The 55,630-nt window shown below is 71.6% G+C and carries 40 protein-coding genes, 1 rRNA gene, 1 other RNA gene and 1 riboswitch; of the genes, 17 read left to right on the top strand and 25 right to left on the bottom strand.

Features of this window, described 5'->3' with window-relative positions:
- Positions 1-211: 211 nt before the first annotated feature.
- From ACFRCG_RS26560 to ftsE, 7 genes are all read right to left on the bottom strand, one after another.
- A complete protein-coding gene (locus ACFRCG_RS26560) occupies positions 212-493 on the bottom strand; it encodes an HU family DNA-binding protein (protein ID WP_020553331.1) in 282 nt (93 codons plus the stop codon).
- Between the two features lie 235 nt (positions 494-728).
- Positions 729-2,135, bottom strand: coding sequence for an NAD-dependent malic enzyme (locus ACFRCG_RS26565; protein WP_078977039.1), 1,407 nt, complete (start codon positions 2,133-2,135; stop codon positions 729-731).
- Between the two features lie 447 nt (positions 2,136-2,582).
- Positions 2,583-2,952: a transfer-messenger RNA gene (ssrA, locus tag ACFRCG_RS26570) on the bottom strand.
- Positions 2,953-3,096: 144 nt separating this feature from the next.
- Positions 3,097-3,576: an SsrA-binding protein SmpB gene (gene smpB / locus ACFRCG_RS26575; RefSeq protein WP_380035846.1), complete on the bottom strand. Its 480-nt coding sequence runs from the start codon at positions 3,574-3,576 to the stop codon at positions 3,097-3,099.
- Between the two features lie 57 nt (positions 3,577-3,633).
- The gene (locus ACFRCG_RS26580; RefSeq protein ID WP_380035849.1) at positions 3,634-4,893 is read right to left on the bottom strand and encodes a peptidoglycan DD-metalloendopeptidase family protein; all 1,260 of its coding nucleotides are present in this window, start codon (positions 4,891-4,893) and stop codon (positions 3,634-3,636) included.
- A gap of 171 nt (positions 4,894-5,064) precedes the next feature.
- Entirely contained in the window at positions 5,065-5,970 is a 906-nt protein-coding gene (gene ftsX, locus ACFRCG_RS26585) for a permease-like cell division protein FtsX (protein WP_078977037.1), read from the bottom strand.
- Between the two features lie 56 nt (positions 5,971-6,026).
- Complete coding sequence (gene ftsE, locus ACFRCG_RS26590; protein WP_078977036.1) at positions 6,027-6,716, bottom strand: cell division ATP-binding protein FtsE; 690 nt, start codon at positions 6,714-6,716, stop codon at positions 6,027-6,029.
- A 236-nt stretch (positions 6,717-6,952) separates the two neighbouring features.
- Here ftsE and ACFRCG_RS26595 point away from each other — a divergent pair, with 236 nt between their 5' ends.
- On the top strand, positions 6,953-7,135 hold the full coding sequence (locus ACFRCG_RS26595; protein WP_380002701.1) for a hypothetical protein: 183 nt from the start codon (positions 6,953-6,955) through the stop codon (positions 7,133-7,135).
- Positions 7,136-7,592: 457 nt separating this feature from the next.
- Entirely contained in the window at positions 7,593-8,552 is a 960-nt protein-coding gene (locus tag ACFRCG_RS26600; RefSeq protein ID WP_380035851.1) for a hypothetical protein, read from the top strand.
- Positions 8,553-8,882: 330 nt separating this feature from the next.
- On the opposite strand, the gene prfB is transcribed toward ACFRCG_RS26600, so the two are convergent.
- The 3 genes from prfB to ACFRCG_RS26615 form a co-directional block, all read right to left on the bottom strand.
- Positions 8,883-9,995, bottom strand: a complete 1,113-nt coding sequence (prfB, locus tag ACFRCG_RS26605) for a peptide chain release factor 2 (protein WP_380035854.1) — start codon at positions 9,993-9,995, stop codon at positions 8,883-8,885.
- Between the two features lie 37 nt (positions 9,996-10,032).
- Positions 10,033-12,090, bottom strand: coding sequence for a protein kinase (locus tag ACFRCG_RS26610; protein ID WP_380035857.1), 2,058 nt, complete (start codon positions 12,088-12,090; stop codon positions 10,033-10,035).
- Between the two features lie 145 nt (positions 12,091-12,235).
- Positions 12,236-13,804, bottom strand: coding sequence for a serine/threonine-protein kinase (locus ACFRCG_RS26615; RefSeq protein WP_380035860.1), 1,569 nt, complete (start codon positions 13,802-13,804; stop codon positions 12,236-12,238).
- Between the two features lie 314 nt (positions 13,805-14,118).
- On the opposite strand from ACFRCG_RS26615, the gene ACFRCG_RS26620 reads away from it, so the two are divergent.
- Positions 14,119-16,743: an FHA domain-containing protein gene (locus ACFRCG_RS26620; protein ID WP_380035863.1), complete on the top strand. Its 2,625-nt coding sequence runs from the start codon at positions 14,119-14,121 to the stop codon at positions 16,741-16,743.
- A gap of 138 nt (positions 16,744-16,881) precedes the next feature.
- On the opposite strand, the gene glyA is transcribed toward ACFRCG_RS26620, so the two are convergent.
- Positions 16,882-18,132, bottom strand: a complete 1,251-nt coding sequence (gene glyA / locus ACFRCG_RS26625; protein ID WP_380035866.1) for a serine hydroxymethyltransferase — start codon at positions 18,130-18,132, stop codon at positions 16,882-16,884.
- A 30-nt stretch (positions 18,133-18,162) separates the two neighbouring features.
- Positions 18,163-18,250, bottom strand: a riboswitch (ZMP/ZTP riboswitch).
- 159 nt (positions 18,251-18,409) lie between these two features.
- On the opposite strand from glyA, the gene ACFRCG_RS26630 reads away from it, so the two are divergent.
- From ACFRCG_RS26630 to ACFRCG_RS26650, 5 genes are all read left to right on the top strand, one after another.
- Positions 18,410-19,621 (top strand): ABC transporter ATP-binding protein, encoded by a 1,212-nt coding sequence (locus ACFRCG_RS26630; RefSeq protein WP_380035869.1) that lies wholly within the window; start codon positions 18,410-18,412, stop codon positions 19,619-19,621.
- The gene (locus ACFRCG_RS26635; protein ID WP_380035872.1) at positions 19,618-20,961 is read left to right on the top strand and encodes an ABC transporter substrate-binding protein; all 1,344 of its coding nucleotides are present in this window, start codon (positions 19,618-19,620) and stop codon (positions 20,959-20,961) included. The genes ACFRCG_RS26630 and ACFRCG_RS26635 overlap by 4 nt, the downstream gene beginning before the upstream one ends.
- Before the next feature lie 9 nt (positions 20,962-20,970).
- On the top strand, positions 20,971-22,332 hold the full coding sequence (locus ACFRCG_RS26640) for an ABC transporter permease subunit (protein ID WP_380035875.1): 1,362 nt from the start codon (positions 20,971-20,973) through the stop codon (positions 22,330-22,332).
- 53 nt (positions 22,333-22,385) lie between these two features.
- A complete protein-coding gene (locus ACFRCG_RS26645; RefSeq protein WP_380003143.1) occupies positions 22,386-23,246 on the top strand; it encodes a carbohydrate ABC transporter permease in 861 nt (286 codons plus the stop codon).
- Between the two features lie 210 nt (positions 23,247-23,456).
- Positions 23,457-23,882 carry a hypothetical protein gene (locus ACFRCG_RS26650; protein ID WP_380035878.1) on the top strand — a complete coding sequence of 142 codons (426 nt, stop codon included), beginning with the start codon at positions 23,457-23,459 and terminating at the stop codon, positions 23,880-23,882.
- A gap of 79 nt (positions 23,883-23,961) precedes the next feature.
- On the opposite strand, the gene ACFRCG_RS26655 is transcribed toward ACFRCG_RS26650, so the two are convergent.
- Entirely contained in the window at positions 23,962-28,845 is a 4,884-nt protein-coding gene (locus tag ACFRCG_RS26655; RefSeq protein ID WP_380035881.1) for an NAD-glutamate dehydrogenase, read from the bottom strand.
- A 400-nt stretch (positions 28,846-29,245) separates the two neighbouring features.
- Here ACFRCG_RS26655 and ACFRCG_RS26660 point away from each other — a divergent pair, with 400 nt between their 5' ends.
- Positions 29,246-29,809, top strand: coding sequence for a DJ-1/PfpI family protein (locus ACFRCG_RS26660; protein ID WP_380035884.1), 564 nt, complete (start codon positions 29,246-29,248; stop codon positions 29,807-29,809).
- An 18-nt stretch (positions 29,810-29,827) separates the two neighbouring features.
- On the opposite strand, the gene pruA is transcribed toward ACFRCG_RS26660, so the two are convergent.
- Genes pruA through ACFRCG_RS26675 form a run of 3 tightly spaced genes read right to left on the bottom strand, consistent with a single transcriptional unit; the run spans position 29,828 to position 32,649 of the window.
- Positions 29,828-31,456, bottom strand: coding sequence for an L-glutamate gamma-semialdehyde dehydrogenase (gene pruA, locus ACFRCG_RS26665; protein WP_380035887.1), 1,629 nt, complete (start codon positions 31,454-31,456; stop codon positions 29,828-29,830).
- Positions 31,457-31,501: 45 nt separating this feature from the next.
- Positions 31,502-32,161 (bottom strand): HAD family hydrolase, encoded by a 660-nt coding sequence (locus tag ACFRCG_RS26670; RefSeq protein WP_380035890.1) that lies wholly within the window; start codon positions 32,159-32,161, stop codon positions 31,502-31,504.
- 26 nt (positions 32,162-32,187) lie between these two features.
- Entirely contained in the window at positions 32,188-32,649 is a 462-nt protein-coding gene (locus tag ACFRCG_RS26675) for a DUF6912 family protein (protein ID WP_380035893.1), read from the bottom strand.
- A 242-nt stretch (positions 32,650-32,891) separates the two neighbouring features.
- On the opposite strand from ACFRCG_RS26675, the gene ACFRCG_RS26680 reads away from it, so the two are divergent.
- Positions 32,892-33,518, top strand: coding sequence for an Rv3235 family protein (locus tag ACFRCG_RS26680; protein ID WP_380035896.1), 627 nt, complete (start codon positions 32,892-32,894; stop codon positions 33,516-33,518).
- A 604-nt stretch (positions 33,519-34,122) separates the two neighbouring features.
- Here the strand turns inward: ACFRCG_RS26680 and secA are convergent.
- On the bottom strand, positions 34,123-36,891 hold the full coding sequence (secA, locus tag ACFRCG_RS26685) for a preprotein translocase subunit SecA (RefSeq protein WP_380035899.1): 2,769 nt from the start codon (positions 36,889-36,891) through the stop codon (positions 34,123-34,125).
- Between the two features lie 138 nt (positions 36,892-37,029).
- Here secA and ACFRCG_RS26690 point away from each other — a divergent pair, with 138 nt between their 5' ends.
- Together ACFRCG_RS26690 and ACFRCG_RS26695 are read left to right on the top strand one after the other, a co-directional pair.
- The gene (locus ACFRCG_RS26690) at positions 37,030-37,560 is read left to right on the top strand and encodes a GNAT family N-acetyltransferase (RefSeq protein ID WP_380002685.1); all 531 of its coding nucleotides are present in this window, start codon (positions 37,030-37,032) and stop codon (positions 37,558-37,560) included.
- Between the two features lie 28 nt (positions 37,561-37,588).
- Positions 37,589-38,797: a winged helix-turn-helix domain-containing protein gene (locus ACFRCG_RS26695; protein ID WP_380035902.1), complete on the top strand. Its 1,209-nt coding sequence runs from the start codon at positions 37,589-37,591 to the stop codon at positions 38,795-38,797.
- A gap of 64 nt (positions 38,798-38,861) precedes the next feature.
- Here ACFRCG_RS26695 and ACFRCG_RS26700 read toward each other — a convergent pair whose 3' ends face one another.
- The 6 genes from ACFRCG_RS26700 to mtrA all read right to left on the bottom strand — a co-directional run bounded on the left by ACFRCG_RS26700 (position 38,862) and on the right by mtrA (position 45,594).
- Complete coding sequence (locus tag ACFRCG_RS26700) at positions 38,862-39,572, bottom strand: response regulator transcription factor (RefSeq protein ID WP_246127381.1); 711 nt, start codon at positions 39,570-39,572, stop codon at positions 38,862-38,864.
- Between the two features lie 219 nt (positions 39,573-39,791).
- Entirely contained in the window at positions 39,792-40,472 is a 681-nt protein-coding gene (hpf, locus tag ACFRCG_RS26705; protein WP_380002683.1) for a ribosome hibernation-promoting factor, HPF/YfiA family, read from the bottom strand.
- Positions 40,360-41,241 carry a ComF family protein gene (locus ACFRCG_RS26710; protein WP_380035905.1) on the bottom strand — a complete coding sequence of 294 codons (882 nt, stop codon included), beginning with the start codon at positions 41,239-41,241 and terminating at the stop codon, positions 40,360-40,362. Before ACFRCG_RS26710 ends, hpf begins: the two co-directional genes overlap by 113 nt.
- A 102-nt stretch (positions 41,242-41,343) precedes the next feature.
- Positions 41,344-43,119 (bottom strand): LpqB family beta-propeller domain-containing protein, encoded by a 1,776-nt coding sequence (locus tag ACFRCG_RS26715; protein WP_380035908.1) that lies wholly within the window; start codon positions 43,117-43,119, stop codon positions 41,344-41,346.
- Positions 43,116-44,819 carry an MtrAB system histidine kinase MtrB gene (mtrB, locus tag ACFRCG_RS26720; RefSeq protein ID WP_380035930.1) on the bottom strand — a complete coding sequence of 568 codons (1,704 nt, stop codon included), beginning with the start codon at positions 44,817-44,819 and terminating at the stop codon, positions 43,116-43,118. The genes ACFRCG_RS26715 and mtrB overlap by 4 nt, the downstream gene beginning before the upstream one ends.
- A gap of 97 nt (positions 44,820-44,916) precedes the next feature.
- Complete coding sequence (gene mtrA, locus ACFRCG_RS26725; RefSeq protein WP_026219725.1) at positions 44,917-45,594, bottom strand: MtrAB system response regulator MtrA; 678 nt, start codon at positions 45,592-45,594, stop codon at positions 44,917-44,919.
- 362 nt (positions 45,595-45,956) lie between these two features.
- Between mtrA and ACFRCG_RS26730 the strand changes: the two genes are divergently transcribed.
- The 5 genes from ACFRCG_RS26730 to ACFRCG_RS26750 are packed head-to-tail and all read left to right on the top strand — an operon-like array spanning position 45,957 to position 51,668.
- Positions 45,957-47,477 carry a hypothetical protein gene (locus tag ACFRCG_RS26730; protein ID WP_380035911.1) on the top strand — a complete coding sequence of 507 codons (1,521 nt, stop codon included), beginning with the start codon at positions 45,957-45,959 and terminating at the stop codon, positions 47,475-47,477.
- Positions 47,474-48,145 carry a DUF4129 domain-containing protein gene (locus tag ACFRCG_RS26735; protein WP_380035914.1) on the top strand — a complete coding sequence of 224 codons (672 nt, stop codon included), beginning with the start codon at positions 47,474-47,476 and terminating at the stop codon, positions 48,143-48,145. The genes ACFRCG_RS26730 and ACFRCG_RS26735 overlap by 4 nt, the downstream gene beginning before the upstream one ends.
- Positions 48,142-49,401, top strand: a complete 1,260-nt coding sequence (locus ACFRCG_RS26740; protein WP_380035917.1) for a DUF4350 domain-containing protein — start codon at positions 48,142-48,144, stop codon at positions 49,399-49,401. The genes ACFRCG_RS26735 and ACFRCG_RS26740 overlap by 4 nt, the downstream gene beginning before the upstream one ends.
- Entirely contained in the window at positions 49,398-50,366 is a 969-nt protein-coding gene (locus tag ACFRCG_RS26745) for an AAA family ATPase (RefSeq protein WP_380035919.1), read from the top strand. The genes ACFRCG_RS26740 and ACFRCG_RS26745 overlap by 4 nt, the downstream gene beginning before the upstream one ends.
- 6 nt (positions 50,367-50,372) lie before the next feature.
- Entirely contained in the window at positions 50,373-51,668 is a 1,296-nt protein-coding gene (locus ACFRCG_RS26750; protein WP_380035922.1) for a DUF58 domain-containing protein, read from the top strand.
- A 27-nt stretch (positions 51,669-51,695) separates the two neighbouring features.
- On the opposite strand, the gene ACFRCG_RS26755 is transcribed toward ACFRCG_RS26750, so the two are convergent.
- From ACFRCG_RS26755 to rrf, 3 genes are all read right to left on the bottom strand, one after another.
- Positions 51,696-52,394, bottom strand: a complete 699-nt coding sequence (locus tag ACFRCG_RS26755; protein WP_380035925.1) for a response regulator — start codon at positions 52,392-52,394, stop codon at positions 51,696-51,698.
- Positions 52,391-53,350 (bottom strand): sensor histidine kinase, encoded by a 960-nt coding sequence (locus ACFRCG_RS26760; RefSeq protein WP_380035928.1) that lies wholly within the window; start codon positions 53,348-53,350, stop codon positions 52,391-52,393. Before ACFRCG_RS26760 ends, ACFRCG_RS26755 begins: the two co-directional genes overlap by 4 nt.
- Positions 53,351-55,536: 2,186 nt before the next feature.
- Positions 55,537-55,630 (bottom strand): 5S ribosomal RNA (rrf, locus tag ACFRCG_RS26765); the annotation flags it as partial.

A 55,630-nucleotide genomic window follows, 5' to 3' on the forward strand; every position in this document is an offset into this window, starting at 1 on the left:
ACCCTGGCCCTCACGGAACGCCCCCCCCCCCGAAGCAAACCCCCCCCCCCCCACCCCGCCCCCCCCCCCCCCCGGGGGGGCCCCCGCGGGGGCGGGGGCCCCCCCAGGCGCGGCAGCCCCCCCCCCGCCGGCCCCCCCCCACCCCCCGGGTGGGGCGGATCCCCCCGGGGGGCCCCCCCCCCTTCCGGTTTCCACCGGGGCTGCTACGGACTTACTTGCCCGAGGCCGCGGCCTTGAGCTTCGAGCCCGCCGAAACCTTGACGCCGTAGCCGGCGGGGATGTCGATCGGGTCGCCGGTCTGCGGGTTCCGCGCGGTGCGGGCGGCACGGTGGGTGCGCTCGAAGGTGAGGAAGCCCGGGATCGAGACCTTCTCGTCGCCCTTGGCGACGATCTCGCCGACCACGTCGGCGAGCGCGCTCAGTACGGCGTCCGCGTCCTTGCGGGTCACGTCGGCGCGCTCCGCGAGGGCGGCCACCAGCTCACTGCGGTTCATGTGTCACTCCCGTGTCTTGCTGACCTCCGCCGACGACCACGGAACGTGGTCGCAAACGTGGTTCAGTCCAACTCGCTGTTCTTGCCCCGGGGACGAATCCTGCACTCATCCATGCCCGGAAGCTAATCAAGGACACGCCAAATCACTGGGAAAGCCCCGTGATTTCGCGGTTCCGGCAGATTACGGGGCCGTTCGGGGGGCCCCGCAACCGGGATACGGACCGACAGTACGACGATCATCCCGCAGGGTTCTGACGCTCCGCCAACACCGCGTCCCGCACCGCCGCGGCGACCACCGAGGAGACCTCCGGGTGGAAAACGCTCGGGATGATGTAGTTCGGGTTCACTTCGTCGTCGGAGACCACCGACGCCAGCGCCCGCGCGGCGGCGAGCAGCATGTCGTCGCTGATGTGCCGGCTCTGCGCGTCCACCAGACCGCGGAAGACGCCCGGGAAGACCAGCACGTTGTTGATCTGGTTGGGGAAGTCGCTGCGCCCGGTGGCGACCACCGCGGCGTGCTCCAGGGCCGCCGCCGGGTCCACCTCGGGATCCGGGTTGGCCAGCGCGAACACGATCGAGTCGGCGGCCATCGCGGCGATGTCGGAGCCGTCGAGTACGTTCGGCGCCGACACGCCCACGAAGACGTCGGCACCGACCACGGCCTCCTTGAGCGTGCCGGTCAGGCCCTGCTCGTTGGTGTGCTCGGCGATCCAGCGCAGGTCCGTCCCCAGGTCCTCGCGCCCGGTGTGCACCACGCCGCGCACGTCCGCGACCACCACGTGGCCCGCGCCCGCGGAGAGGAGCAGCTTGAGGATGGCGGTGCCGGCCGCGCCCGCGCCCGACATGACGATGCGCACGTCCTGGATCTTCTTGCCGACCACCCGCAGCGCGTTGGTGAGCGCCGCGAGCACCACGATCGCGGTGCCGTGCTGGTCGTCGTGGAAGACCGGGATGTCCAGCGTCTCGCGCAGCCGACGCTCGATCTCGAAGCAGCGCGGCGCGGAGATGTCCTCCAGGTTGATCCCGGCGAAGCCCGGCGCCATCACCTGCACGGCCCGGACGATCTCGTCCGGGTCCTGGGTGTCCAGGCAGATCGGCCACGCGTCGATCCCCGCGAAGCGCTTGAACAGGGCCGCCTTGCCCTCCATGACCGGCAGCGCGGCCTTGGGGCCGATGTTGCCCAGGCCGAGCACCGCGGAGCCGTCGGTGACCACCGCGACGGTGTTGCGCTTGATGGTCAGCCGGCGCGCGTCGTCGGGGTTCTCCGCGATGGCCAGGCACACCCGCGCCACGCCCGGGGTGTAGACCATCGAGAGGTCGTCGCGGTTGCGGATCGGGTGCTTGGACTGCATCTCGATCTTGCCGCCGAGGTGCATCAGGAAGGTGCGGTCCGAGACCTTGCCGAGGGTGACGCCCTCGATCTCGCGGATCGCCTCCACGAGCCGGTCGGCGTGATCGGTCGAGGTCGCGGCGATCGTGACGTCGATCCGCAGGCGCTCGTGGCCGGACGCGGTGACGTCGAGCGCGGTGATCGACCCCCCGGCGGATTCCACCGTGTTGGTGAGCCGACTGACCGACGGACCCCCTGCGGGGACCTCCAGCCGAGCCGTGATCGAGTACGAGGCGCTGGGCGCTGCGGGCATGAACTCTTTCTCCTCCGATCGCTGCGACGCCCGTCTCCGCCGACGTCGCATCGCTCCCGATGGTCTCACTTCGTGGACATCGGCGTGCCGGCCGGGGCGAGCGGGAGCCCGCCTTACCCGGACCCCCCGACCACGCAAACTGTGATCCTCGTCCTTCGCCGATCTCCCGGCGCCGGCGGGAGGGTCGGTTACGCTGGTGAACGACACCGGCTCGATCCAAGCCCCCGGGCCCAACCATTAGTCCCTACGAGGGACCACTTGCCGAGAGGCGAGCATTGGCGGGTCGGTGTCCTCGACGAAACGAGACGGCGGCCCTCCGGGGCCGCCGTTTCGGCGTACGGAACCTCGCACCGGCGGCAGTCCCGATCCGCACGTGCGTGTCACGGGCATCCGCCCGGGCATGCGAAAAGCCCGGTGTGCGGGCACACCGGGCTTTTTGTTCAACAGGGGTGGAGGTGGCGGGAATTGAACCCGCGTCCTACGGTGCGGAACCAGAGCTTCTCCGAGCGCAGTCCACAACGATTTTCTCGGCCCCGGTGTTCACGTGGACAAGACACCGACGGGCCCAGTTACTGTTTTTTGTCCCGAACGACCCCGTAACCGGGTCGGGCGGTGAAGTCCCCTAGATTATGCCAGGGTCCGGGGCGGGGACGCACCCGGTCTGACACCTTCGGATACTCGCTTAGGCAGCGAGGGCGAAGGAATCGCGCTTGGTATCGGCGATTATTTGTTTGCGACATATGGTTAACGAGATCATTGTCGCTTCCTCGGCTCGCTTCCTCTGCTTCGACAGCCGCAGTCGAAACCGATCACCCCCTATTGAATTTTCAAGCAACCACCCGAGGGTGTCCTGCTCGAACGGCCCGACTCGCCACACATGCTCGAGCCGAACCAGGCACATCGTACGGTCCAACGTCGGACCGGTCCACTTCATTCCCCGCCGGTCACCCTCGCCGCCGGTTCACTGCCGACGCCCGCGCACGTACTTGGACATCACGCGCTCCGTCTCCCGCTTGTCCTGCTGTTCGCGCAGGGTCTGTCGTTTGTCGTAGTTCTTCTTGCCCTTGGCCAGCGCCAGTTCGAGCTTCGCCCGGCCGTCCTTGAAGTACAGGCTCAGCGGCACCAGCGTGTGACCCGTCTCCTGGGTCGACTGGACCAGCTTGTCGATCTCGTGCCGGTGCAGCAGCAGCTTCCGCTTGCGTCGCGCCGTGTGATTGGTCCACGTGCCCTGGGAGTATTCCGAGATGTGCACGTTGTGCAGCCACACCTCGCCGCCGTCGATGCTCGCGAAGCCGTCCACCAGGGACGCCTTGCCGGCCCGCAACGACTTGACCTCGGTGCCGGTCAGCACGATCCCGACTTCGAGGGTGTCCTCGATCAGGTAGTCGTGCCGCGCCTTCTTGTTCTGGGCGATGAGTTTGCGCCCGATCTCTTTCGCCATGATCCCTGCATTCTCGCGCATGGCCGCAAGCCCATTACCCCGGAGCCGGGCCGGCCGTCACAACCACAGTGCCGGGTCGACGAAGTCGCCGTCCACCAGCACCTCGAAGTGCAGGTGCGCGCCGGTGGACCAGCCCGTGTCGCCGGAGCGGCCGACCTGGTCGCCCCGGGCCACCCGCTGCCCCTCGCGCACGGTGATCCGGGACAGATGGTTGTACGTCGTGGTCAGCGCCACGCCGCCGACCCGCCCGTGGGAGAGCACCACGCGGTAGCCGTACGCCGCGTTGTAGCCGGTCTGCACCACCGTGCCCTCGCGGGCGGCGGCCACCGCGGTGCCCTCGGGGACCGCGAAGTCGGTGCCGGTGTGCAGCTTCGTGTACTCCAGGATCGGGTGGTAGCGCATCCCGAAGCCCGAACTGATCGAACCGCGGACCGGATAGGACAGCGCGCCGCCCGTGGCCGAGGAGGACGTCTGCGCCCCGGCGCCCCGGGCAGGCGCGTTACTGCGGTTGACCAGCTCCGTCAGCCGCTTCTGCTCGGCGCGGATCGCCTCGTAGCGCTGCTGGTCGGCCGCCTTCTCCTCGCGCGCGGTGGCCAGCGCGCGCTCGCGCTGCGCGCCGAGCGCGGTCACCCTCGCCGCCGCCTCGGTCGCGGTCTTCTCCAGCGCGAGCACCTCGGCCAGGTTCCGCCCGGCCTCGGCGTGCCTGCGCCGGGCCTCCTCGCGGCGCCGCTCCAGCTCTCCCCGGCGGGCGTCCACCGCGTCCCGGGTGCGCTCCAGGCGCGCGATGGTCTCGTGGTCCGTCTGCACCATGCGCCGATAGCCCTCCAGGCTGCTCAGCAGCTCCGCGGGGGTCTGCGCGCGCAGGATCATCGACAACTGCGCCATCTGCCCGCCGCGGTACGCCCGCCCCACCAGCTGCGCCACGTCGTCGCGCACCGCCTGCGTCGAGGCGGCCACGTCGCGCAACTCGGCCTCCGCGGTGGTCACCGCGGCCTCCGCCAGCTCCACGGCGTGGCCCAGATCGGCGGTACGGGCCTGCGCCTCGGCCACCTTCGCCCGCGCGGCGTCGGCCGCGACCCGGGCCCCCGGCGCGGCCGCCTCGGCCTCGGCGTACGCCTTCTCCGCCGCGGTCAGCCGGGCCAGCGACGCGTCCAGGTCGGCCCGCATGTCCCGGGCCGCCACATCGGCGCGCTGCTTCCGGGCCCGCACGTCACCGTCGTCGTCGCCGTCCGCGTACGCCGGCACGAAACCCACCGCGGCGGCCGTGATCACCACGAGCACCGACAATCCGAGTCGCCTGGTCCGAATTCTGCGCATGATCACAAGAAACGCGGAATGCACACGAATCGCCACTGAACACACCGGTATGGAAGTAATACGAACCCACACGGAACCCATCCGGACGCATACAGACGTTCGAGCCCCCCCCCCCGCCGTGGCGCTGCGGGGCTCTCGGGCCGCTCCGGGTACCCGGTGTCCGGCCGGTGCTCAGACCTTGAGGTATTTCAGCAGGGTGAAGAACGACGCGATCGCCGACATCACCGCGCCGAACACGATCAGCCACGGCAGGGTCATCAACACCGGACCCCAGCCGATCAGATCGAACGCGCTGAACTGCTGGCCGAGCCCCTGTTTCACGCCGAAGTAGAACCCGGCGCTCAACAACCCGGTCGCCATCAGGCCGCCCAGCAACCCGGCGATCGCGGATTCCATGATGAACGGCAATTGGATGTACAGGTTCGACGCGCCGACCAGGCGCATGATCCCGGTTTCCCGGCGGCGGCTGAACGCGGACACCCGGGCGGTGTTGACGATCAGCAGGATCGCCACCAGGAGCATGAAGACCATCACCCCGAGCGCCGCCCATTGCGCGTTCTTCAGCAGTTTGAAGAACGGCTCCAGGATCTTGCGCTGGTCCTGGACGGACTGCACGCCCGGGCGCCCCTGGAACGCGCTCGCCACCACCTGGTACTTGGTCGGGTCCTTCAATTTGACCCGGAAGGATTCCGGCAGCTGATCGGCGGTCACGCTGCCGGAGATCGGCGATTCCTTGTTCTGCTCCTTGAAGTGCTGGAACGCTTCCTGCTTGGTCTCGTAGTAGGTCTTCTCCACGAGGGGCATCCGGCTGAGTTCCGCGCGGAACCCCTCGCGCTGCTCGTTCGAGACCTCGCCGCCCTCACAACCGGGCCCGTGGTCGCTCTTGCCGCACAGGAAGATCGAGACCTCGACCCGGTCGTACCAGAAGTCCTTCATCTCGTTCACCTGAACCCGCAGCAGCAGACCCGCTCCGGCCAGCGTGAGGGACAGCGCGACACTGACGATCACCGCGATCGTCATGGTCAGGTTCCGGCGGAGACCGACTCCGATCTCCGAGAGGACGAACTGGGCGCGCATGATGTCCTAGTCGCTAGGGGCGCGGCCGGATTGCCGCGCCGGGGTGGTCCGGTGGATCAGTGCTGGTAGCCGTACACGCCGCGAGACTGGTCGCGGACGAGTCGGCCCTGCTCCAGCTCGATGACGCGCTTGCGCATCTGGTCCACGATCGCCTGGTCGTGCGTGGCCATCAGGATCGTGGTGCCCGTCCGGTTGATCCGGTCGAGCAGCTTCATGATGCCGACGCTGTTCTGCGGGTCGAGGTTGCCGGTGGGTTCGTCGGCGATCAGGATCATCGGCCGGTTCACGAAGGCCCGGGCGATCGCCACGCGCTGCTGCTCACCACCGGACAGCTCGCCGGGCATGCGCTCCTCCTTGCCGCCCAGCCCCACCAGGTCCAGAACCTCCGGTACCACCTTGCGGATCGTGCCCCGAGGCTTGCCGATCACCTCGAGCGCGAACGCGACGTTCTGGTACACCGTCTTGTTCGGCAGCAGGCGGAAGTCCTGGAAGACCGTGCCCACCTGGCGGCGCAGCGCGGGCACCTTCCAGTTGGACAGTCGGCCGAGGTCCTTGCCCGCCACGAAGATGTTGCCCAGGGACGGCCGTTCCTCCTTGAGGACCAGCCGCAGGAAGGTGGACTTACCCGAGCCCGAGGACCCGACGAGGAAGACGAACTCACCCTTCTCCACTTCGAGGGAGACGTCGTGCAACGCGGGGCGCGGCTGCTTCGGGTAGGTCTTGCTGACGTTGTCGAATCGGATCACGGTTGCATCACGGTGCGCCAGTGTAGGGGGCAGGGCATGCAGCTGGGGGCACAGAGGAGGCCAAGGGACCACACCGTCGGGAGCCGGGCGCCCAGGCTCGAACGGAGTGGTCGTCGGGCATGGCCATTCCGTGAGTGTAAGCGGCACAGTGGAGGGCGACGGGAACTTCCCGCCGCGTCGTGAGCGTTATGTGTATCGATGCGTGATAGCGGAGCAATCGAGGCGGAGGAGTCGAGATGACCTTGGACCGCCTGGTGTGTGCGAACTGCGCCGGACTGGTCACGGAGGGTCGTTGCCCGACGTGTCGAGCCAGTCGCGAACGCCTCAGGGGCTCCGGCGGGATCAACCCCGCGATGGTGGCGGCACTCGCCCTGCTCGTGCTGGCGTGTGCGCTGCTGCTGGCCCGCGTGGGCGGCTGAGCCGCCCGAAGCGCGCCGGCGGCCGGGAGAGACCCCGCAACAGCCGAGACCGGACACGACGAAGGCCCTGGGTGCCCCCAGGGCCTTCGCGCTGTGCAGCGGCGCTCCGCGGCTTCCGGAACCCGAACCCGCCCTTGCCGGCAGCTGTCCGGCGCGGACCGATCCGAGCGGGCGCCCCGTTCTCGGGCCGGGCACAGGGCCCGACCGCGTACCGCGGGTACCGCCCACCGCCCCCGGTTCCGGGCCGACCGTTTCACAGACGCACTCGCGATGACCGCGGTGCGCCCGGCTCGGAACGCCGGGACGGCGGATTCAGTGCCCCGGCACCGCCGCGCCGGGGCACAAGTCTTCGACTCAGGCCGCGGGGGCCTGCTGCCGGCGCCGAAGCCGCGCGGGGAGCACGGTGAAGGTGAAGCCACCGGCCGCCATCGCGGCACCGCCGACGATCAGGAACGCCATGTTGGCGCCGGAACCGGTCTCGGCCAGTTCCTTCTTCGCGGCCTGCTGCGCCGGCGCGGTGTCGCCGCCGCCGAAGTCGCGGACGGGTGCGTTCTGCTGGTCGTTGCCGCTGCTCGTCCGGGTGTTCCCGTCGCCGCCGCAGTTCAGGTCCAGCCCGCCGGAGGCGTGCGTGGCGTCACAGGTGTTGCCGCCGGTGCTGCCGCCCGAGTTGCCCTTGCTGGTGTTGCCCGAGCCGCCCGAGTTGCCCTTGGTGGTGTTGCCCGAGCCGCCCGAGTTGCCCTTGGTGGTCCCGGCCGAGGTGCCCGAGGACGTACCGGTCGAGGTGCCCGTCGAGGTACCCGTGGAGGTACCCGTCGACGTACCGGTCGAGGTACCCGTCGACGTACCGGTCGACGTACCGGTCGAGGTACCCGTCGAGGTTCCGGTGGACGTACCCGTCGAGGTGCCGGTCGAGGTGCCCGTCGACGTGCCGGTGGACGTACCGGTCGAGGTACCCGTGGACGTTCCCGTCGAAGTACCCGTCGAGGTTCCGGTGGACGTACCGGTCGAGGTACCCGTGGACGTTCCCGTCGAAGTACCCGTCGAGGTTCCGGTGGACGTACCCGTCGAGGTACCCGTGGACGTTCCCGTCGAAGTACCGGTCGAGGTACCCGTCGACGTACCGGTGGAGGTCCCCGTCGAGGTGCCGGTCGAGGTACCCGTGGACGTGCCGGTCGACGTGCCGGTCGACGTGCCGGTGGAGGTGCCCGTGGACGTGCCGGTCGACGCACCGGTCGAAGTACCCGTCGAGGTACCGCCCGGACCACCCGGGCATGTGTGCGTCTGCTCGCACCCGTCGTCCGGACCGCCGTCCGTCGCGCTCGCCACGCCGGCGACCGCGAAGGACGCGCCCGCCGCGAACAGCGCAGCGGCGGCCATCCGAGCCGTCCGGACGCGCATTTTGGTTGACATCAATTAACCCCCAGTTGGATGAGATCCCCGTATCCGCGCCGGCGCGGGTGGGGTCCCAAACGCCGTTGGGCATCACCCGACGCGCGTCCGTGCCATCTGTCGATGCGCTTCGGACTCCCCTGATCGGATGCGTCGCGGTAATGCCGCTGTTCAGACTGGTAACCGGGCGGATGCCGCGTCAAGGGCGTTCGGAGAGGGTTGCGGGGGTTAATTCCGATTCGCCGCGAAAATCGGCACGAAAGCGCAACGCCACACGGCCCGGGACCCCCACCGAATCGTGGGCGTCCCGGGCCGTGATATCGACTTGTTCACCGGAATTTCCGGCGGCCGGTCTCGGCTACGCGGCGGCGGTCTGCTGGGTTTTGCGCCAGCGGATACCCGCCTCGATGAAGCCGTCGATCTCGCCGTCGAGCACCGACTGCGGATTGCCGACCTCGAATTCGGTGCGCAGGTCCTTGACCATCTGGTACGGGTGCAGGACGTAGGAGCGCATCTGGTTGCCCCAGGACGAGCCCTCGCCCTTGAGCGCGTTCATCCGGGCCTGCTCCTCCTGGCGCTGCCGCTCCAGCAGCTTGGCGGAGAGCACCGCCATCGCGGAGGCGCGGTTCTGGATCTGCGAGCGCTCGTTCTGGCAGGACACCACGATGCCGGTCGGGATGTGCGTGATCCGCACCGCCGAGTCGGTGGTGTTGACGCCCTGGCCGCCGGGACCGGACGAACGGTAGACGTCGACCCGCAGTTCGGACTCGTCGATGTCGACCCGGTCGCTCTGCTCGACCACCGGCAACACCTCGACGCCCGCGAACGAGGTCTGTCGGCGGCCCTGGTTGTCGAACGGCGAGATGCGCACCAGGCGGTGCGTGCCCTGCTCGACGGACAGCGTGCCGTAGGCGTAGGGCACCTTGACCGCGAAGGTGGCCGACTTGATGCCGGCCTCCTCGGCGTAGGAGGTGTCGTAGACCTCGGTCTGGTAGCCGTGCCGCTCGGCCCAGCGGGTGTACATCCGCAGCAACATCTCGGCGAAGTCGGCGGCGTCCACGCCACCGGCCTCGGAGCGGATGGTCACCAGCGCCTCGCGCGCGTCGTATTCGCCGGACAGCAGGGTGCGGACCTCGAGTTCGCCGACGGCCTTGTGCACCGCCGCCAGCTCGCTCTCGGCCTCGGCGCGGGTGTCCGCGTCGTCCTCGGCCTCGGCCAGCTCGAACAGGACGTTCACGTCGTCGATCCGGCGGCGCAGGTCCTCGACCCGGCGCAGTTCGCCCTGGAGGAACGACAGCCGGCTGGTCACCTTCTGCGCGGCCTCGGGGTCGTCCCACAGATCCGGCGCCGCCGCCTTCTCGTTGAGAGCGGCCACGTCGGCCCGCATCTTGTCGAGGTCGAGGACGGCCTCGATCGACCCCATGGTCGACTCGACGGACTTGAGCTCTTCGGAAGGATCAACGGCAGCCACGCACCCATCCTAAGTGGACGACGGCCCGACTCGGGACTCAGCCCGCGTCGGGGGTCGACGCGGCGCCTTGCAGGCGGCCGTTGTCGGCGCGGACGTACACGTCGACCCGGTCGGCGCCGACGGCCGCCGCGGCGGGGGCGTCGGCGCTGGCGGTGTTCGGGTCGACCGGCCGCCAGCCGCCCTCGCCGGGCACCGCGCCGAGCAGTCGCCCGTTGCCGTCCCGGGCCAGCACGACCAGGCCCCGGGCCTGGCTCCAGGCGGCGGCCGGGCGCGCGGACGCGGCGAGGTTGACCCGCTCCGGCTCGCGCCAGGTACCGTCGACGCTGGTGATGTGCAGCACCGCGTGGTCGCCCGCGCGCACCACGAAGGCGTCCAGCGTGCCGGGGCCGCTCGCGGTCAGCGCCGGCGCCGCCTCGATCCGGCCCGCGCTGGGCACCGTGGTGAAGCCGCTCCAGCCGCCGCCGGTGAGCGACCCCGCGGCCAGGCCGTCGCTCGCGGTGCGGGCCACGATGTCGATCCGGTCGCCGGTGGCCACCGCCGCGGGCGCGCCGGTGAGCTTGGTCTTGGTGTCCGTCCTGGTCCATTCGCCGAAGCGGCCGTCGGCGAACGTGGCGCGATACAGCAGCTTGTCGCTCGCGCCGACGGCGAACACGTCCATCCGGCCGGGTCCGGTGGCCACCGCCGCCGGGTCGTCGGTGGTGCGGAAGGTGGGCAGCCTGCGCCATTCGCCCCAGCGCGCGCCGTCGCCGGAGACGTACCAGAGGCCGCCGTCGCCGTCGCGCTGCACGAGGTAGCTGCGGTCCGCGTCGACCCGAGCCGCGGCGGGGCCGCCCTGGAGCAGCACGGGCGCGGCGGGCAGCGGTGCGAACGCGGCCCACGCGTAGCTGCCGGGGGCCCGCTGCGGGGCCGGTCCCTCGGAGCCGCGGGTCGGTCCGGGCGCGGTGTCGGTGGGCGATCCGGTGCTTTGTCCGGCGGGGCGGGCCGGGTTGTCGTCGTCCTTGCCCAGCCACATCGCGCCCGCGCCGATCACGACCACGGCCAGCACGCCGCCGAGCACCGCGACCCACCGGCGCCGGCCGCCGCGCGCCGGTTTGCCGCGCCGGTGCGACTGCACCGGGACCGCCTCCTCGAACACCGGGCGGGTCAGGTTGGTGTGGGTGTCCCGGCTGCCGTCGGCGGCCTCGGAGATGCCGGAGACCAGCGGGACCACGCCGGCCGGGCGCGGCACGGGGGTGTCCTGGCGGCCCGCGGTGCCGTTGGGGTCGGGCACGTCGAACGCGGGCAGGCCGATCAGCGCGGGCAGGGCCGAGCGCAGCCGCTCGCCGAACTCGCGGGCGGTCAGCCGCGCGGCGGGCGCCTTGGACAGGCACGACGCGAGCACCGCGGCGAGCGGGTCGGGCAGGCCGGGGATGCCGGGCACCGGTTCGGTGACGTGGCGGCGCAGCACCGCGCCGGGGTGTCCGCCGCCGAACGGCGTCCAGCCGGTGAGCAGTTCGTACAGGACGGTGGCCAGCGCGTACACGTCCACCGCGGCCGTCGGTTGCAGGCCCTCGATGATCTCGGGGGCCAGGTAGTCGGGCGTGCCGATGATCCGGGTGGCCCGGGTGCGGCGGGGCGCGTCGACCAGGCGGGCGATGCCGAAGTCGGTGAGTCGGGCCCGGGAGACCCCGCCCGAGGTGTCGATCAGGATGTTCTCGGGCTTGACGTCGCGGTGGATCACCCCTTCCGCGTGTGCGGCGGAGAGGCCGTCGGCGACGTCGGCGACGATCGCGGCGGCCAGGCGCGGGGTGAGTACCCGTTCGCGCTCCAGCCGGGCCCGCAGGTCGGGGCCGATCACCAGGTCCATCACCAGGGCGAGGTCGGTGCCGTCGACGACCAGGTCGTGCACGCCCACGATGTTGGGGTGGTCGAGGCTGGTCAGCGCGGTGCGCTCCTGCACGAAGCGGGCGACCAACACCTGGTCGGACGCGAGGTCTTCGCGCAGCAGCTTGATCGCGACGGGTCCCTCGGGGCCCTCGCCCTGCCAGACGGTCCCGCTGGCGCCGCGCCCGAGCACCTTCAGGGCGACGTATCGGCTACCGATCTTGCGTGCCAAAGCAGCTCCGTGGACCCAGCGAGCGTGGTGCTCACAGCGGACTTCCCCGACCGCACCCTACGCGGCCGACCCCCGAATGCGGGGACCGTCGGGCAGGACGGCGTGTACGAGGCCGTCCTCGCGGCGACCGGGGGATGACTTCGCGTCAGTTCTTGCCGCCACCGCCGCTGCCGTCGCCCTTGTCGCCGCCGTCGTTGCCGGTGACGAAGTCCTTGACGTCGTCGTACCAGCCTCGAACGGTATCGAAGGTGTCGATGGCGGAGTTCACCCAGTCGTGCAGCGGGCTGAACCAGTAGACGGCGAACAGGACCGCGCCGATGATCACCAGCCGCAGCAGGCAGCCGATGGTGCAGCCCACCCCGGGGATGCTGGTGAGCCGGAACCGCCGCCGGCGCGGCTCGCGTTCGCGGCGGTCGCGCGGCTCGCGCTCCCTGGGCTCGTCCGGCTCGCGCACGGCGCGCGGTCGGCGCCGGGGCTCACGTTCGGCCTCCTCGTCGCGGCGGTAGCGCGGCGGGGGCGGTGGGGGCGGCGGGCCGGGATCGGCCTGCGCGGGCGGGCCGGGCCGGCTGTGCATCGGCTCGGCGTAGGCGGGCGGCGGGTGGTGCGGGGCCTGCTGCGGCGGTTGTTGCCGTGTGGGCGGCGGTTGTTGCGGCTGCGGGTAGCCGGGCGGCTGCGTGCTCATCACCCGGGTCGCGTTCGGCGACGCGGGTGGTACGGGCGGCGTCGGCGGCGGAGTGGTCGGCGCGCTCGGGTAGCCGGCCCGGGTCTGCGGGAGCGCGCGGGTGGCGTCGGCGGCCCCACCGCCGCCGGCTCGGGCGCCGAACGCGCTCGCGGCCAGCACCTGTGCGATCGAGCCGTCGTCGGGTCGCGCGCCGGAGACCACGTCGGCGGCCATCCGCAACGCGCGGCCGAGACCCGCGGCGTCGGGCCGCACCTCGGGCTGCTTGGCCAGACAGCGCTCGGTGATCAGCCAGTAGGCGTCGGGCATGCCCGCCGGCCGCGTCGGAATCTCGGTCAGGTGGTGGTGCAGCAGCGCGATCGGGTTGGTGTCGCGGAACGGCGGGTGTCCGGCGACCAGCTCGTAGAGCACCACGCCGGCCGCGTAGACGTCCACGGCGGGGGTGAGCGGGCGGCCCTCGGCGGTCTCCGGCGCCACGTAGCTGGGGGTGCCGACGAGTTCGTGGGTGCGGGTGAGCGCGGGCGAGTCGGCGAGCCGGGCGATGCCGAAGTCGGTCAGCATCGGGTAGAGCGAGTCGCCGTTGCGGGCCAGCATGATGTTGGCCGGTTTCAGGTCGCGGTGTATCACCCCGTCGGCGTGTGTCACGCTCAACGCGTCGCAGATCTGAGCCATCGTCAGCGCCGCGGGGGCGGCCGGGAGCGGGCCGTTGTCGCGCAGGTAGGTGCGCAGGTCGGGACCGTCGATCAGGTCCATCACCAGGGCGAGCGTCTCGCCCTCGACGACGAGGTCGCGCACGTGTACGAGGTTGGGGTGGCGCAGGTTGAGCAGCAGTGAGCGCTCGCGCAGGAAGCGGGTGACCACGTCCGGGTCGGTGCCCAACTCCTCGCGCAACACCTTGACCGCGACCACCTCGCCGGAGTCGCGCACGCTCGCGCGCCAGACGGTGCCACTGGCTCCGCGCCCCAGGGTCTCCTGGAGCAGATACTTGCTGCCGACCGGCCGGTCCACGCCGCTCCCCACTGTCCTGTCCGCCACCTGGGCGGTGGTGCCGGGTTGCCTCCCACCCTAGGTGGTACTCAGGTACGGACGCATCGACCGCAGGTACGGTTCGGCCGGCCGGGTCGAACCTTGTCCGATCGGGTTCTCGGCGGATACTCGACACGGGGTCGACGTCGGGAGGTCGGCGCGGTGGGGTCGGAGTCGCTCCCGTGTTCGGGCGATTCGCCGGCGACCCGGTCGTTTGCGGTCGAAATTCGGACAAGAACCTTCGTCCGTCCGGCCGTGGGCGACATGGCGGTCGTGGGTGCGAGGATGCCTCTTGTTTTCTGCTCGGAGGAGGGAGGGCGCGCATGCAGATCCGGCTCACCGTGCACGGACCGCAGCGGACCGGACCGGGCGCCGACGTGCTCGTCACCGCGCCGTCCGGTACGACCTTCGCGGGGATCGCGGGCGCGCTGCGGACCGCCTCCGGCACCGACGGCCAACGTTTTTGGGTGGGCGACGTGCGGCTGCGCGACGACACCCCCGTGGGCCGACCACCCCTGGTGGACGGCGCCCTGATCACCGTCGACGCGCTCGGTTCCCCCTCCCCCTCCGCCGGGTCCGCGCAACTGCGGGTGGTCGGGGGGCCGGACGCGGGCGGTGTGCACCTGCTGCACCAGGGCGGGGTACGGATCGGCCGCGCGCCCGAGGCCGAGGTGCGGCTGGGCGATCCCGACCTGTCCCGGCTGCACGCCGAACTGTGGATAGAGCCCGGTCGCATCCGGGTCGCCGACCTCGACTCGACCAACGGCACCACCGTGGACGGCATGCCGGTCGGGCGCGAGCCGGTCGACCTGCCGCCGGGATCGCTGCTGCGGGTCGGCGAGTCCACCCTGCAGACGTTCCCGCCCCAGCCCTACGGCTCGCCCGACGACGCCTCCGGCGCCCCGGCGCGGGCCGACGGCACCGGCCACATCGAGGTCCGCCGGGTCGCCCGCGCGCGGTTGCCGGTGCCCGCCCGGGCCCGCTTCGAACTGCCCGAGGAGGCGCCGGGGCGGCGGCGCCCGTTCGCGCTGCGCCGCCGGGCCGGCGGGACCGAGCGCGAGACGATCGAGGCGGCGGCCCGCTCGGCGCTGCTCGACGAGGTGCGCTGGCGCCGCGACCAGTCGCCCGACCCGGCCACGCTGCTGCTCGACGCGCTGGCCACCGGCGAGCCGGGTCCGGTGGGCCGGTTGTGGGAGCGTGCGGCCGGCCACCCGGAGGCGCTGAGCGTGCGCCTGGGGGTCGGCGACCTGCCGTCGCGGGTGACCCTGGTGGAGCCGCCGACCTCGGCCGGCGACGGCGCGGAGCGCAGGCTGACCGCGTTCTCCGTACCGGTCACCGTCTCGCTCGAGGACACCGTCCTCGGCCTGGCCGGACCGCGGCTTCGGCTGCTCGGTCTGGCCCGCTCCGTGGTCGCCCAACTCGCCGGGCTGCACGGGCCGCAGGACGTCGAACTGGTCGTGCTGTGCGCCGACGGCGCCACCGCCGGCGACTGGTCCTGGGCCCGCTGGTTGCCGCATCTGCGACCGGGTGAGGGCCAGGACTGCCGGCTCCTGGTCGGCCTGGGCCCGGAGCAGGTGCTGGCCCGCGCCGGCGAACTGCTCGACCGCATCGACACCGCCGAGCGGGTGCCGGTCCGACGCACCGTGGTCGTGCTCGACGGCGCCGGCCGACTGGCCGCCCGGCCGGAGATCGTCCGGCTCCTGGTCGAGGGCCCCGCGGCCGGGGTACACGCGCTGTGCCTGGACGAGCGGGCCGAGGACCTGCCGGCGCAGTGCTCGGCGGTGGCCCACGTCACCGGCGAGGTGGGCACCCGGATCGACCTGATCGGACCGGGCACGCGCCGATTGACCGACGTGGTCGCCGACGCGGTGTCCTCCGCGTGGGCGGACCGCTTCGCCCGCGCGCTGGCCCCGTTGCGCGAGGCCACCCGCCGGGTCACCTCGCCGCTGCCCGAGTCGGTCCGCCTGCTCGACCTGCTCAACCTGGACCTGCTCACCCCCGCCAAGCTGCTCGCGGGCTGGCGTGAGGCGGGCCACTCGCCGCGCGCGGTGCTGGGTTCGGACGCGCGCGGGGCGATCACCGTCGATTTGTCCACCGAGGGACCGCACGTGGTGATCGGCGGGGCCGCCCGCTCGGGCCGCTCCGAGTTGCTGGCCTCCGTGTTGTGCTCGCTCGCGGTGGCGAACCGGCCCGACGAGTTGGCCATCGCGCTGGTCCGGGGCCCCGAGGGGCTGTCCGACCTGCCGCACGTGGTGGGCTCGCCGGCCGACGCCGACGTCTCGGCCACGGGCGACGCGATCGCCGCCGTGCGCGACGAGTTGGACCGCCGCGAGGGGCTGCTGCGCGGCACCTCGTTCGAGGCGTACCGGGCGGGCCCGGGCGGAGCGCTGCCCCGGCTGGTGGTGGCGGTGGACGACATAGACCTGCTGGCCGAGTCGTACCCGGGGTGCGTCAAGGGCCTGGCCGAGGTGGCCCACCGCGGCGGCGCGCACGGCGTACACCTGCTGGTGACCACGGGTCGGCCCGCCCGCAGCCTGGAGATCGAGGCCGCGGCGGGCGCCGAACTGCGGATCGCCCTGCGCGTGGACGATCCGCAGTCCTCCCGCGTGCTGATCGACGTCGAGGACGCGGCGGGCGTGGACGAGGACTACCCGGGCCGGGGTTTCGTGCGCGGCCGCGACGGCGCGGTGATCCCCTTCCAGGGCGGCCGGGTGACCGGCCGGATGCCGCGCACGGCGACCCTGCGCCCCACCGTCGTGCGCCAGGAGTGGCAGGAGATGGGCAACCGCCTGGCCCGCCGCCCCACCCCGGTCGGCGGCGGCAACGGCCCCACCGACCTGGCCCTGCTCACCGGCGCGGTCCGCCGCGCCGCCGAGCAACTGGGCACCCCGTCGCAATCCCGCCTATGGCCCAGAGCCCCCCTGCACCTGACCCAAAAAGCCCGATAGCCCAAGGCCCGACAGCCCGAAACCCGGCAGCCACCAAGCCCCACGGGCCCAATCGCCGCCCGAAGCGCGGTAACCCCGCAGCCCGAGCACCGACCGCAACCGGCGGAGCGGGCGGGTACACCGACCCGAGCCGACCGACTACACAGCCAACCCGGGCGCCGGGAACCGCCCCAAGAACTCCCGCACCTCACCCCGCACGCGAGACTCCTCGTCCTCCGACCCCCCGACCACCCGATCGATCCACCCGGCGACCAACGCCATGTCCTCCACCCCCACGCCGCGCGACGTCAGCGCCGGCGTCCCCAACCGAATCCCCGACGGGTCGAACGGCGACCGGGTATCGAACGGCACCGTGTTGTAGTTGACCACGATCCCCGCCCGATCGAGCGCCCGCGCCGCGACCTTGCCCGGCACCCCGCGCCGCGTCAGATCCACCAGGAGCAGGTGCGTGTCCGTCCCGCCCGACACCAACTCGAACCCGCGCGCGGCCAGTTCCTCCCCCAGTCGCCGCGCGTTCGCCACCACCTGCCGCGCATAGGCCCGGAAGTCCTCCGTCGCCGCCTCGCGCAACGCGACCGCGATCGCCGCCGTGGTGTGGTTGTGCGGTCCCCCCTGCAGGCCCGGGAAGACCGCCTTGTCGATCGCCTTGGCGTGCTCGGCGCGACACATCAGCATCGCCCCGCGCGGACCCCGCAGCGTCTTGTGCGTGGTGGTGGACACCACGTCCACGTGCGGGACCGGCGAGGGGTGCACCCCGGCCGCGATCAGCCCGGCGATGTGCGCCACGTCCGCGACCAGGATCGCGTCCACCTCGCGGGCGATCTCCGCGAACGCGGCGAAGTCCACCGTGCGCGGCACGGCCGTACCGCCACAGAAGATCAGCCTCGGCCGCTCCCGCAGGGCCACGTCGCGCACCTCGTCGAGGTCGGTGCGCCCGGTGTCCGCGCGCACCCCGTAGCGCACGCCCCGAAACCACGTCCCGGTCGCGGACACGCCCCAGCCGTGCGTGAGGTGCCCGCCGCTCGGCAGCGCCATGCCCAGCACCGTGTCGCCGGGCCGGGCGAAGGCGAGGTAGACCGCGAGGTTGGCCGGCGAGCCCGAGTAGGGCTGCACGTTGGCGTGCTCCACGCCGAACAGCGACTTGGCCCGCTCGCGCGCGATGTTCTCGATCGGGTCGACGTTTTGCTGGCCCTCGTAGTAGCGCCGGCCGGGATACCCCTCGGAATACTTGTTGGTGAGCACCGTCCCGGTCGCCTCCAACACGGCGGCGGAGACGTAGTTCTCGCTCGGGATCAGCCGCAGCGTGTCCTGCTGCAGGGCCTCCTCGGCCCGCACGAGCGACGCGATCTCCGGGTCGGTGCGGCCGAGTTCGACATGGCGGTCCATCATTCCTCCGGCTCGGTTCACAACGGGATGTGAGCCGGGTGCCCAGGCGGACGACACCTCGTCGGCGGAACCACCGCTCCCCCGTGGTCATTCCACGTGTACGCCAGTCGCGGCACGGTCAGCATACGGAGCGCGACCGGCATCCGTCCCCCCATTACGCACTGATGATCGAAAGTCACGAATAAGGCTCGTTGCGTGGGGCAGGGCTTGTGGCGAACGCCACACCAGGCGTACGACAGGACATCGGAAGGCGACATCTGTCCACCCTCGGGGGAAATTCGTGGCGGAAGTGGTTCTGGATGGGGTCGGAAAGGTTTACACCGATGGCACGAGAGCGGTCACCTCGCTCGATCTGAGCGTTGCGGACGGGGAGTTCCTGGTATTGGTCGGTCCGTCCGGATGTGGCAAGACCACCGCGTTACGCATGGTGGCCGGCCTGGAGGAGATCAGCGAGGGCACGGTCAGCATCGGGGATCGGGTGGTCAACCGGATCCCCTCGCGGGATCGGGACGTGGCGATGGTGTTCCAGAGCTACGCCCTGTATCCGCATCTGAACGTGCGGGACAACATCGGATTCGGGCTCAGATTAAGGAAGTTGCCCAAGGCGGAGATCCGCGAGCGGGTCGACCGGGCGGCGCGGACGCTGGGGCTGGCCGAGCACCTGGGCCGCAAACCGCGCCAACTCTCCGGCGGACAGCGGCAACGGGTGGCGATGGGCCGGGCGATCGTCCGTGAGCCCCAGGCGTTCCTGATGGACGAACCGCTGTCCAATCTCGACGCGAAGCTACGCGTGCAGATGCGCGCCCAGATCGCTCGGCTGACCCGCGAACTCGGCGTCACCACGCTGTATGTGACGCACGATCAGACCGAGGCGATGACGCTCGGCGATCGGGTCGCGGTGATGAAGAAGGGGGTGCTCCAGCAGGTCGCGCCACCCCAGGAGTTGTACGACCACCCGGTCAACCTGTTCGTGGCGGGCTTCATCGGCTCGCCCGCGATGAACCTGCTCACCGGCGAGCTGACCCGCGACAAGGCGGGCGACTTCGCGGTGAGCGTGGGCAGTCAGCGGTTGTCCGTGCCCGCCGAGGTGCTCGCCGCCCGGCCGGCCCTGGGCGGATACGCCGGGCGGTCGCTGATCGTCGGCATCCGGCCGGAGGACCTGCACGACGCCGCCTTGGAGGGCGCCGAGCCCGCGCCGGGCGCGGTGTTGCGGGCCGAGGCCGACCTGGTCGAGGCGATGGGCTCCGAGGTGCTGGTCCACGTGAGCGTGGACGCACCGCCGGCGGTGACCGAGGACGTCCAGGAACTGGCACGCGACGTCGGCGCGGAGGAGCAGGTGCCCGATCCGGACGCGGCGCACTCCGAACTCGTGGCCCGCTTCGGCCCGCGCACCCGTGCCCGCGAGGGCGCGGGCGTGGTGATGCGGGTGGCGACCGACCGACTGCACTTCTTCGACCCGGAGACGGGTCTGTCCATTACGGAGGATGCGTGAAGCGGCTTGTGGGCGCCTTGGCGGTCGCCTCGATGCTCGCCATGGGTCTCGCGGCCTGCAGCGACGACGGCGACGGCAAGGACAAGAAGAGCGACTCGACGCCCAGCGGCGGCGGTGCGCCGGTACCCAGGCTCGACGGCACCACGGTGAGCGTCGCGGCGGTGTGGACCGGTGACGAACAGGCCGCGTTCAAGAAGGTGCTCGCCGACTTCGAGAAGCGTACGGGGGCCAAGACCGAGTTCATCCCCACCGGCGACAGCGCCTCCACGTTCCTGGGCCAGCGGGTCGAGGGCAACGCGCCGCCGGACGTGGCGTTCCTGGCCCAGCCCGGCGTACTCCAGCAGTTCGCGCAAAAGGGCTGGATCAAGCCCCTCGCGCCGGACGTCCAGCAGAGCGTGCAAGCCAACTTCTCCGGCCAGTGGCAAAAGCTCGGCTCCTACCAGGACAAGCTCTACGGCGTGTACTACAAGGGCGCCAACAAGTCGCTGATCTGGTACAACGCCAAGGTCTACGAGAACGCCGGCGCGACCGAGGCGAAGACCTGGGACGACCTGCTCAAGAACGCGGGCCTGATCTCCGACTCGGGCACACCGCCCTTCGCGATCGGCGGCGCCGACGGCTGGGTGCTCACCGACTGGTTCGAGAACATCTACCTGAGCCAGGCGGGCCCGGAGAAGTACGACCAACTGGCCAAGCACAAGATTCCGTGGACCGATCCCTCGGTGAAGGCCGCGCTGGAGACGCTGGCCCAGGTCTTCGGCAAGAGCGACTGGTTCCCCGGCGGCTCCGGTGGCGTGCTCCAGACCGAGTTCCCCGCGTCCGTACCGCAGGCGTTCGGCGATCCGCCGAAGGCGGGCATGATCGCGGGCGGCGACTTCATCGGCACCAACATCATCAAGGACACCAAGGCCAAGATCGGCGCCGACGCGAAGTTCTTCGGCTTCCCCGCGGTCGGCACCGGCAAGGCGCCGGTGGTCACCGGCGGCGACGTGGCGGTGGCGATGAAGGACTCCCCCGGCGCCCAGGCGCTGCTGAAGTATCTGGCCTCGCCGGACGCGGCCAAGGTGTGGGCGCAGCAGGGCGGTTACCTCTCGCCGAACAAGAACCTGGACTTCGCGGCCTACCGCGACGACACCACGCGCGGGATCGCGAAGAACCTGATCGCGGCGGGCGAGGACTTCCGCTTCGACCTCTCCGACCAGGCGCCGGCGGCGTTCGGCGGCACCAAGGGCGAAGGCGAGTGGCGCGACCTCCAGGACTTCCTGCGCAATCCCTCCGATGTCGCGGGGGCGCAGGCCAAACTGGAGGCGGACGCCGCCAAGGCCTACTCGGCCGGGTGATCGACGGCCATGAGTGACAAGGCACCCGCACAGGTCGCGGTGCCCGAGAAGACAAAGCCGACGCCCGCGCGCGAGACGCGCGGGCTCGGTTCGGGCACCCTGCTCGGCTGGCTGTTCCTGCTGCCGGCCGTCGTCATGCTCGCCGTCCTGGTCGCCTATCCGATCGTGTGGTCGCTGATCCGCAGCCTGTTCGGCGCGGACGGCTGGTCGGACTTCGTGGGGATCGACAACTACAAGGAACTGTTCACCGACGACAACACGTTCACCGCGCTGAAGAACAACCTGATCTGGGTCCTGGTGGTGCCCGCCGCGGTCACCGCGCTCGGCCTGGTCTTCGCGGTACTCACCGAACGTGTGCGCTTCGCCACCGCGTTCAAGCTGATCGTGTTCATGCCGATGGCGGTGTCCATGCTGGCCGCCGGCATCACCTTCCGACTGGTGTACGACCGCGACCCCGACCAGGGTGTGGCCAACGCGGTGCTGACCAGCGTGCACGACGTGTTCAGCGAGGGCGCGCCCTATCCCGGCGCCCGCCCGCGCAACGACGCCGTACTCACCCCCCAGGGCGGCGGCTTCGTGACCAGGGCCGGTACCGCGGCCGACGGCACCGCGCTGCTGCCGCTGGTGGCGCTGCCCGCGAACAAGATCCCCGGTGACGCGCAGAACGCCCGGCCCGGCGTGCCGCCCGCCGGCGGCCTGGGCGGCGTGGTCTGGGTCGACTTCAGCAAGGGCAACGCCGGCAAACCCGGCGTGGTCGACCCGGGCGAGAAGGGGCTGCCGGGCGTGAAGGTGGAGGCGGTCCGGGGCGGACACACCGTCGCGAGCGCGACCACCGGCAAGGACGGCTCGTTCACCCTGCCCGCGTCCGCCGCCAAGGACGGCCCGGTGCAACTGCGGCTGGCCGCGTCCAACTTCGCCAAGTCGTTCGCCGGCTACGACTGGCTCGGACCGAACCTGATCACCGCCGCGATCATCGGCGCCTACATCTGGATGTGGGCCGGCTTCGCGATGGTGCTGATCGCCGCGGGCCTGGCCGCGATCCCCCGGGACGCGCTGGAGGCGGCCCGGGTGGACGGCGCGACCGAGTGGCAGGTCTTCCGCCGGGTCACCATCCCGCTGCTCGCGCCGGTGCTCGTGGTGGTGATGGTCACCCTGGTGATCAACGTGCTGAAGATCTTCGACCTGGTGTACATCATCTCGCTGGGCTCGTCGCAGAAGGAGGCCAACGTCCTGGCCCTGCAGATGTACATCGCCTCCTTCGGCGGCGGCAACAACCAGGGCCTGGGCAGTGCCATCGGCATCCTGCTGTTCCTGCTGGTGCTGCCGGCGATGTTGTTCAACATCCGTCGCTTCCGAAGGGAGAACCGGTGAGCGCGCCCGCGGCCCCCGACCTGACGAAGCCCGCCCCGCCGCCACGACCGGAGATGGGGATCAAGCGCGGCCTCGCCTCGCGAATCGTCGGCCGCACCGGCGGCGGCCTGGCGGCGGTCCTGCTGGCGCTGATCGCGCTGTTCTGGCTGATGCCCACGTTCGGCCTGCTGGTGTCCTCGCTGCGCGATCCGCAGGAGATGAGCAAGTCCGGGTGGTGGAAGGTGCTCGGCAAGCCGAGCGACCTGACCTTCTCGAACTACGACAAGCTGCTCGACAACAAGGACATGACCCGGGCGTTCCTCAACACGATCTGGATCACCGTGCCCAGCACGCTCCTGGTGATCCTGATCGGCTCGCTCGCCGCCTACGCCTTCGCCTGGCTGGAATTCCCCGGTCGGGACTGGCTGTTCCTGGTCGTGGTCGGGCTGCTCGTGGTGCCGGTGCAGGTGGCGCTGATCCCGATCTCGAAGTTGTACGGGGACACCGGGCTGTTCGGCACGATCACCGGCGTGGTGCTCTTCCATGTCGCGTTCGGCCTGCCGTTCGCGGTGTTCCTGCTCCGCAACTACTTCGCGGGCATTCCGCGCGATCTGCTCGAGGCCGCGCGGATGGACGGCGGTACGGACCTGACCATCTTCTTCCGGGTCATCCTGCCGCTGGGGCTGCCCGCGATCGCCTCGCTCGGCATCTTCCAGTTCCTGTGGGTGTGGAACGACATGCTGATCGCGCTGATCTACGCGGACACCGAATCGGCGCCGCTGACAGTGGCCCTGCAGTCGCAATCCCGGGCGTTCGGCGCCAACATCGACGTGCTGGCCCCCGGCGCGTTCCTGTCGCTGATCGTCCCGGTGCTCGTGTTCTTCGGCTTCCAGCGCTACTTCGTGCAGGGCGTGATGGCGGGCGCCGTGAAGTAGTCGACCGATGGGCGACGGCCGCGGGGCGGTCCGGTGACTTCCGGACAACCGCCTCGCGGCCTCGGCGTTTCGTGCCGGACTCGTTACGGATACCGCCGTCGGGAACGCGATTCCGTGTGGCATCGTCCGAAGGCGTAGGGTGCCACCCCTGTTGCGGAACCGGTTCGGGGGCGCATCAAACGGGGGGCAAAACGTCATTTCGGGGGAACAATGAGGGGAAGTCGTCGGATCGGTTTTCTCCGCACGCTGCTGATCGCGTTGGCCGTCGAGACACTGCTGATGAGCGTGGGCGCGGGCACGCTGGCGGTGATGTCGTTCGCGGTGCGCGACGACCGCAAGAGCCTGGACGGGCTCGGCGATCTGCTGCTGGTCGCGTCGGTGTTGTGCGCGGGCATCGCCGTGATGTGCGGTTTCGGCGTGGTCGGGGTGCGCGAGGCGCTGCGGCGCGGCACCGGCGCGCTGGGACGTGCGGCCGCGGTGGGCCTGATCCACGTGTTCGTCGCGCTGGTGGCGATACTGATGGCCTGCCCGACGTGGTCGATCCTGGTGGCCGGTGTGCCGGCGGTGGTCTACCTGCCGTGCTGGTGGGCCGTGCGCGAGCGCAGCCGACACGAACTGCTCATGCTCGAACCGTAGAAGGCTCGCGGAACACGCGCACCACAGGCCGCCGGCCCGGAACCCCTCGGGGTTGCGGGCCGGCGGTCGTTCGCGTCGGTCAGCTCTTGGCGCCCGTACGCAGCAGCGTGCGGATCACCCGCATGGCGACCGACAACGTCGCCAGGTCGTAGCTCTCCGCCTCCTGCAACTCCTCCAGCGTGGACCGCGCCCGCACCAGCACCGGCGCGTTCTTGTCCTCCCACGCCTTGAACCGCATCTCCGGGGTGTCCTCCGGCTCGCCGAAGGCGAGCACGTCGGCGGTGAGCCCGGCCTGCGCCGCGTACAGGTCCTCGCGCAGCGAGGCCCGCGCCATCGACTTCCACCGGTCGCTGCGCGGCAGTTCGATGATCCGGTCGAGCAGGTGCGCGATCGGCAGCCGGTCGGCGATGTCGAAGTACACCTGGGCGACGTCGACCACACCGCGATCGGATTCGGTCGCCACCTCGACGATGTCCAGGGCCGCGTACGCCGAGGACATCCCGGCCACCGCGGTGGCCAGTTCGGTGGGCACGCCCGCCGCGGTGAACTGCTCGTACAGCCCGTCCATCCAGGCCAGGTCCGAGCCGCGCAGCACCTTGGGCAGGTGTGCGACCACCTCGGCCACGCCGTCGCGGAACAGCTCCACCTGCGCGGCGATGTCGATCTCGCGCCGGCTGCCCAGGAACCAGCGGGTGGCCCGCTCGATCAGTCGCCGGCTGTGCAGCCGCAGGGTGGTCTGCATCTCGGCCGGGACCTTGTTGTCCAGTGCCGCGATGGCGCCCATGATCCGGTCCGCGCCGAAGATCTCCCGCGCGGTGATGTGCGCCCGGGCGACCTCCTCCGCCGACGCGCCGGTCTCCTCGCGCATGCGGAACATGAACGTGATGCCCGCGAGGTTGACCACCTCGTTCACCACGACGGTGGTGATGATGTCCCGGCGCAGCGGGTGCCGGTCCATCTGCTCGACGAACCTCGCCCGCAGCGCACTCGGGAAGTAGCGGTACAACTGCCGGGCCAGGAACGGGTCGTCGGGCAGGTCGGAGGCGATCAGGTCCTGGGCCATCACGATCTTCGTGTAGGCCAGGAGCACGGCCAGTTCGGGCTGGGTCATCGCCTGGCCGTTCTGCTGCCGCTCGCGGAGCTGACGATCCGTCGGCAGGAACTCGATCTCCCGGTCGAGGTGCCCGTCGCGAACCATCCGGCGCATGTACCGCATGTGCACGTGCAGCAGGCTGGACGCCTGTGCCACCGCGTTGGCCAGCGCCCAGTTCTGGCCGTAGTTGGCGGCCAGGACCAGGTGGCCGACCTCGTCGGTCATCTGCGCGAGCAGTTCGTTGCGCTGCTTGCCGGTCATGTCGCCGGCGGCGGTGACCTGGTTGAGCAGGATCTTGATGTTCACCTCGTGGTCCGAGGTGTCCACGCCCGCCGAGTTGTCGATCGCGTCGGTGTTGATCCGGCCGCCCGCGAGCGCGAACTCGACCCGGCCCAGCTGGGTGCAGCCCAGGTTGCCGCCCTCGCCGACGACCTTGACCCGCAGGTCGGCGCCGTTGACCCGGATGGCGTCGTTGGCCTTGTCGCCGACGTCGGCGTGCGACTCGCCGCTCGACTTGATGTAGGTGCCGATACCGCCGTTCCAGAACAGGTCCGCGGGGGCCTGCAGGATCGCCTTCATCAGCTCGGCCGGGGTGAGCCGCACGAGTCCGTCGCGCAGCCCGAGGGCCTCGCGCACCTGCGCGCTGATCGGCACCGACTTCGCGGCGCGCGGGTACACGCCGCCGCCGGCGGAGATCAGGCTCGTGTCGTAGTCCGCCCACGAACTGCGCGGCAGGTCGAACAACCGGCGGCGCTCGGCGAAGGAGGCCGCCGCCTCCGGGTTCGGGTCCAGGAAGATGTGCCGGTGGTCGAAGGCGGCGACCAGCCGGATGTGCTCGGACAGCAGCATGCCGTTGCCGAACACGTCGCCGGACATGTCGCCGATGCCGACGACGGTGAAGTCCTCGGTCTGGGTGTCGTGGCCCAGCTCGCGGAAGTGGCGCTTGACCGACTCCCACGCGCCGCGAGCGGTGATGCCCATGCCCTTGTGGTCGTAGCCGGCCGAACCGCCGGAGGCGAACGCGTCGCCGAGCCAGAACCCGTACGACTCGGCCACCGCGTTGGCGATGTCGGAGAACGTCGCGGTGCCCTTGTCGGCGGCCACCACCAGGTAGGTGTCGTCGCCGTCGTGGCGCACCACGTCGGCCGGCGGCACGACCTCGCCGTCGACGAGGTTGTCGGTGATGTCGAGCAGGGCGCCGATGAAGGTGCGGTAGCAGGCGACGCCCTCGGCCAGCCAGGCCTCGCGGTCGCTCGGGTCGGGCAGTTGTTTGCAGACGAAGCCGCCCTTGGCGCCGACCGGCACGATCACCGTGTTCTTGACCATCTGCGCCTTGACCAGGCCCAGGATCTCGGTGCGGAAGTCCTCGCGCCGGTCGGACCAGCGCAGCCCGCCGCGCGCGACCGCGCCGAAGCGCAGGTGCACGCCCTCGACCCGGGGCGAGTAGACGAAGATCTCGAACCGGGGCCGCGGCGCCGGCAGGTCCGGGATCTGGTGCGGGTCGAACTTCAGCGAGAGGTAGTCGTGCGCCTCGCCGTCCTCGCGGTGCTGGAAGAAGTTGGTCCGCAGGGTGGCCTTGATCATCGCCAGGAAGGAGCGCAGGATGCGGTCCTCGTCCAGGCTGGCGACCTGGTCGAGCGCGCCCTCGATGGCCTCCACGATGCCGTCCACCAACTCGGTGCCGGCCTGCTGGTGGCCGGGCGAGAAGCGGGCCTCGAACAGATTCACCAGGAGTCGGGTGGTGTGCGGGTTGGAGACGAGGACACCCTCGATGTAGTCCTGCCCGAAGGTGACCCCGGCCTGGCGCTGGTACTTGGCGTAGGCGCGCAGCACCATCGCCTGACGCCAGGTCAGCCCGGCCCGGAAGACCAGCGCGTTGAACCCGTCGTTCTCCGCACGCCCGGTCCAGGTCGCCGAGAACGCGTCCTGGAACAGCTCCTTGACGTCCTCGGGCTGCCCGTACATCGCCGAGGCGTCGTAGCGCAGGCCGAAGTCGTACACCCACGCCACGGTGCCGTCGGCGCGGTGCAGCTCGTAGGGCCGCTCGTCGACGACCTCCAGACCCATCCGCTGCAGGATCGGCAACACCTCGGACAGCGAGACGTAGTCGCCGATGCGGTAGATCTTGAAGCGCCGCTCGCCCGGCAGTGCTCCTATCGGCTCGTACAGGTGGAGCGTGAAGTCCGCCTCGGGGGTCAGTTCCTCGACCCGCTTGAGGTCGGCGACCGCGGTCCGGGGCGGGAAGTCCGACTTGTACCCCTCGCTGAACGCGTGCGCGTAGCGGCGGGACAGTTCGGACGCGCTCTCCTCGCCGCATTCGGCGACGAGGGCCTCGCCGAAGTCGTCGATCCAGGAGCGGGTGGCCTCGGAGAGCAGGCGCTCGATGTAGTCCACGTCCGGGTCGCCGAGTTCGGCGCCGGTGGGCACCCGCACGGTGAAGTGCAGGCGGGCGAGCACGGACTCGGTGTTGCGCGCGGTGTAGTCGATGACGGAGCCGGCCAACTCGGCGAGCAGGATGTCCTGCATCTTGAGCCGGATCTCGGTGGTGTACCGGTCGCGCGGCAGGTAGACCAGGGCCGAGTAGAACCGGCCGTACTCGTCCTTGCGCAGGAACAGCCGCAACCGGCGCCGCTCCTGGAGGTAGAGCACGCTGATCACGATGTCGTGCAGTTCGTCGACGGCGATCTGGAACAGGTCGTCGCGCGGGTAGGTCTCCAGGATCTGCAGCAGGTCCCGGCCGTCGTGGCTGACCGGCGGGAAGCCGGCCTTGTCGAGGACCGCGTGCACCTTGCGGCGCACCACGGGGATGCGCTGCACGCTGTCGGTGTAGGCGGCGGAGCTGAACAGCCCCAGGAAGCGCCGCTCGCCGATCACGTTGCCGGCCGCGTCGAACTTCTTCACGCCGATGTAGTCGAGGTAGGCCGAGCGGTGCACGGTGGCCCGCGAGTTGGCCTTGGTGAGGATCAGCAACTGTTTCTCCCGGGCCTTGGCCCGGGCCTGGGTGGACAGTCGACTGAAGGACGCCGACAGGTCCTGGTCGGCGCGCAGGATGCCGAGCCCGGTGCCGGGCACCGCGCGCAGCACGTCCTCGTCGTTCTCGCAGACCAGGTCGTACTCGCGGTATCCCAGGAAGGTGAAGTGATCCTCGGAGAGCCAGCGCAGCAGCTCCCACGCCTCGCCGATCTCCTCCTCCGGCAGCGCCGGCGGCGGGTCGTTGGCGAGTTCGTCGGCCAGCCGCAGCGACGTGTCGCGCATCTTGGCCCAGTCCTCGACCACCTCGCGCACGTCGCTGACGATCCGCTGCAACCCGCTCTCCACCGCGCGCAGGTCCTCGCGGTCGGATTCGCGGTCGATCTCGATGTGCATCCAGGACTCGACGAGCGCGTCCTCGGGCACCCCGTGTGCGTCGGTGGTGTCCACGATCTCCAGCAGCTCGCCGGCGATGGTGCGCCTGACGATCAGCTGCGGGTGGATCACCACGTGGATGCTGCGTTCCTGGCGGGAGAGTTCGTTGGTGACCGAGTCCACCAGGAAGGGCATGTCGTCGGTGACCACCTCGACCACGGTGTGCCCCGACGCCCAGCCGTTCTCCTCGACCGTGGGCGTGTACGCCCGGACCCGCGCGGTGCCCTGGGGGCGCTGTGCCGCGAGTCGACAGTGCGAGATCGCCGCACCGTATACGTCGACCGGGTCGCGGTCGATCAGGTCGTCGGGTGCGGTGTGCCGGTAGTAGCGGGACAGGAGGACATCGAGGTCCACCCGGTTCGGGCCCTCGGGCCCGCCGCCTCCGTGCTGTGACGATGCCGCCCGTGCCGCGTCCGCCGCTCGGGCGAGAAGCTCCGCCTTCGCCTCGTCCAGCTTGCTCTGCATGATGCTGCCGCTCCTGTCGCGCGCCGTTGCGTGACCATTGCCGTCCCCGGGCGTGCCCGGCCGTGTACTGCCGGTACCCGCTTTGTCGCGAGTACCTGTTTCAGGCGACGTCGGCGCGTCGGTGGTGGTTCCGGGACTCCGTCGTCTCGGCCCGCGACCCGCACGGCGTCGCCGCATCGTCAGGCTACTCGCGTGGTCCTCGGCCGCCGAGAGGGGATCTCGGATCACCCTGTAAGTAATTTTCGGTTATGCCCGGACACCCCGTACCCCTCTTGCCCTGAGCCCCGCGGTTGCGAAGCGCCGGCGATTGCCCATTGCCCCGGGGCGGACGCTCGGGGCACCGTGGTGCGGGAGCAACGACACGACACGGGCGGACGAACTCGGTGGGGAGACGATCGTCATGGCCAAGAAGGTGCTGTTGATCACGGGCGACGCGGCGGAATCGCTCGAGGTGCTCTACCCGTACCAGCGGCTGCGCGAGGAGGGCTACGACGTGCACGTGGCCGGGCCCTCGCGCAAGAAGCTCAACTTCGTCGTGCACGACTTCGTCGACGGCTACGACACCTTCACCGAGAAGCCCGGCTACACGTGGCCGGCCGACTTCGCCTTCGTGGAGGTGCGGCCGGAGAACTACGTGGCCCTGGTGCTGCCGGGCGGCCGGGCCCCGGAGTACCTGCGCAACAACCCGGTGGTGCAGCGCATCGTGCGGCACTTCTTCGAGGCCGAGAAGCCGGTCGCGCAGATCTGCCACGGGCCGCTGGTCAGCGCCGCCGCGGGAGTGCTGAACGGGCGGCGCACCGCCGCCTACCCGGCGATCGCGCCGGACGTACGGGCGGCGGGCGCCACCTGGGTGGACGGCGAGGCCGTCGTCGACGGCACCCTGGTCTCCGCCCGCGGCTGGGTCGACCACCCGGCCTGGATGCGCGAGTTCGTCCAGATCCTGCGCGCCAAGGCACCGGCCTGAGCCGGGACGCCCGAGCGCTCAGCCCATGTGCGGATAGCGGTAGTCGGTCGGCGGGTCGAACGTCTCCTTGATCGTGCGGGTGCTGGTCCAGCGCATCAGGTTCTGCATCGCGCCGGCCTTGTCGTTGGTGCCGGACGCCCGCGCGCCGCCGAACGGCTGCTGCCCCACCACCGCGCCGGTGGGCTTGTCGTTGAGGTAGAAATTGCCCGCCGCGAAGCGCAGGAAGTCGGTGCCCTGCGCCAGCGCGCGCCGATCGCGGGCGATCACCGAGCCGGTGAGCGCGTACGGCGCGGCCGACTCCATCTGCCGGAGCATCGTGTCCCAGTCGCGGTCCTCGTACACGTGCACGCCCAGGAACGGCCCGAAGTACTCGGTGGTGAACACCTCGTCCCACGGATCCTCGGCGAGCACCACGGTGGGCCGCACGAACCAGCCCACCGCGTCGTCGTAGGTCCCGCCCGCGAGCACCCGCAGGCCGTCGGCGGCGTGCGCCCGGTCGATCGCCGCCTTGAGCTTGGCGAACGCGCGCTTGTCGATCACCGCGCCCATGAAGTGGCTCAGGTCGGTCACGTCGCCCATCGACAACCCGTCCACCTCGGCCAGGAACGCCTCGCGGAACTCGCTCTCCCAGATCGAGCGCGGGATGTAGGCGCGCGAGGCGGCCGAACACTTCTGGCCCTGGTACTCGAACGCGCCGCGCACCAGCGCGGTGCGCAACACGTCGTGGTCGGCGCTGGGATGCGCGACCACGAAGTCCTTGCCGCCGGTCTCGCCGACGATCCTGGGATAGCCGTGGTAGGCGTCGAGGTTGTCGGCGATGCCCCGCCACAGGTGCTTGAAGGTCGCGGTGGACCCGGTGAAGTGCAGCCCCGCGAAGTCCGGGTCGGCCAGCGCCACGTCGGACACCGCCACGCCGTCGCCGTGCAGCAGGTTGATCACCCCCGGCGGCAGCCCGGCCGCCTCCAACAACCGCATCAGGTGGTGCGCGGCCAGCGCCTGGGTGGGCGAGGGCTTCCACAGCACCACATTGCCCATCAGCGCGGGCGCGGTCGGCAGGTTGCCGGCGATGGCGGTGAAGTTGAACGGGGTGACCGCGTACACGAAGCCTTCCAACGGCCGGTGGTCCAGCCGGTTCCACGTCCCGGGGGAACTGATCGGCTGCTCGGCCAGGATCCGCCGGGCGAAGTCGACGTTGAACCGCCAGAAGTCGATCAGCTCGCACGGCGCGTCGATCTCCGCCTGCTGCACCGTCTTGCCCTGACCGAGCATCGTCGCGGCGGCGATGGTCTCGCGCCACGGCCCGGCGAGCAGGTCGGCCGCCTTGAGGATGATCGCCGCCCGGTCGTCGAAGTCGAGCGCGCGCCACCCGGGCGCGGCCTCCTTCGCCGCGGTCAGCGCGGCCCGCGCGTCGTCGTGGGTCGCGTTGGCGAGGGTGCCCAGTTCGCCCGCGCGCCGATGCGGCTGGACCAACTGCACACGCCTGCCCGCGCCCATCCGGTGTTCGCCGCCGATGGTGTGCGGCAGGTCCACGGGTACGGCGGACAACTCGGCCAGCCGCTCCTGCAGGCGGGCCCGCTCGGGGCTGCCCGGCGCGTAGCCGTGGACGGGTTCGTTGCTCGGCCGGGGCACCCGGGTCACAGCATCCATGGATGCGCAGTGCCCACGAACCGGACAATCGATGCGCGAGGGTGGTCAGCGCACGTGGCTACGCGCGAGCTCGACCGCCTCGGCGAGCGAGTCCGCCACGGGCACCCCGACCCCCTCCAGACCGGCCCGCGCGTGCGAGCCACCCGCGTACAGCACCACGCGCGCGCCCACGTGCAGCGCCGCCGCCGCGTCGTCGGCGGCGTCGCCGATCAGCACCACGTCGGCCGGGTCCCGCTCCAGCGCGGCCAGGTGCCGCACCAGGTGCTCGGCCTTGCCGCCGCCCGGCGGACCCACCCGCCCGTCCACCCGCACGAACCGCTCCTCGATCCCGAACCGGCGCACGAACGGCATCAACGCCTCGTGCGCGGTCAGCGACAGTAGCGACTGGGTACCGCCCTCGCGCTGCCAGGCGTGCAGCAGTTCGTCCGCGCCGACGGCGAGTTCGCAGCGCGCGCTGTGCAGGGTGTAGACCTCCTGGAAGGCCTGGTCGAGGCGGATCCACTCGTCCGCGTCCGGGACCCGGCCGACGACCTTCTCGTAGAACTTCGGCACCGGCACGCAGTAGAGCTCCCGATAACGCTCCAGCGTCATCGGCGGCAGTCCGATCAGCGCGAACGAGGCGTTGGTGGCCTCGATGATCGCGTCCAAGTCGTGGAACAGGGTGCTGTTCCAGTCCCAAACCAGGTGCGGATTCCGATTCGTCATGGACCTTGATTGTGCCCTGCCGGCCGTCACAGCAGGTCGGCCAGCTCCTGTGTCGCGAACCACAGCAGCTCGTGCTCCTCGGTGGCCTCGATCAGCTCGTCGGTGAGCCCGCCCGCCAGCGCCGCGGCGACCGCCTCCTCCGCGTCGGCGGTGTCCATGTGCACCGCCGCGATTCGCTTGCGCGGCACACGCGCGTCGACCAGGACCGCGCCCGGGCCGTCCTGCGTCCGCTCGGCCACCAGCGTGTCCGGCACGTCCGCCGCGAGCACGACCCGACGCACCGCGCCCGGCTCGGCCGCGAGCAACCGCAGCGAGCCCTCGGCGGCGCGGGTCAGCGCGCCGTACTCCAGCTCCTCCTCGTCGTCGCTCCCGTACCACGCGCGAAACGCCCCGGTGACCGCGTACGCCGGCAGCGGCGCCGACTCGATCCCGCCGGCGGCGTGCACCGCGGCCAGGCCGGCGGGCGTCGTAGGGATGAACACGCGCATCGGGCGACTCCAATCGAGTGAAATCCGGACACTCCTTCGGGGACGAAGGGCGCCGAAACCGGGGCCGACTCGGCGCCACCACGCGTGAGTCGACGCGCGTCAGCGTAATCGCAGCGGTGACCATACGAATGGTTGACCGCGCGGCGCCGGCCGGCTAGGAAGTGCCTGCACACGTCCCGGTCGGGGGAACGAGCGGGACGACGTGCGCCACAACCGTCACGTCCGCTTCACGGGGAGGACCCATGGTCCACACGAACACCGGCTCGCCACCACATCTGTACGTGGTCCGAGCCCCCGCCGGCGAAACCCCCTTCGACACCGCGGCCGTCGCCGAGGTGATCCCGCTGCGCCCATCGGGCCGCCGCACCACCCTCACCCACGGCAACCTGGCCCACGCCCCGCACCCGCTGCCCCACCTGCTGCCCCATCCCGAACACGGATCCGACTCCCGGCCCGGTTCTCGGCTCGCGCCGCGACCCGACACGCGGCCCGCGCTGCGCCTGGTCCCCGCCCTGGCCGAACCGGACCCGGCCGAGGCACGGCTGCGCTCACAACGGCTGGCCCACGCGCTGGCCGAGATCGCCTCGGGCCGGCGCGCGCTCACCCAGCTGCGCCCGTACGCCTCCGCGCCCGTCTACGGCACCACACAACACCTGATCCGCCGCCTCGCGGCCCGCCGGGTCGGGCACCTGCGGGTGGAGTCCTGCGGCGGCCACGCCCCGGCCGAAGGCATCGCCGAGGGCTACGCCCGCCTACGCGCCCCGTCCTGGGTCCTCACCCTGGCCTTCCGCCTGGAACGCGACGCCCCCACCCGCCACCCCACCAACACCTGGCTCTGCACAGCCCTGGAACACGACGAACTGGCCTGAAAAGGGAGAGGGCCCGAACCAACAGTCCCGGGCCCTCCCCCACACACAACCACCCCACCAAACCCCTCCACAAGCCCCGGGACGCAGGCGCGAGGCGCGGGGGGCGCAGGCCCTCAGGCGCGGGGCCCGGGGTGCGGGGGGCGAGGCGCGGGGGCGAGGCGCGAGGCGCGGGGGGCGCAGGCCCTCAGGCGCGGGGCCCGGGGTGCGGGGGGCGAGGCGCGAGGCGCGGGGGGGCGCAGGCCCTCAGGCGCAAGGCGCAAGGCGCGGGGCCCGGGGCGCAAGGCGCGGGGCCCGGGGGCGCAGGCCCGGGGCCCGGGGGCGCAGGCCCTCAAGCCCTACGCCACCAAACTCCAGCCCGTCCGGCGCTTGAGGACAGCAGGCCGCAGGCCGCCAGAGCCCGACCGAGGCCACCACCCGCGACCACCGCCAACAGCGCCCCCCTCAGCCCGTCCGGCGCATGAGGACCCGCAGGCCGCCAGAGCCCGACCGAGGCCACCACCCGCGACCACCGCCAACAACGCCCCCCTCAGCCCGTCCGGCGCATGAGGACCCGCAGGCCGGCCTCACCCGACCCGCGCCGCCGCCAACCGGCATGAGGACCCGCCTACTTCTTCTTCCGCTTCGCCCGCTGCGCCCGCCGCCGCTCGGCCCGCGTCGCGCCCTCCTCGACCTCGTCCGCGTCCTCGTCGAAGTTCTCCTCGGAGGTGATCACACCACCCTCGCCGTCGATCGTGGGCGCGCTGTACTGCAGGTGCGCCGGCCGCTGGGGCGCGTCCAGGCCCTTCGCGTGGATCTCCGGCAGCGGCGCGGCCTTGTCGATCGAGATGCTCGGCGCCTCCGGCACCTGCTCGATCTCGACCTCGACGTTGAAGAGGTAGCCGACCGACTCCTCCTTGATGCCCTCCATCATGGCGTTGAACATGTCGAAGCCCTCGCGCTGGTACTCCACCAGCGGGTCGCGCTGCGCCATCGCCCGCAGGCCGATGCCCTCCTGGAGGTAGTCCATCTCGTACAGGTGCTCGCGCCACCGGCGGTCCAGCACCGACAGGATGACCCGCCGCTCCAGCTCGCGCATGACCTCCTCGCCCAGCTTCTCCTCACGCAGCGCGTAGGCGGCCTGGGCGTCGGCCCGGAGCAGTTCGATCAGCTGGTCGGTGTCCAGCTCCGAGCGGTCGCCGAACTCCTCCTCGACCTCCTCGATCGTGATGCTGACCGGGTACAGCCGCTTGAGGTTGGCCCACAACTTCTCGAGGTCCCACTCCTCCGCGAAGCCCTCGGTCGCACCGTGCACGTACGCCTCGACGGTGTCGTCGATGAAGTGCCCGATCTGCTCCTGCAGGTTCTCCCCCGCGAGCACCCGGCGGCGCTCGCCGTAGATCACCTCGCGCTGCCGGTTCAGCACCTCGTCGTACTTGAGCACGTTCTTGCGGATCTCGAAGTTCTGCTGCTCGACCTGGGTCTGCGCGGACTTGATCGCGTTCGAGACCATCTTCGACTCGATCGGCTGGTCCTCGGGCACGTTGGCCAGGGTCAGCACCCGCTCGACGATGTTGGCCTTGAACAGGCGCATCAGGTCGTCGCCCAGCGACAGGTAGAACCGCGACTCGCCCGGGTCGCCCTGGCGCCCGGAGCGACCGCGCAGCTGGTTGTCGATCCGGCGGGACTCGTGCCGCTCGGTGCCGAGCACGTACAGCCCGCCGAGGTCGGAGACCTCCTCGTGCTCCGCCTTGACCGCCTTCTTGGCCTTCTCCAGCGCCTCCGGCCAGGCCGCCTCGTACTCCTCCGGCGTCTCGGTCGGGGTCAGCCCGCGCTGCGCGAGTTCGGCCGCGGCGAGGTGGTCCGGGTTGCCGCCGAGCATGATGTCGGTGCCTCGGCCGGCCATGTTGGTGGCCACCGTGACCGCGCCCTTGCGGCCGGCCTGCGCGACGATCTGCGCCTCGCGCTCGTGGTGCTTGGCGTTCAGCACCTCGTGCGGCACGCCGCGCTTGCGCAGTTGGGCGGACAGGTACTCGGACTTCTCCACGCTGGTGGTGCCGACCAGGACCGGCTGGCCCTTCTCGTGCTTTTGCGTGATGTCCTCGACCACCGCGTTGAACTTGGCCTCCTCGGTCTTGTACACGAGGTCGGACTGGTCCACACGCTGCACCGAACGATGGGTGGGGATGGGCACCACGCCGAGCTTGTAGATCTGGTGGAACTCGGCGGCCTCGGTCATCGCGGTACCGGTCATGCCGCCGAGCTTCTTGTACAGGCGGAAGAAGTTCTGGAGGGTGACGGTGGCCAGGGTCTGGTTCTCGTCCTTGATGTCCACCCCCTCCTTGGCCTCGATCGCCTGGTGCATGCCCTCGTTGTAGCGGCGACCGGCGAGGATGCGGCCGGTGTGCTCGTCGACGATCAGCACCTCGCCGTCCACGACGACGTACTCCTTGTCCCGCTTGTACAGCTCCTTCGCCTTGATGGCGTTGTTCAGGTAGCCGACCAGCGGGGTGTTGACCGCCTCGTAGAGGTTGTCGATGCCCAGGTAGTCCTCGACCCGGCCGACGCCGGACTCGTGGATGGCGACGGTGCGCTTCTTCTCGTCGACGTCGTAGTCGCCGGTCTCCTCGATGCCCTTGAGCGGGTTCGCGGCCTCGCCGCGCCTGAGCCGCTTGACCATGGTCGCGAAGTCGGCGTACCACTTCGTGGCCTGGTCGGCCGGGCCGGAGATGATCAGCGGGGTGCGGGCCTCGTCGACGAGGATCGAGTCGACCTCGTCGACCACGGCGAAGAAGTGGCCGCGCTGCACCAGCTCGTCGGCCGACCACGCCATGTTGTCGCGCAGGTAGTCGAAGCCGAACTCGTTGTTGGTGCCGTACGTGATGTCGTAGCCGTACGCCTTGCGCCGCTCGTGCGGCGGCATGTTGGCCAGGATGCAGCCCACGGTCAGACCGAGGAAACGGTGCACACGACCCATCCACTCCGAGTCGCGCTCGGCGAGGTAGTCGTTGACCGTGACCACGTGCACACCCTCGCCGGCGATGGCGTTGAGGTAGGCGGGCAGGGTGGACACCAGCGTCTTGCCCTCGCCGGTGCGCATCTCGGCGATGTTGCCCAGGTGCAGCGCGGCACCGCCCATCAGCTGCACCTTGTAGTGCCGCTGACCGAGCGTGCGGCGCGCGGCCTCGCGCACCGTGGCGAAGGCTTCCGGAAGCAGGTCGTCGAGGGATTCCCCATCGGCGTAGCGCTGCTTGTACTCGTCCGTCAGCGCGCGCAGCTCGGCGTCGGAGAGGTCCTTGAAGTCGTCTTCGATCGACTCGATCTGATCTGCGATGCGGTTGAGCTTGCGCAGGATTTTGCCCTCGCCGGCGCGCAGGACCTTGTCGAAGATAGACACGCTGGATGAGCTCCTTGCCCGACGGCGCCCGCCCGCCTTTCGGACGTGACGGCACGGCGGGGCCCGTCCCGCCGATACGGCCATCGTATGCGAGGAGGCAAGCCCGATCGAGCCTCGCGGGCCGGCACAGTGACCGGCATGGAACCTGTGGAGATCGCGGCGGGACGCTTTCAGCTCCGGCCCTGGAACGAACACGACGTCGACGTGATCGCCGGCGCGCTCGCCGACGAGCTGATCGCGCACCGCCCACCGGTGCCCGAGGACGAGGATCCACACGCGTGGCTGGCCGCGCGCGAGCAGCGATGGGCGAGCGGCGAGGGGCCGTCGTTCGCGGTGATGGACGCGGTGAGCGGCGAGGTCCACGGCCATGTGGCGCTGTGGAAGGTGTCGCCGCAGTGGCGCACGGCCGAGGTCGGCTACTGGACGCTGAAGTCCGCGCGCGGTCGCGGGGTCGCCCGGCACGGGGTCGGCGCGCTCACCCGCTGGGCGTTCGGCGCGCTGGATCTGCATCGCCTGGAACTGCGCCACGCGGTGGCCAACTCCGCCTCGTGCGCGGTCGCGAACGCGTCGGGATATGCACTCGAAGGAGTACTGCGGGGCTGCCTCACCGGCTTCGGCGAGGAGTTCACCGACGTACATCTGCACGCCCGGCTCGCCACGGACACCTGATGCGAACATACGTTCTAAGGTGGCGGCCATGACCTCACAGCCGACCTTCACGCCGGACGCCGAGCTGACCGCCGACGAGGCCCGCCGCATCGTGCTGGCCGCGCAGGGCCTGCTGGGTGCCCCCGATCGCCGGGCGGGCGTGCTCGGCGTGCTGCACTCGCTGGGCGCGGTACAACTCGACACCATCTCCACACTGGCCCGCTCACACGAGCTGGTGCCCTACTCCCGGCTCGGCCCGGTCGGCCGCTCCACCGTCGAGAGCGCCTACTGGTCCGGCGAGACCGCGTTCGAATACTGGTCGCACGCGGCGTGTGTGCTGCCGATGTCGACGTGGCCGGACTTCGCCTTCCGCCGCCGGCACTACCGGGGCCGCGGCCACCTGTGGGGTCATCAGGTGTCGAAGGAGTCGTTCGACACCGTCCTGGAACGCCTGCGCGCCGAGGGCCCGCTCACCGCGACCGCGCTGGGCGGGGCCAAGAACAAGGGCGAGTGGTGGGACTGGAGCGAGACCAAGATCGCCGTCGAGCGCGCGCTGGCCTTCGGCGACGTGGTCTGCGTGCGCCGCGACGGCTGGAAGCGGGTGTACGACCTGCCGGAACGTGTGGTCCCGGCGGCCCTGCTCGCCGAGGAGCCCGACGACGCGGAGTGCCTGCGCCGCCTGGTGCGCCTCGCGGGCCGACAGCTCGGGGTGGCCACCCGGGCCGACCTGATGGACCAGTACCGGCTGACCCGGGCCCAGGTCGACGCCGCCCTGCCCGGCAGCGGCCTGGTCCCGGTCGCGGTCGCGGGCTGGGGCGAACGGGCCGCCCGCGAGGGCGCGTGGGCCGACCCCGACGCGCTCGCCGCGCCGCCGCGCGGACGTCATCGCGCCACGCTGTTGTCGCCGTTCGACTCGCTGGTGTGGGATCGCCCGCGCACCGCCCGGGTGTTCGGCGGCTTCGAACACCGCCTGGAGGCGTACGTGCCCGCCGCCAAGCGGGTGCACGGCTACTTCGTGATGCCCATCCTGGCGGGCGGGCGGCTGGTCGGCCGGGTGGACCCGGCCCGGGAGGGACGCACCCTGGTGGCCCGGCGCATCTCCTTCGAGGCCGGCGCCGCGGTCGGCGAGCGGGTGCTGGCCGGCGCGGCCGACGCGCTGCGCGCGGCCGCCGGGTGGGTGGGGTGCGACGACGTGCGGATCGAGGCGCTGGACCACGAGAGCACCCGCGCGCGGCTGACCGCGCTGCTCGCGGGCTGACCGGCCGGGTTCGGCCGGGCGTCCGCGTCCGGCCGACCCGGGCCCGCCCAAGAGGCGCGCCGGTTCAGTCGCCGATCTCCAGGATCTTCTCCCGCATCGCGTAGACCACGGCCTCCATGCGCGAATGCAGCTGCAATTTCTCGAGGATGTTGCGCACGTGGTTCTTCACGGTGTTCTCGCTGATGAACAGCTGCTTGGCGATGTCGCGGTTGTTGCGCCCGGTGGCCACCAGGCGCAGCACCTCGATCTCGCGGTCGGTCAGCCGCGGCGCCGGCACCAGGCGGCGCTCGTCGTCGCGCCGGCTCATCGACTTGAACTCGGTCAGCAGCTTGACCGCCATCGACGGGCTGATCTGCGACTGCCCGTCGGCCACCGCGCGGATCGCCGAGGCCACCTCGCCGTGCGAGATCTCCTTGAGCAGATAGCCGGTGGCGCCGGCCTTGATCGCGTCGTAGAGGTCGGCCTCTTCCTCACTCATCGTCAACATGATGATCTGAGTGCTGGGCGCGACCTCCTTGATCGCGGTGCAGGCCTCGATGCCGCCGCGTCTGGGCATGCGCACGTCCATCAGGACGATGTCGGGCAGCAGGTCCTGCGCGGCCTCCAGCGCCTCGGCGCCGTCCCCGGCCTCGCCGACCACGGTGATGTCGGGCTCCGGCGCGAGCACGATGTCCAGACCCCGGCGAAACAGATCGTGATCGTCGACCACCAGCACGCGAATCGGTTCGCCCGCTGAGCCGTGCTCCACGCGGGCCGGAACAGACTGTTCACCCACCGTGTTTCCCCCCTGGGTCGGCACGATCCGTGTCCAGGACATGATCCCACGTGATCGCCACGACGCCAGGCCCTGATGGGCGTTATGTGCGGAACGTACTTGCGAAGCGGAACATTCGCCAGGGAACGCCAGGGTCGAGGACGCAACCGACGCCGAAACCCCGAGGGGTTTCGGCGTCGAATCACGACCAGAGGGCGCGCGGCGACGGCCCGACCGCGACTACTGCGGTCCGCCGTCCTCGCGGTCCTCGGGCTTGAGGTGGATCACACCGTAGTCGTAGCCGTGCCGGCGGTACACCACACTCGGCCACCTGGTGCTCGAATCGATGAACAGATAGAAGTCGTGGCCTACCAACTCCATCTCGTACAGCGCCTGGTCGAGCGCCATCGGACGCCCGGCGTGTACCTTCTCGCGAACCACGAGGGGGCCTTCGCCATCCACCTCGATCGGGCCCGCCATGTGCGGCTGGGGCCTCAATTCGCCGTTCTTCACCGCCTCGATGTCTTCCGCGGACGCCACCACGGCTCCGTTGAGCCGGTCGGCGTGATTGATCTCCGCAGTGGCCGCGCCCACCGAGACGGGGGAGCGGTGACCATGGTGCACGCGCCGCCGATCGGCGGCCTTGCGCAACTGTGCCTCGAGTCTCGCGCACGCCAGGTCGAGTGCGGCGTAGGGGTCGGACGCGGCGGCTTCGCCCCGGATGACGGGGCCACGCGTGTTCAGCGTGATCTCCACCCGGTCCGAGCGCTCCGCCAGCCGCGGGTTCCGCTCCTTGGTCACCTCCACGTCAACGCTGATCACCTTGTCGTCGAGCTTGCGGATCTTGTCCAGCTTCTCGACACAGTGCTTGCGAAAACGCTCGGGTACCTCGGTCTTGCGGCCCTTGACGACAATGTCCACGCAGAACTCCATCCATTGCGCCATGCCGGAGGGGTGGGCACCCATCCGACCGACCAGGTCGCCGACGGCCCTGCTCCGTCCCGCGCCGCCGGGCGGTCGCGGCCACCACGGCCGCCGCCTCGACTCGCCCTCCCACGGCTCGGACCGCACGGGTCGCCTCCGCGAGAGTTGCGCCGGTGGTGCAAACATCATCGACGACGATCACCACACTAATGCCCGTAAACAAGGGCGCCAACCTGTCCGAAACGATCATTGATCGGCGGACGTTCATCCTCCGTTCATGTGCCGAAAGGCCCGCCTGATCCAGGATCCGACGGGTATGTCGCAGTGCCGGGAGCACCCGTGCGGGGACCCCGGCCGCGCGCAATCGTCCGGCCGCGCGCAGCGCCAGCTCCCTGGTGGCGTCCCGACCGCGCCGACGCACCGCCGCGCGGGTCGAGGGCACCGGGACCAGCAGGCACGGCCCGGCCGCGTCGGCGAGACCGGCGGCCACCGACCGGGCCAGCGCATCCCCCAGGGGCCGGGCCAGGCGGCGCGCGCCGTGCTCCTTGTAGGCGGCGAGCACCGAGCGCACCGGCCCCTGGTAGGCGGTGACCGCGTGTACGGGCGGCAGCCCCTCGGGCGCGGGCGCCGGGTCGGCCGGCCGCGGCTCCGGGAGGAACACCTCCCGACAGGCGGCGCACAACTGCGCGCCGGGGGCGGCGCAGCCCGCGCAGCACACGGGCAACACCAGGTCGGCCCATGTCGCGAGCACCCGACGCCGTTCCATACCCCCACGCTCGCACGCCCGGCCCCGAAAGGGACCGGCCGCACGCACAACCACCCGATCCGGTCATGGCGCGCCGTGGCGGACGGGCTCCGGGCGGGCGCGCTACCCCGGGTAGACCGGGTACGTGCCGCTGTGCACCTTGATCCAGTTGTTGCCCTGGGACAGCTGGTAGATGTTCTGCTCGCCGGAGTCGGCGAGCAGCGGCTGGTCGGCGCCGTCCGGCGCGGCGATGTGCAGCATGCCGTTGACCGAGGCGACCGAGATCGAGATGCCGCCGTCGATGTCCACGATCTGCGGCTGCAGCGCGCCCTGGCCCTCCTTGCCCAGCACCACCAGCCGGTCCGGACCGTTCCACGAGATCGCCTTGACCTCGACCAGCGAGGGCAGCACCGAACGCGGCGCGGCGATGGTGATGGCCGGCAGCCCGTTGCTCACGCGCCGCTCGACCCGGCCGACCATCACCTGCCCGGTGTTCAGGACCAGCGCCGCCCGCACGCCGTCCGAGGACAACCGCAGGTCGGTGATCCGGGCCGCGGTGATGCCCTCCACGTCGACCGCGACCTTGGTGACCTGGCGCCGCTCGTCCTCGTACAGCGCCAACACCTGCTCGGCGTTCTTGGTGTGATCCAGCGCCCACAACACGCCGCGGCCGTCCCAGGTCGGGCTCGACAACGACCCGGGCGAGGTGTTCAGCCACTCCTGGGCCTCGCCGTGACCGTCCACGTCGCCGACCCACAACTTGCGCCCGCCGGTGTCGATGCCCGCGATCCGGCGTCGGAACTGGTCCCGCGAGACGGCGATCTGGTCCACCTTGTAGGTGCCGTCGCCGAAGGGTCCCGGCAGCGCGGGCGGGTTGCCGTTCGCGCCGGGCACCACGTTGACCATGCCGCCCTTGGCGATGAAGTAGCCGGTGGGCCCGGGCGTCTTGGCCGCCCGCGTGGGGTCGTAGTGCGCCGCGTCGTCGTCGGAGAGCAGGCACATCGGCGCGCCGCCGCCGGTGATCGAGACCGAGTCCACCCCCGATACCTGGCGCAGCGTGAACAGCAGTTGCGCGGCCATGCGCTCGCAGCCCTTGCCCTGGGCGAGTCTGGCCTGCCGGTTGAGCTGGACGCGGGCGGTGCGGTTGTCCTCGATCGACACCACCCGGTCGGCGGGCTCGGTGCCGGCCGGGAAGGCGGTCTCCACCACCGGCCGCAGCCAGTCGGTGGGACCGTTCACCAGTTGCCGCACCAGCGCCGAGGTCAGTCCCACCCGGCTGCGCAGATAGACCGGATCGGGCACCAGGACGTCCTGGCCCAGCGGCATCGAGGTGGCGAACCAGTAGGTGTTGACCGACCGGTAGATCCGGTGGAACTCGGCGTTGGACAGGATCAGCCCGTCGGGCAGATCGGCGATGCGCCACTGGTTGTCGGTGCCCAGGCGCAGTTGCAGGGTGGCCTGGTAGGGCGCGCCCGCCTGCTGTTCGGGCTGGTAGGCGTTGCGGCTGTCGACGGTGCCCACCCGGGTGCCGGAGACCTCGGCCCGATAGGTCCGCTCGTCGGCACCGGCCACGAGTTCGATCTTCGCGATCGTGTTGAGCACCACGATCTCGCGCGTGGGCACCCACTTGGCGCGGGCCTCCGGGGTCAGGTAGGCGCGCGCGGTGGTGTAGTCGGGTTCGTCGCTGGTGACCGCCTCCAGGAAGCCGGCCACCATGCCGTGCGGCTGCTCGCCGGGCTTGGGCGGCACGGCGAACACCCGCACCTGCTGCTCCGGGCCCTGGTCCTTGGTGCCGCCCTTGGCCGCCTCGCGCACGCTGCCGCTGTGCGGCATCGACGCACACCCACTGAGCGCGCACAGCACGCACATCAGGGCCAGGAACGGGGTGATCCGCCTCATCGACCGCCTCCCGCGGAACCGGCCGTACGTACGCCGCGCCGATACGGCGAGCCCGCCGGACCCAGGCCCCGATTGGCCCGCGAGTCCTCGGGCTCCAACGGCAGCGGGGAGCGCACCAGCTCGCCGCCCGCGGTCTTGGGCAGGCTCAGCCGGAACTGCGAGCCGCCGCCCGGCTCGCCCCAGGCCTGGAGCCAGCCGCCGTGCAGATGCGCGTCCTCGAGCGCGATGGACAGGCCCAGGCCGGTGCCGCCGGTGGTCCGCGCCCTGGCCGGGTCGGCCCGCCAGAACCGGGCGAACACCAGCGAGGACTCGCCGGGCTTGAGGCCCACGCCGTAATCGCGCACCGCCACCGCGACCGAGTCCTCGCCGGCGGCGACGATGACCACCACGTCGTGCCCCTCGCCGTGCTCGATCGCGTTGACCACCAGATTGCGCAGCACCCGGTCGATCCGCCGGGGATCAACCTCGGCCACGCACGGCTTGTCCGGCACGCGTACCACGAGCCGGCTGCCGCGCCGCTCGGCCAGCGGCTCGGCGCCCTCGACCACCCGACGCACCAGGTCGCGCAGGTCCACCGGCTCGGCGTCGAGCACCGCCGCGCCCGCGTCGAACCGGCTGATCTCCAACAGGTCCGACAGCAGCGCCTCGAACCGGTCCAGCTGGTTCTGCAGCAGTTCGGCCGAGCGCCGGGTGGCCGGGTCGAAGTCCTCACGCGCCTCGTACAGCACGTCGGCGGCCATCCGCACGGTGGTCAGCGGAGTGCGCAGTTCGTGCGAGACGTCCGAGACGAACCGGCGCTGCACCCGGGACAACTCCTCCAGCTGTCTGATCTGGTTCTGCAGGTTGGACGCCATCTTGTTGAACGACGAGCCCAGCCGGGCCAGGTCGTCCGCGCCGACCACGCGCATCCGCTCCTCCAGTCGGCCCGCCGCCAACCGCTCGGCGATCCGGGCCGCCATCCGCACCGGGGTGACCACCCATCGGGTCACCAACGCCGCGATCGCCACCAGGAGCAGCACGAGGAAGACCCCGGCGGTGGCCAGCGTGCTGCGCACCAGGCCCAGGGTCTTCTCCTCGGGACCGAAGGAGAAGAAGTAGTAGAGCTGGTACGACCCGCCGTCGGGGTCCTCCAACTGGGCGCCGACCACCAGGCCGGCCTCGCGGGTGGTCTCCACCGGGCCCTCGCCGTGCTGGCCCTCGCGCACGATCTGGGTGTACTGGAGCAGCGCCACCCCGCGCTTGAGGCCCACCTCGCGGCGCAGCTCGGCCGGGATGCTGGAGTCGGGGACCACGTCGCCGGACGCGCGGGGGCTGCGGCCGGACCCGGGTGGGCTGTCCACCGTGTCCTGACTGGTCGCGGCCACGTCGTACACCCCCTGGCCGCCGCTGGAGAGCTGCTTGACCAGCGCGTTGAGCCAGTCCCCGGTGTTCACCCGGTTGCCGGTGGCCGGCGTGCCGGCGGGCATGCCGGTGGGCACCTGGACGTGCCGGCCCGGGCTGGTGGCGATCTCGTCGGCCTGCGCGCGGGCATCGGCGAAGCCGCCCTGGGCCTGGGACCGGGCGGAGGCCACCTTCGCGTCGAGCAGGCCGTTGCGGACCTGCCCGACCACCACCACGCCGAGCAGCACCGTGACGGCGACGGACAGCACGAGGGTGGTGGCCACGACGCGGAACTGGATCGATCTGTTCCACAGCGCCATGACCCGGCCCACGCCGCCGCGCACACGACGCAGGGCGAGGGACCAGGCCGACGGGGAGGGCGACCGCTGTGCGGTGCTCACCGGGACGATCTCAAGGTCAGGCCGGTCCCGCCTTGTAGCCGACCCCGCGCACCGTGACCACCGTCTCCGGACGCTCGGGGTCACGCTCGATCTTCGAGCGCAGCCGCTGGACGTGGACGTTCACCAGGCGGGTGTCGGCCGCGTGTCGGTATCCCCAGACCTGTTCGAGCAGTACCTCGCGGGTGAACACCTGCCAGGGCTTGCGGGCGAGTGCGACAAGGAGGTCGAACTCCAGCGGGGTCAGTGCGATGTTCTGCCCGTCCCGCTTCACGGCATGGCCGGCCACGTCGATCACCAGATCGCCGATCACCAGTTGCTCCGGGGTGGGTTCCTCGGCTCTGCGCAGGCGGGCCCGCACACGAGCGACAAGCTCCTTGGGCTTGAACGGTTTGATCACATAGTCGTCTGCTCCGGACTCCAGGCCGACCACGACGTCGACCGTGTCGCTCTTGGCGGTGAGCATCACGATCGGCACGCCGGACTCGGCACGGATCTGGCGGCAGACGTCGATGCCGTCGCGGCCGGGCAGCATCAGGTCCAGCAGCACCAGGTCCGGTTTGACGTCCCGGAATGCCTGGAGTGCCTTGTCGCCGTCCGCCACGAACGACGGCTCGAACCCTTCGCCACGCAGCACGATGCCGAGCATCTCGGACAGTGCGGTGTCGTCGTCAACGATGAGGACGCGTCCCTTCATGTGCCTCATCGTCGCATTACCGGATTGTGACCTGCACTCATCCGACCGATTCCGGCCGCGTCCTCGGGTGACAAAACGTACTTTTCCCTGACGATTTACACGCACAGGGAGTGCGGAGTCACCACGAATGCCGGAAGGTACGCCGTCCCGGCCGGGCACGCAACGGACGTTTCGGGCCATCGACACGACCCTCGCGGCCGGCGCCGGGCGGCATCCGGAACGTGCGACCGGGCGCCCGTCGTCGTCCACCCGGCCGGCCCGCCCGGCCCGTCGTTCGGATCCGCCGGCCGCCCGTTCACCAAGGGGCCACACGGGCATGCCACGATGAGTCACCACCCATCAGGACGAGGAGCGCAATCGACATGACGGACTCGCCCGGCCGGCCCACCCCGGACGCCCCGGGGCCGGACGCAGCACGCCCGGCGGACGACGCCACGTCACCCGACCGATCCGCGCCCGAGCCCGAGCCCGCGGCGGCGCCGGCCGCCGAGCCGGCCCCGGCCGCGCCGGCCTCGTCCCCGGCCGACACGACGGCAGCGGACGGGCCGGTCGCCCCCGAGCCGAACCCCTCGGGCGAGGCCGCGTCCTCGGACGGGCCGGTCGAGGCGAACGGTCCCGCCACCTCGGACCGCTCGGAGGCCGCGGACGACCACGCCGCCTCGAACGGACCGGTCGCCCCGGACCGGCCGACCTCGCTCGACAAGCCCGCCGGCCCGGAATCCGACCGACCCGCGCCGCAGGCCCCCGCACCGGGCTGGGCGCCGGTCCAACCCCCCGCCGCCGGTTGGGGACCCCCGCACCAGGGCCCGCCCCCCGGCGGCGCATCCGACCCGCGCTGGGGCGGCACCCAGCCCCTCTGGGGCGCGCCCCCCGGCTGGAACGGCCCCTACGTCCAGGCCGCCAAACCCGGCGTGATCCCGCTGCGCCCGCTGAGCGTCGGCGAGATCCTGGACGGCGCGTTCGCCGCGATGCGCACCCACTGGAAGGTCATGATCGGCATCGCCGTCGTGATCGCCCTGCTCACCCAGTGCCTCGAGGTGCCGGCCACCTGGCTGCTCAACCGCGAGTTCTCCCCCGACGACCTCTCCGACGACCCCACCGGGGAGGAGTTGTGGCGCTACCTGCGCGACACCTCCGCCGTACTGATCGTGCCGATCGTGGTCTCCACCCTCGGCCAGATCGCCGCCACCGGGATGCTCACCGTCGTGGTCAGCCGCGCGGTGATCGCCAAGTCCATGTCGGCGGCGCAGGCCTGGAAGGCGGTCCGCCCGCTGCTGCCGCGCCTGCTCGGGGTCACCTTCGCGACCTGGCTGGTCCCGGTCGGCACGATGCTCGTGGCGATTCTGCCGGGTCTTGCCCTGCTGGCCGTCGGCGCCGACGGGCTCGGCGCGCTGCTGCTGCTTCCCGGCCTGATCGGCGGCGTGGTCGCGGCGATCTACCTGTACGTCTGCCTGACCCTCGCCGGCCCCGTCCTGATGCTGGAGAAGCAGACGGTCCGCAAGGCCCTGGAGCGCTCGCGCAAGCTCGTCACCGGCTCGTGGTGGCGCGTGTGCGGCATCCTGCTGCTGATCTGGCTGATCATGGCGATCGTCGGCGGCATCATCCAGATGCCGTTCCTGCTCGTGTCCGACGGCTTCACGGCGATCACCGCCTCGAAGGCGTCCGACATCCCCGACCCCACGTTCGTCGACCTGCTGATCACCGGCATCGGCGCGGTGATCGCCTCCGCGCTGCTGTACCCGTTCGCCGCCGGCGCGACCGCGCTGCTGTACATCGACCAGCGCATCCGCCGCGAGGCGCTCGACCTCGAACTCGCCCGCGCGGCCGGCGTCCTGGACGGGGAGACCGGCACCGGGTCGGCCGCGGGATCCACGCCCGCGTGAGCCGACCCGCGCTCGCGCTCCCGCTCCTGCCCGGGGACTGGGAACCGGTGGACATCCCGCGCGACGACGCGCGGGATGCCGCCCGGGACGAGCTGTCCCGGGTCGAGTACCACCGCGACGACCCCAATCCGGTGCGCCGGATCCTGGACTGGCTCTTCGACCGCCTCGGCGACCTGGTCTCCCGGGCGGGCGACAACACCCCGGGCGGCTTCACCGGCCTCGCGGTGATCGTGCTCGTGCTGATCGGCGCGCTCGTCCTGCTGCGGCTGCGGCTCGGGCCCCTGCGCACGGCGCGGCGCGCCGAGTTGCCGCTGTACGGCGAGCAGGGCCCGATGCCGGCCGCCCGGCACCGCGCCGCGGCCGACGCACACGCCGCGGCCGGCCGCTGGGACGAGGCGGTCCGAGAACGTTTCCGCGCGATCGTGCGGGATCTGGAGGAACGCGCCGTGCTGGACGTACGCGTGGGCCGCACCGCCGACGAGGCCGCCGTCGAGGGCGGCCGGGTGCTGCCCGAGGTCGCCGCGGACCTGCGCGCCGCGGCGGCGATCTTCGACGACGTGCACTACGGCGGCCGGAGTGCCGACCGGGCCCTGGACGACCGGTTGCGCGACCTCGACACCCGCTGCGCCGCGGCCCGCCCGCGCGCCGCCGAACGGATCCCCGGATGAGCGCCGACCCGGCGGGCCCCGGCGCGTCGAGCCCCGCGGCACCGGCCTTGCCCGCGCCGGAGGGCCCGGGCAAGGCCGGCACCCCGGGCACGACCGCATCCGGCCCCACCCTGCCCCCGCCCATCCCCCTCGGCCGCACCGCCGAGCAGACCTGGCACCGCCTGCGCGTCCCGCTCGCGCTGGTCGCCCTCGTGGTGATCGTCGTCTCCGCCCTCGTGCTGGTCCAGGGCGACCGCCACGAGGGCCGCCTGGACCCGCGCTCGACCGGCAAGGCCGGCAGCAAGGCGGTGGCCCAACTGCTGCGTGCCCGAGGCGTCGAGATGCAACTGGTCCGCTCGGCCGACGCGGCGGAGCGCGCGATCCGCCCCGACACCACGCTCGTGGTGGCCTACCCCGACCTGCTCACCGACGCGCATTTGGCCCGCCTCGCCGCCGCCGCGCCCGCTCGCACCGTGCTGATCCGCCCCGACGAGGCCGCGCTCAACGCGCTGGCCCCCGGCGTACGCACCGCCCGCGACACCTCCGGCCGCAAGCTGGATCCGGACTGCCGGCTCCCGGCGGCACAACGCGCGGGCAGCGCCGACGTCGGCGGCGGGCGCTTCGACATCGGCCCGTTCCCCGCCGCCACCGGCTGCTACCCGTACGCGGGGCTGCCCACCCTGGTGCTCGCCCCGGCCGGCCCCGGCCGGGACACGGTCGTGCTCGGCTCCGGCGGCCTGCTCACCAACGACCGCCTGGACGCGCACGGCAACGCCGCGCTGGCCCTGAACCTGCTCGGCGCCCACCCGCGCCTGGTCTGGTACCTGCCCGGCAGCGGCGAACTCCCGCCCGCCGACGACTCGTTGTGGGACCTGCTCCCCGCCGGCTGGCGCTGGGGCGCGGCCCAACTGGCCGTCGCCGCCGTCCTGCTCGCGCTGTGGCGGGCCCGCCGGCTCGGCCCGGTCGTGGCCGAGCCGCTGCCGGTCGTGGTCCGCGCCGCCGAGACCGTCGAGGGCCGCGCCCGGCTCTACCGCCGCGGCCGGGCCCGGGACACCGCGGCCGAACTGCTGCGCGCCGCCGCCCGCGAACGCCTCGCGCGCCTGCTCGGCGCCGACACCGGCGAGGCCGCGCTGATCGCGGCGATCACCTCCCGCACCGACCACACGTCCGCACACGTGCACGCCCTGTTGTACGGTGCGATCCCGGAGAGCGACGAGGCCCTCGTCACCCTGTCCGCCGACCTCGACGCGCTGATAAGGCAGGTACGCACGACGTGAGCGCACCCGAGCAGACCCGCGGGGCGCGCGACGCCCTCGAAGCCCTGCGCGGCGAGATCGGCAAGGCCGTGGTCGGCCAGGACGCCGCCGTCACCGGCCTGGTGATCGCCCTGCTGTGCCGCGGCCACGTGCTCCTGGAGGGCGTACCCGGCACGGCCAAGACGCTGATGGTGCGTGCCCTCGCCCGCAGCCTCGAACTGACCACCACCCGCGTGCAGTTCACCCCGGACCTGATGCCGGGCGACGTCACCGGCTCGATGGTCTACGACGCGCGCACCGCCGCGTTCTCGTTTCGCGAGGGCCCGGTGTTCACCAATCTGCTGCTCGCCGACGAGATCAACCGCACCCCGCCCAAGACCCAGGCCGCGCTCCTGGAGGCGATGGAGGAGCGGCAGGTCTCGGTCGACGGCACCACACGCCCGCTGCCCGACCCGTTCCTGGTCGCCGCGACGCAGAACCCGATCGAGTACGAGGGCACCTACCCGCTGCCCGAGGCCCAGTTGGACCGGTTCCTGCTCAAGCTCACCCTGCCGCTGCCCGAACGAGACGACGAGATCACCGTGTTGCGCCGACACGCGGAGGGCTTCGACCCGCGCGACCTCGCCGCCGCGGGTGTCCGTTCGGTGGCGGGCGCCGACGATCTGGCCGCGGGCCGCCGGGCGGTCGCCGAGCTGCGCGTCGAGCCGGAGGTGCTGGCCTACGTCGTCGACGTCTGCCGGGCCACCCGCACCTCCCCATCGCTGGCCATGGGCGTCTCCCCGCGCGGCGCCACCGCGCTGCTGGCCGCCGCCCGCGCGTGGGCCTGGCTCGCCGGCCGGGACTACGTCACCCCCGACGACGTCAAGGCGCTGGCCCGCCCGGCGCTGCGACACCGGGTACGGCTGCGCGCCGAGGCCGAGATGGAGGGCGTGACCCCCGACGTGGTGATCGACTCCGTACTGGCCCACACCCCGGTCCCGCGTTAACCGCCGATGGCCCTGACCGGACGCGCCGTACTGGCCGCGGCAATCGGCGTATTGGTGATCGGCCTGCTGCTGCCCTCGCTGCTCGGCCTGGCCGTGGTCGAGGGCCTGCTCCTGCTCGGCGTACTCACCGACCTGCTGCTCGCCGCCGGCGTCCGCGACCTGACCTTCACCCGCGCCGGCGACACCGCGGTCCGCCTCGGCGAACCCGCCGAGGTGACGCTGACCGTGACCAACCCCGGCACCCGGGCGCTGCGCGGCCGACTGCGCGACGCCTGGCCGCCGAGCACCGGCACCACCACGCAGCGCCACGACCTGGCCGTACCCGCCGGCGAACGCCGCCGGATCACCACCACGATGACCCCGACCCGCCGCGGCGACCGGCACGCCCACCGGGTCACCGTGCGCTCCGTCGGCCCGCTCGGCCTGGCCGCCCGGCAGGGCTCGCACCTGGTGCCGTGGCGCCTGCGCGTCCTGCCCGGTTTCCCCAGCCGCCGCCTGCTCCCCTCCAAGCTGGAACGCCTGCGCGAACTCGACGGCCGCTCGGCGCTGCTCACCCGGGGCGCCGGCACCGAATTCGACACGCTCCGCGAGTACGTGCCCGGCGACGACGCGAAGTCGATCGACTGGCGCGCCTCCGCCCGCAACCAGGGCGTCGTGGTGCGCACATGGCGCCCGGAACGCGACCGGCACATCCTGGTCGTCCTGGACACCGGCCGCACCTCCGCGGGCCGGATCGGCGACATCCCGCGCCTGGACGCCGCGATGGACGCGACCCTGCTGCTGACGGCGGTGGCCAACCACGCGGGCGACCGGGTCGACCTGCTCGCCTACGACCGCCGGGTCCGCGCCGAGGTCCGCCGCGCACCGCGCAACGGGATACTCCCCGCCTTCGTCCAGGCGATGGCCACGCTGGAACCGGAGTTGGTCGAACCCGACGCCCGCGGCCTGGCCGCGGAAATCCTCCGCCGCTCGCCGCGCCGGTCGCTGATCGTGCTGCTGACCGGCCTGGAACGCGAGGCGGTCCAGGAGGGCCTGCTGCCGGTACTCCCGCAACTGGCCGCCCGACACGAGGTGATCGTGGCCGCGGTCGCCGACCCGGCGATCACTCGCATGGCCGCCCACCGAGGCGACGCGACCGCCGTCTACGAAGCCGCCGCCGCCGAAAAGGAGTTGGCCGAACGCCGCACCACGGCCGCCGAACTCCGCCGCCGAAACGTCACGGTGGTGGACGCCCCGCCGGGCGAACTGGCTTCGGCGGTCACGGACATGTACCTGGCGCTGAAACTGGCGGGCCGGTTGTAAGGCCCGGAGCCGGGAGGGCCGCCACCGCTACCCACCCGGAGCGACGTGTCCGTTCGCCCACGCCCAGGCGGCGATACCGACCCGGTTGCGCACACCCAACTTGGCCTGGATGTTCGCCACATGCGTCTTGGCGGTACCGGCGGAGATGAAAAGCTCGGCACCGACCTCGGCGTTGGTACACCCCTGGGCGACCAGCCGCACGATCTCATGCTCCCGAGCGGTGAGCGGGTCATGGGCAGCGCCGCAATCACCGGCGGGACCGGTATCGGCAGGCCGCGCCCCCGCAGCCGCAGCCGCACTCGACGACAGGTGATCCAACAACCGCACGGTGACCTGCGGACTGATCAACGTGTCCCCCGCCATCGCCGCCCGCACCGCCTCGATCAACAACGCAGGCCCGGACCGCTTGAGCAGGAACCCACAGGCCCCGTTCCGCAGCGCGGTGTGTACGTACTCGTCGATCTCGAACGTCGTCACCACGATCACCCGCGTGGGCGCGGCAACATCGGGCCCGGCCAGCCGACGGGTCAGTTCGAGCCCGTCGAGCCGGGGCATGCGGATGTCGGCCAGCACGACATCGGGCCGCAACCGTGCGGCGGCCTCGACGGCCTCGACACCGTCGGCCGCCTCCCCGACCACGACCATGTCCGGCTGCGAGTCCAGCACGAGCCGGAATCCGCTGCGGATGTCGTCCTGGTCGTCCGCGATCAGAATGCGCGTGGTCAACCGATCCTCGCTTCATGGGGTGTGCCGGGTGCGGCCGAGAGGTGTATCGAGGGATGGGCCAAAAGCACCGCGTGGACCCGCCACCCTCCGTGTCCGTCCTCCCCATACGGCCCGGCATCGAGTTCGCCACCCGCCTCACGCACCCGCGCGCGCAGCCCCACAAGACCGCGCCCACCACCCCCACCACCGCGGCCGGGCGCATCGACACGACGCCCCGAACCGCCGCGCGGGGCAGGACGGTTCACCACGAGCACGTCCACGGCCGGTCGGCCGAGGCGGGTCGTCGAGGTCACCACGACCTCGACGCCGGCGGCACTGGGCGCATGCCGGCGCACATTGGTCAGCGCCTCGACGACGACGCGGTACACCGTCGCCGACGCCTCCCGGGACACCCGCGCCGGCGAGTCGTCGGCGGCCACCAGGTCGGGGGCGACGGTCAGGATCGCACCGGTGCCGCCGGGGGTGGTGAAGCCGGCGACCAGCTCCGGGAGTCGGTCGATCCCGGGCAGCGCCTCTCGGGATGCGGCCCGCACGGGATCGCCGACGTGCAGCGTGGCGACCATCCGATCCATCGACGCCAACGCCGCCAGCCCCGCCCGCTCGATGCGCTCCAGGGCGATCAGCGCCTGCCCGGGATCGACGGCACCGACGAACCGGGCGGCCTGGGCCTGCGCGACGATGCCACTCACGTCATGCGCCACGTAGTCGTGCAAATCCCGCGCGATGTCGAGCTGTTGCTCCCGCCGGGCAACCGCGACCGCGTCCACCCGCCGCCGCTCCACCACCCGCGGATAGCCACCCACCACGACCGCGACCCCCACGGGCAGGCACCAGAACACCACCGCTCCGAACACCTCGAACAGACCGCCCCGCCACTCCACCAGGGGCACCGACCACAACGCGACGGCCGCCCCGAGCATCACGACGGCCACCACACCCGCCCGCCCGACCTCCATACGCGCACAAACACCCACCAACACGAGCAACACCGCGACCCGGCCAAGCCCCCAAACCCCGGCCTCCTCAGCCGCCGACCACACCTGCCCCACAAGACCCACCAAACACAACCCACCTACCCCACCCGCGGCAAGCACCACCGCCCGCCCGGCCACCCGGCCCCACCCACAAACCACCCACACCAACACGGCAAACGCCACAACGCTCGGCACCACGGCAAAAACACTCTGCCCAAGCCCCACCCCGACCCCGACCCCGACCCCGACCCCACCGACACCGGCAACGCCGGCCACCACCGAGGCCCCACGCACCCTCCCCATCACCCGCGCACCCCCGCTCCCCCGCTTCCTCACCCTCGTAGGCCGTCGTCCGTCCACCCGAGCCTAGACACGCCCCACACCCACCCACCTCTGCCGATCGGCAGATCCGAACAACCGTGCCCCCAACGGATCCGCCCATCGGCAGATGGCCCGTCCAACCACCCACCCAACAAGCTGATCGAGCCGAAACAACAACCGCTGAAGGGAATGACCATGCTCGACAGCGTCACGATCACCACGACCTCGGTACCGCCGGCCACGAAGCAGGTTCGCGCGACGGCGCCCACAGGCTCCCCGGCCCCCTCCCGCGTCGCCGTCTGGGCCGCACACGTGGCAGTGCTCAGCACGGTGCCCTCGGGCCTCTGGCGCATCGCGGGGGCGGCCGGCATCCCGCTCGGCTTCGGCAAGGACGACCTCCTGCACGAGAGCAACTTCCCGAGCCGCTACTCGTTCTACCTCCTCGGCCTGAGCATCCTGGCCGAACTGGTCGCGCTGCTCGCCCTCGGCCTGGTCCGACAATGGGGCGAGGTCGTCCCACGATGGATCCCATTCCTGGGCGGCCGCACAGTCAACCGCTGGGCCGCCACGATCCCGGCCCTGGTGGGCGCGGCAGTGCTGTGCACCGTCGGCGTCATCGGCATGTTCACGTGGAACAGCGCAGAAAACATGGGCGCCCCCGACTCCCCCAGCGGCACCGCGTACTGGGTCATGACCCTCGCCTACGCCCCATTGCTCCTGTGGGGCCCGGCCCTGACCATCACCGCAATCGCCTACTTCCGCCGCCGCTCCCCCAGACCCCCAACTAGCCAATCCCCGGCGAGGCCTTTTCGGGACGCGTTGCGCCTGTGGTTGCGGGTCGGTTGGTCCGGGCCGTGGGGTGGGGCTGTGGGGTGGGGCTTTCGTCGGGGCGGGTGCCCGGGTCGGGGGAAAAGCGACCTGCGGCGGGTGGCCGGGGAGGGGGTCGGGTTGGGTTCCGCCGGGCTTGCGTTCCCGGGTGGGTCGGGTCCTCTTCGGCGGGGCTTGTGCTTCGGTTGTTGGGGCGCTTTGCCGAGTGGGCCGGGGTTTCGGGGGTGTTGGAGCGGGGTTGGGGTTCGGAACCGGTTCCCGGCGGGTGGTTGTGGGCTTCGAGCTTCGGTGACCTGGGGTTTTGCGTTGCCGGGGCGGAAAGTCGGGTGTCGGGTGCCGGTTTCGTGCGCTCCGGCCTCTCGATGCCGCCGTGGGGACCGAAAGTGCCCAGCGAGAGCCGAAACCGGATCCCGAGACACCCCAAACGCTCCCGCTCCGCGCTGACCTGCGGTTTTCTCTCCCACCGAGGCCACGACCCCCCACGCCATCCGGCTTCGTGAACTCCCGCCGCCCACAGGCATCCACCGCACCTCGAAATTGCCCTGCCCGACCCACTGGGGAAGCCTCCCCGGCGGACTCGACCCGGGCCCCACCCGCCCCTGCTGCCGGCCGGTTTTTCGGTGAGCAACACACGCGTCTCGTCGGGAGCCCCGGGTCCTGGAGCCCCGCACGCCGGCGGCCCACCGCCGACTTCGGTCGACGCCGCACCGGTCACCCGCACCCCGAGCGCGACGCACGCCGAAGAGGACCCGACCCACTCGGGAACGCAAGCCCGGCGGAACCCAACCCGGCCCCCTCCCCGGCCACCCGCCGCAGGTCGCTTTTCCCCCGACCCGGGCACCCGCCCCGACGAAAGCCCCACCCCGACGCCCACACGCCGCCGCCGGCCCACCCCCACGACCCGGACCACCCTCGCACCCGCCGGCCCGAACCGGCACCCGCACGCGTGCCGAGGATCGCGATCGGAACGGGAAACGCAAAAGGCCCGTCCCTTTCGGGACGGGCCTTTCACACGTAAATTCCGGCGGCGTCCTACTCTCCCACACCCCTTCGAGTGCAGTACCATCGGCGCTGGAGAGCTTAGCTTCCGGGTTCGGAATGAGACCGGGCGTT

The organism is Embleya sp. NPDC056575 (assembly GCF_042793325.1).
In the GTDB taxonomy this organism is placed as follows: domain Bacteria; phylum Actinomycetota; class Actinomycetes; order Streptomycetales; family Streptomycetaceae; genus Embleya.

What these genes read in the sequence shown, in the direction of transcription:
- ftsX (WP_078977037.1), bottom strand. Translation starts at nt 5,970, where the DNA reads ATGCGCGCCCAGTTCGTCCTCTCGGAGATCGGAGTCGGTCTCCGCCGG.
- ACFRCG_RS26680 (WP_380035896.1), top strand. Translation starts at nt 32,892, where the DNA reads ATGGTCCACACGAACACCGGCTCGCCACCACATCTGTACGTGGTCCGA.
- ACFRCG_RS26750 (WP_380035922.1), top strand. Translation starts at nt 50,373, where the DNA reads ATGGCCCTGACCGGACGCGCCGTACTGGCCGCGGCAATCGGCGTATTG.
- mtrB (WP_380035930.1), bottom strand. Translation starts at nt 44,819, where the DNA reads ATGGCGCTGTGGAACAGATCGATCCAGTTCCGCGTCGTGGCCACCACC.
- ACFRCG_RS26620 (WP_380035863.1), top strand. Translation starts at nt 14,119, where the DNA reads ATGCAGATCCGGCTCACCGTGCACGGACCGCAGCGGACCGGACCGGGC.
- ACFRCG_RS26580 (WP_380035849.1), bottom strand. Translation starts at nt 4,893, where the DNA reads ATGCGCAGAATTCGGACCAGGCGACTCGGATTGTCGGTGCTCGTGGTG.
- ACFRCG_RS26640 (WP_380035875.1), top strand. Translation starts at nt 20,971, where the DNA reads ATGAGTGACAAGGCACCCGCACAGGTCGCGGTGCCCGAGAAGACAAAG.
- ACFRCG_RS26740 (WP_380035917.1), top strand. Translation starts at nt 48,142, where the DNA reads ATGAGCGCCGACCCGGCGGGCCCCGGCGCGTCGAGCCCCGCGGCACCG.
- ACFRCG_RS26730 (WP_380035911.1), top strand. Translation starts at nt 45,957, where the DNA reads ATGACGGACTCGCCCGGCCGGCCCACCCCGGACGCCCCGGGGCCGGAC.
- ACFRCG_RS26710 (WP_380035905.1), bottom strand. Translation starts at nt 41,241, where the DNA reads ATGGAACGGCGTCGGGTGCTCGCGACATGGGCCGACCTGGTGTTGCCC.
- ACFRCG_RS26675 (WP_380035893.1), bottom strand. Translation starts at nt 32,649, where the DNA reads ATGCGCGTGTTCATCCCTACGACGCCCGCCGGCCTGGCCGCGGTGCAC.
- ACFRCG_RS26650 (WP_380035878.1), top strand. Translation starts at nt 23,457, where the DNA reads ATGAGGGGAAGTCGTCGGATCGGTTTTCTCCGCACGCTGCTGATCGCG.
- ACFRCG_RS26595 (WP_380002701.1), top strand. Translation starts at nt 6,953, where the DNA reads ATGACCTTGGACCGCCTGGTGTGTGCGAACTGCGCCGGACTGGTCACG.
- ACFRCG_RS26655 (WP_380035881.1), bottom strand. Translation starts at nt 28,845, where the DNA reads ATGCAGAGCAAGCTGGACGAGGCGAAGGCGGAGCTTCTCGCCCGAGCG.
- ACFRCG_RS26695 (WP_380035902.1), top strand. Translation starts at nt 37,589, where the DNA reads ATGACCTCACAGCCGACCTTCACGCCGGACGCCGAGCTGACCGCCGAC.
- ACFRCG_RS26690 (WP_380002685.1), top strand. Translation starts at nt 37,030, where the DNA reads ATGGAACCTGTGGAGATCGCGGCGGGACGCTTTCAGCTCCGGCCCTGG.
- smpB (WP_380035846.1), bottom strand. Translation starts at nt 3,576, where the DNA reads ATGGCGAAAGAGATCGGGCGCAAACTCATCGCCCAGAACAAGAAGGCG.
- pruA (WP_380035887.1), bottom strand. Translation starts at nt 31,456, where the DNA reads ATGGATGCTGTGACCCGGGTGCCCCGGCCGAGCAACGAACCCGTCCAC.
- ACFRCG_RS26715 (WP_380035908.1), bottom strand. Translation starts at nt 43,119, where the DNA reads ATGAGGCGGATCACCCCGTTCCTGGCCCTGATGTGCGTGCTGTGCGCG.
- ACFRCG_RS26760 (WP_380035928.1), bottom strand. Translation starts at nt 53,350, where the DNA reads ATGGAGGTCGGGCGGGCGGGTGTGGTGGCCGTCGTGATGCTCGGGGCG.
- ACFRCG_RS26660 (WP_380035884.1), top strand. Translation starts at nt 29,246, where the DNA reads ATGGCCAAGAAGGTGCTGTTGATCACGGGCGACGCGGCGGAATCGCTC.
- ACFRCG_RS26560 (WP_020553331.1), bottom strand. Translation starts at nt 493, where the DNA reads ATGAACCGCAGTGAGCTGGTGGCCGCCCTCGCGGAGCGCGCCGACGTG.
- ACFRCG_RS26670 (WP_380035890.1), bottom strand. Translation starts at nt 32,161, where the DNA reads ATGACGAATCGGAATCCGCACCTGGTTTGGGACTGGAACAGCACCCTG.
- ACFRCG_RS26645 (WP_380003143.1), top strand. Translation starts at nt 22,386, where the DNA reads ATGGGGATCAAGCGCGGCCTCGCCTCGCGAATCGTCGGCCGCACCGGC.
- glyA (WP_380035866.1), bottom strand. Translation starts at nt 18,132, where the DNA reads ATGATGGACCGCCATGTCGAACTCGGCCGCACCGACCCGGAGATCGCG.
- ACFRCG_RS26600 (WP_380035851.1), top strand. Translation starts at nt 7,593, where the DNA reads ATGTTGGCGCCGGAACCGGTCTCGGCCAGTTCCTTCTTCGCGGCCTGC.
- mtrA (WP_026219725.1), bottom strand. Translation starts at nt 45,594, where the DNA reads ATGAAGGGACGCGTCCTCATCGTTGACGACGACACCGCACTGTCCGAG.
- ACFRCG_RS26565 (WP_078977039.1), bottom strand. Translation starts at nt 2,135, where the DNA reads ATGCCCGCAGCGCCCAGCGCCTCGTACTCGATCACGGCTCGGCTGGAG.